This is a genomic window from Blastococcus deserti (genome assembly GCF_042682525.1).
Lineage (GTDB): Bacteria > Actinomycetota > Actinomycetes > Mycobacteriales > Geodermatophilaceae > Blastococcus_B > Blastococcus_B deserti.
In genome coordinates this window covers 112,156-155,282 of sequence record NZ_JBHUHP010000028.1, presented here as the reverse complement: position 1 = coordinate 155,282, position 43,127 = coordinate 112,156, and the positions used below count along the sequence as shown (strand labels likewise).

At 72.6% G+C, this 43,127-nt stretch carries 38 protein-coding genes (1 of these 38 running past the window's edge); 33 read left to right on the top strand and 5 right to left on the bottom strand.

Annotated features, from left to right (window positions below):
* Nucleotides 1-271: 271 nt before the first annotated feature.
* From glyA to ACFSHS_RS19725, 10 genes are all read left to right on the top strand, one after another.
* Nucleotides 272-1,612, top strand: a complete 1,341-nt coding sequence (gene glyA, locus ACFSHS_RS19770) for a serine hydroxymethyltransferase (RefSeq protein WP_376879848.1) — start codon at nucleotides 272-274, stop codon at nucleotides 1,610-1,612.
* Nucleotides 1,609-2,841, top strand: coding sequence for a sarcosine oxidase subunit beta family protein (locus tag ACFSHS_RS19765; RefSeq protein ID WP_376879846.1), 1,233 nt, complete (start codon nucleotides 1,609-1,611; stop codon nucleotides 2,839-2,841). The genes glyA and ACFSHS_RS19765 overlap by 4 nt, the downstream gene beginning before the upstream one ends.
* A gap of 38 nt (nucleotides 2,842-2,879) precedes the next feature.
* Nucleotides 2,880-3,158, top strand: coding sequence for a sarcosine oxidase subunit delta (locus ACFSHS_RS19760; protein WP_376879844.1), 279 nt, complete (start codon nucleotides 2,880-2,882; stop codon nucleotides 3,156-3,158).
* Complete coding sequence (locus ACFSHS_RS19755; RefSeq protein WP_376879842.1) at nucleotides 3,155-6,019, top strand: 2Fe-2S iron-sulfur cluster-binding protein; 2,865 nt, start codon at nucleotides 3,155-3,157, stop codon at nucleotides 6,017-6,019. The genes ACFSHS_RS19760 and ACFSHS_RS19755 overlap by 4 nt, the downstream gene beginning before the upstream one ends.
* A complete protein-coding gene (locus ACFSHS_RS19750; protein WP_376879840.1) occupies nucleotides 6,009-6,590 on the top strand; it encodes a sarcosine oxidase subunit gamma in 582 nt (193 codons plus the stop codon). The genes ACFSHS_RS19755 and ACFSHS_RS19750 overlap by 11 nt, the downstream gene beginning before the upstream one ends.
* An 11-nt stretch (nucleotides 6,591-6,601) precedes the next feature.
* Complete coding sequence (locus tag ACFSHS_RS19745; RefSeq protein WP_376879838.1) at nucleotides 6,602-9,064, top strand: GcvT family protein; 2,463 nt, start codon at nucleotides 6,602-6,604, stop codon at nucleotides 9,062-9,064.
* Between the two features lie 101 nt (nucleotides 9,065-9,165).
* Nucleotides 9,166-9,786 (top strand): cyclodeaminase/cyclohydrolase family protein, encoded by a 621-nt coding sequence (locus ACFSHS_RS19740; protein WP_376879836.1) that lies wholly within the window; start codon nucleotides 9,166-9,168, stop codon nucleotides 9,784-9,786.
* A complete protein-coding gene (locus tag ACFSHS_RS19735; protein ID WP_376879834.1) occupies nucleotides 9,783-10,637 on the top strand; it encodes a bifunctional 5,10-methylenetetrahydrofolate dehydrogenase/5,10-methenyltetrahydrofolate cyclohydrolase in 855 nt (284 codons plus the stop codon). Before ACFSHS_RS19740 ends, ACFSHS_RS19735 begins: the two co-directional genes overlap by 4 nt.
* Complete coding sequence (gene folP, locus ACFSHS_RS19730; RefSeq protein WP_376879831.1) at nucleotides 10,634-11,515, top strand: dihydropteroate synthase; 882 nt, start codon at nucleotides 10,634-10,636, stop codon at nucleotides 11,513-11,515. Before ACFSHS_RS19735 ends, folP begins: the two co-directional genes overlap by 4 nt.
* Before the next feature lie 163 nt (nucleotides 11,516-11,678).
* Nucleotides 11,679-13,541, top strand: a complete 1,863-nt coding sequence (locus tag ACFSHS_RS19725; RefSeq protein WP_376879829.1) for a BCCT family transporter — start codon at nucleotides 11,679-11,681, stop codon at nucleotides 13,539-13,541.
* Between the two features lie 75 nt (nucleotides 13,542-13,616).
* Here the strand turns inward: ACFSHS_RS19725 and ACFSHS_RS19720 are convergent, their stop codons facing one another.
* Nucleotides 13,617-14,279, bottom strand: a complete 663-nt coding sequence (locus tag ACFSHS_RS19720; protein WP_376879827.1) for a GntR family transcriptional regulator — start codon at nucleotides 14,277-14,279, stop codon at nucleotides 13,617-13,619.
* Nucleotides 14,280-14,385: 106 nt separating this feature from the next.
* Between ACFSHS_RS19720 and ACFSHS_RS19715 the strand changes: the two genes are divergently transcribed.
* From ACFSHS_RS19715 to ACFSHS_RS19700, 4 genes are read left to right on the top strand one after another with little or no spacing between them, the layout of a single operon-like run.
* Nucleotides 14,386-15,774, top strand: a complete 1,389-nt coding sequence (locus ACFSHS_RS19715; RefSeq protein ID WP_465252833.1) for an L-serine ammonia-lyase — start codon at nucleotides 14,386-14,388, stop codon at nucleotides 15,772-15,774.
* Between the two features lie 10 nt (nucleotides 15,775-15,784).
* Entirely contained in the window at nucleotides 15,785-16,633 is an 849-nt protein-coding gene (gene purU, locus ACFSHS_RS19710) for a formyltetrahydrofolate deformylase (protein WP_376879822.1), read from the top strand.
* 25 nt (nucleotides 16,634-16,658) lie between these two features.
* A complete protein-coding gene (gene pabB, locus ACFSHS_RS19705; RefSeq protein WP_376879820.1) occupies nucleotides 16,659-18,485 on the top strand; it encodes an aminodeoxychorismate synthase component I in 1,827 nt (608 codons plus the stop codon).
* A 49-nt stretch (nucleotides 18,486-18,534) separates the two neighbouring features.
* Entirely contained in the window at nucleotides 18,535-20,004 is a 1,470-nt protein-coding gene (locus ACFSHS_RS19700; protein ID WP_376879817.1) for an aldehyde dehydrogenase family protein, read from the top strand.
* 74 nt (nucleotides 20,005-20,078) lie between these two features.
* On the opposite strand, the gene betA is transcribed toward ACFSHS_RS19700, so the two are convergent.
* Nucleotides 20,079-21,788 (bottom strand): choline dehydrogenase, encoded by a 1,710-nt coding sequence (gene betA / locus ACFSHS_RS19695; protein ID WP_376879815.1) that lies wholly within the window; start codon nucleotides 21,786-21,788, stop codon nucleotides 20,079-20,081.
* A 286-nt stretch (nucleotides 21,789-22,074) separates the two neighbouring features.
* Between betA and ACFSHS_RS19690 the strand changes: the two genes are divergently transcribed.
* The 4 genes from ACFSHS_RS19690 (at nucleotide 22,075) to ACFSHS_RS19675 (ending at nucleotide 25,797) form a co-directional block, all read left to right on the top strand.
* The gene (locus ACFSHS_RS19690; RefSeq protein WP_376879812.1) at nucleotides 22,075-22,866 is read left to right on the top strand and encodes an IclR family transcriptional regulator; all 792 of its coding nucleotides are present in this window, start codon (nucleotides 22,075-22,077) and stop codon (nucleotides 22,864-22,866) included.
* Nucleotides 22,867-23,009: 143 nt separating this feature from the next.
* On the top strand, nucleotides 23,010-23,435 hold the full coding sequence (locus ACFSHS_RS19685) for a bifunctional 3-phenylpropionate/cinnamic acid dioxygenase ferredoxin subunit (protein ID WP_376879810.1): 426 nt from the start codon (nucleotides 23,010-23,012) through the stop codon (nucleotides 23,433-23,435).
* Nucleotides 23,432-24,616 carry an NAD(P)/FAD-dependent oxidoreductase gene (locus ACFSHS_RS19680; RefSeq protein WP_376879807.1) on the top strand — a complete coding sequence of 395 codons (1,185 nt, stop codon included), beginning with the start codon at nucleotides 23,432-23,434 and terminating at the stop codon, nucleotides 24,614-24,616. The genes ACFSHS_RS19685 and ACFSHS_RS19680 overlap by 4 nt, the downstream gene beginning before the upstream one ends.
* 59 nt (nucleotides 24,617-24,675) lie before the next feature.
* Nucleotides 24,676-25,797 carry an aromatic ring-hydroxylating oxygenase subunit alpha gene (locus ACFSHS_RS19675; RefSeq protein ID WP_376879804.1) on the top strand — a complete coding sequence of 374 codons (1,122 nt, stop codon included), beginning with the start codon at nucleotides 24,676-24,678 and terminating at the stop codon, nucleotides 25,795-25,797.
* Nucleotides 25,798-25,877: 80 nt separating this feature from the next.
* Here the strand turns inward: ACFSHS_RS19675 and ACFSHS_RS19670 are convergent, their stop codons facing one another.
* Nucleotides 25,878-26,087, bottom strand: coding sequence for an aldehyde dehydrogenase family protein (locus ACFSHS_RS19670; RefSeq protein ID WP_376879801.1), 210 nt, complete (start codon nucleotides 26,085-26,087; stop codon nucleotides 25,878-25,880).
* Here ACFSHS_RS19670 and ACFSHS_RS19665 point away from each other — a divergent pair.
* Together ACFSHS_RS19665 and ACFSHS_RS19660 are read left to right on the top strand one after the other, a co-directional pair.
* A complete protein-coding gene (locus tag ACFSHS_RS19665; protein ID WP_376879799.1) occupies nucleotides 26,073-26,357 on the top strand; it encodes an SDR family oxidoreductase in 285 nt (94 codons plus the stop codon). The genes ACFSHS_RS19670 and ACFSHS_RS19665 overlap by 15 nt on opposite strands.
* The gene (locus ACFSHS_RS19660) at nucleotides 26,354-27,148 is read left to right on the top strand and encodes a VOC family protein (protein WP_376879796.1); all 795 of its coding nucleotides are present in this window, start codon (nucleotides 26,354-26,356) and stop codon (nucleotides 27,146-27,148) included. Before ACFSHS_RS19665 ends, ACFSHS_RS19660 begins: the two co-directional genes overlap by 4 nt.
* 21 nt (nucleotides 27,149-27,169) lie before the next feature.
* On the opposite strand, the gene ACFSHS_RS19655 is transcribed toward ACFSHS_RS19660, so the two are convergent.
* The gene (locus tag ACFSHS_RS19655; RefSeq protein WP_376879793.1) at nucleotides 27,170-27,754 is read right to left on the bottom strand and encodes a TetR/AcrR family transcriptional regulator; all 585 of its coding nucleotides are present in this window, start codon (nucleotides 27,752-27,754) and stop codon (nucleotides 27,170-27,172) included.
* An 820-nt stretch (nucleotides 27,755-28,574) separates the two neighbouring features.
* On the opposite strand from ACFSHS_RS19655, the gene ACFSHS_RS19650 reads away from it, so the two are divergent.
* The 4 genes from ACFSHS_RS19650 (at nucleotide 28,575) to ACFSHS_RS19635 (ending at nucleotide 33,231) form a co-directional block, all read left to right on the top strand.
* Complete coding sequence (locus ACFSHS_RS19650; protein ID WP_376879791.1) at nucleotides 28,575-29,651, top strand: quaternary amine ABC transporter ATP-binding protein; 1,077 nt, start codon at nucleotides 28,575-28,577, stop codon at nucleotides 29,649-29,651.
* Between the two features lie 11 nt (nucleotides 29,652-29,662).
* Nucleotides 29,663-31,759, top strand: coding sequence for an ABC transporter permease subunit (locus tag ACFSHS_RS19645; RefSeq protein WP_376879788.1), 2,097 nt, complete (start codon nucleotides 29,663-29,665; stop codon nucleotides 31,757-31,759).
* Between the two features lie 5 nt (nucleotides 31,760-31,764).
* Nucleotides 31,765-32,754, top strand: coding sequence for an ABC transporter substrate-binding protein (locus ACFSHS_RS19640; RefSeq protein ID WP_376879786.1), 990 nt, complete (start codon nucleotides 31,765-31,767; stop codon nucleotides 32,752-32,754).
* 153 nt (nucleotides 32,755-32,907) lie between these two features.
* Nucleotides 32,908-33,231 (top strand): DMT family transporter, encoded by a 324-nt coding sequence (locus ACFSHS_RS19635; protein WP_376879784.1) that lies wholly within the window; start codon nucleotides 32,908-32,910, stop codon nucleotides 33,229-33,231.
* A gap of 33 nt (nucleotides 33,232-33,264) precedes the next feature.
* On the opposite strand, the gene ACFSHS_RS19630 is transcribed toward ACFSHS_RS19635, so the two are convergent.
* Nucleotides 33,265-34,350 (bottom strand): RecB family exonuclease, encoded by a 1,086-nt coding sequence (locus tag ACFSHS_RS19630; protein ID WP_376879781.1) that lies wholly within the window; start codon nucleotides 34,348-34,350, stop codon nucleotides 33,265-33,267.
* A 95-nt stretch (nucleotides 34,351-34,445) separates the two neighbouring features.
* Between ACFSHS_RS19630 and ACFSHS_RS19625 the strand changes: the two genes are divergently transcribed.
* From ACFSHS_RS19625 to pafA, 9 genes are all read left to right on the top strand, one after another.
* Nucleotides 34,446-35,342: a tRNA (adenine-N1)-methyltransferase gene (locus ACFSHS_RS19625; RefSeq protein WP_458199692.1), complete on the top strand. Its 897-nt coding sequence runs from the start codon at nucleotides 34,446-34,448 to the stop codon at nucleotides 35,340-35,342.
* Between the two features lie 266 nt (nucleotides 35,343-35,608).
* A complete protein-coding gene (gene arc, locus ACFSHS_RS19620; protein WP_376879779.1) occupies nucleotides 35,609-37,387 on the top strand; it encodes a proteasome ATPase in 1,779 nt (592 codons plus the stop codon).
* 137 nt (nucleotides 37,388-37,524) lie between these two features.
* Nucleotides 37,525-39,030 carry a depupylase/deamidase Dop gene (dop, locus tag ACFSHS_RS19615; RefSeq protein ID WP_376879776.1) on the top strand — a complete coding sequence of 502 codons (1,506 nt, stop codon included), beginning with the start codon at nucleotides 37,525-37,527 and terminating at the stop codon, nucleotides 39,028-39,030.
* A gap of 89 nt (nucleotides 39,031-39,119) precedes the next feature.
* Nucleotides 39,120-39,329 (top strand): ubiquitin-like protein Pup, encoded by a 210-nt coding sequence (locus ACFSHS_RS19610; protein ID WP_376879773.1) that lies wholly within the window; start codon nucleotides 39,120-39,122, stop codon nucleotides 39,327-39,329.
* Between the two features lie 18 nt (nucleotides 39,330-39,347).
* A complete protein-coding gene (locus ACFSHS_RS19605) occupies nucleotides 39,348-40,115 on the top strand; it encodes an endonuclease VII domain-containing protein (protein WP_376879771.1) in 768 nt (255 codons plus the stop codon).
* The gene (gene prcB / locus ACFSHS_RS19600; protein WP_376879769.1) at nucleotides 40,112-40,969 is read left to right on the top strand and encodes a proteasome subunit beta; all 858 of its coding nucleotides are present in this window, start codon (nucleotides 40,112-40,114) and stop codon (nucleotides 40,967-40,969) included. Before ACFSHS_RS19605 ends, prcB begins: the two co-directional genes overlap by 4 nt.
* A gap of 4 nt (nucleotides 40,970-40,973) precedes the next feature.
* Complete coding sequence (prcA, locus tag ACFSHS_RS19595) at nucleotides 40,974-41,894, top strand: proteasome subunit alpha (protein ID WP_376879766.1); 921 nt, start codon at nucleotides 40,974-40,976, stop codon at nucleotides 41,892-41,894.
* Nucleotides 41,895-41,921: 27 nt separating this feature from the next.
* A complete protein-coding gene (locus ACFSHS_RS19590) occupies nucleotides 41,922-42,275 on the top strand; it encodes a hypothetical protein (protein ID WP_376879764.1) in 354 nt (117 codons plus the stop codon).
* A 79-nt stretch (nucleotides 42,276-42,354) separates the two neighbouring features.
* A protein-coding gene (pafA, locus tag ACFSHS_RS19585; RefSeq protein WP_376879761.1) for a Pup--protein ligase crosses the window boundary here: on the top strand, nucleotides 42,355-43,127 show its 5' portion. Its footprint extends 586 nt past the window's final position; only the first 773 of its 1,359 coding nucleotides appear in the window; it begins with the start codon at nucleotides 42,355-42,357; the stop codon falls past the right edge of the window.

Genomic DNA, 43,127 nt, shown 5'->3' with positions numbered 1-43,127 from the left:
CACGTCGACCACCGCCTCACCCGGACCCGGATCGGGCACCACGACCGTCTCGACGCTGACCGGCGCACCCTTGCTGAGGGCGACGACGCCCTTGACCTCGTACGGCACTGCTTCTCCTCGATCGTCGACTGCGTTCTGACCCGGGTCCCAGTGTTCCGGTATCCCACCCGGCGCGTGGCGGGGGTGTCCCTTGACCTCCGCCATGGTGAGAACCTAGTGTGCAGATGACTGATATACCAGTCGTCGAATATGCCGCGTCGAGGGGAACCGCATGTCCGTGCTCGCCGATCGGAGCCTCACCGGGTCCGCCGAGGGTCCCGCCGTCGCCGACCCCGTGCTCACCCGCCCGCTGGGGGAGACCGACCCGGAGGTCGCCGCCGCGATCGCCGCTGAGCTGCACCGGCAGCAGTCGACGCTGGAGATGATCGCCAGCGAGAACTTCGCGCCGGTCGCGGTCATGCAGGCGCAGGGATCAGTGCTCACCAACAAGTACGCCGAGGGCTACCCCGGCCGGCGTTACTACGGCGGCTGCGAGCACGTCGACGTGGTCGAGCAACTGGCCATCGACAGGCTCAAGGCCCTGTTCGGTGCCGAGTACGCCAACGTCCAGCCGCACTCGGGCGCGCAGGCGAACGCCGCGGCGATGTCCGCGCTGCTCGAGCCGGGGGACACCATCCTCGGCCTCGACCTCGCCCACGGCGGTCACCTGACGCACGGGATGAAGCTCAACTTCTCCGGCAAGCTCTACGACGTCGCCGCCTACCACGTCGGCCGCGACGACCACCGGGTCGACATGGCCGAGGTGGAGCGGCTGGCGAAGGAGCGGCGGCCCAAGCTGATCGTCGCCGGCTGGTCGGCCTACCCGCGGCACCTGGACTTCGCCGAGTTCCGGCGGATCGCCGACGAGGTCGGCGCGTACCTCATGGTCGACATGGCCCACTTCGCCGGGCTGGTGGCCACCGGGCTGCACCCCTCGCCGGTGCCGCACGCCCACGTGGTCACCTCCACCACGCACAAGACCCTCGGCGGCCCCCGCGGTGGGGTCATCCTGGCCACCGCGGAGCTCGGCAAGAAGTTCAACTCCTCGGTCTTCCCCGGTCAGCAGGGCGGTCCGCTGGGGCACGTCATCGCGGCCAAGGCGGTCGCCTTCAAGCTGGCCGCCGAGCCCGCCTTCCGCGAGCGCCAGGAGCGCACCCTCGAGGGCGCGCGCATCCTGGCCGAGCGGCTGCTGACGGCCGACTGCCGGGAGGCCGGCGTGAGCGTGGTCAGCGGTGGCACCGACGTCCACCTGGTCCTGGTCGACCTGCGCGAGTCGCCGCTGGACGGCAAGCAGGCCGAGGACCGGCTGCACTCGATCGGGATCACGGTCAACCGCAACGCCGTCCCCTTCGACCCGCGGCCGCCCATGGTCAGCTCGGGGGTCCGGATCGGCACCCCGGCGCTGGCCGCCCGCGGCTTCGGCGCCGAGGACTTCGCCGAGGTCGCCGACATCATCGCCGGCGCGCTGCGCCCCACGGTCGGCGAGGCGCGGCTGGCCCGCCTGAGCGCGCGGGTCACCAGCCTGGCCGAGCGCCACCCGCTCTACCCCGACCTGGCGGGAGGCACCCGATGAGCCCCCGCACCCCCGGCGCGGACCTGCCCGACCACCCCGACTTCCTCTGGCGCAACCCGGAGCCGAAAAAGTCCTACGACGTCGTCATCGTCGGCGGGGGCGGGCACGGCCTGGCCACCGCGCACTACCTCGCCAAGAACCACGGCATCACGAACGTGGCGGTGCTGGAGAAGGGCTGGCTCGCGGGCGGCAACATGGCCCGCAACACCACGATCATCCGCTCGAACTACCTGTGGGACGAGAGCGCGGCGATCTACGAGCACTCGCTCAAGCTCTGGGAGGGGCTCGAGGAGGACCTCGGCTATCCCATCCTGTTCAGCCAGCGCGGCGTGCTCAACCTCGCGCACACGCTGCAGGACGTCCGCGACAGCGTGCGCCGGGTCGAGGCCAACAAGCTCAACGGCGTCGACGCGGAGTGGGTCGAGCCCGACGAGGTCAAGAAGATCTGCCCGATCGTCAACACCTCGGCCGACATCCGCTACCCGGTGCTCGGCGCCACCTACCAGCCGCGCGCGGGCATCGCGAAGCACGACTACGTGGCGTGGGGCTTCGCCCGCCGGGCCGACGAGGCCGGCATCGACCTCATCCAGGACTGCGAGGTCACGGGCTTCACCACCGACGGGAACCGGGTCACCGGCGTGCAGACCACCCGCGGCACCATCGCCGCCGGCAAGGTGGCGCTCTGCGCCGCCGGGCACACCTCGGTCCTCACCGACATGCTCGGCTTCCGCGTCCCGGTGCAGAGCCACCCGCTGCAGGCGCTGGTCTCCGAGCTGCTGGAGCCGGTGCACCCGACCGTCGTCATGTCCAACGCGGTGCACGTCTACGTCTCCCAGGCGCACAAGGGCGAGCTGGTGATGGGCGCCGGCGTCGACTCCTACAACGGCTACGGCCAGCGGGGCGCCTTCCACATCATCGAGCGGCAGATGGCCGCGGCGGTCGAGCTGTTCCCCGTCTTCGCCCGCGCGCACCTGCTGCGCACCTGGGGCGGGATCGTGGACACCAGCCCCGACGCCTCGCCCATCGTCGGGCGGACCCCGTACGACAACGTCTACCTCAACTGCGGCTGGGGCACCGGCGGTTTCAAGGCGACCCCCGGCATCGGCGACTGCATGGCGCACACCATCGCCCACGACGAGCCGCACCCCCACGTCGCGCCCTTCGCCCTCGACCGCTTCGTCAGCGGCGCGCTCGTCGACGAGCACGGCGCCGCCGCCGTGGCCCACTGACCGGCCCACTGACCGGCCCACCGACCGCAGGAGTTCCCGTGCAGCTCATCGAATGCCCGTGGTGCGGCCCCCGCGAGGAGGTCGAGTTCCACTACGGCGGCCAGGCGCACGTCGCCTATCCCGAGGACCCCGCCGCCCTCGACGACGTGGAGTGGGCCCACTACGTCTTCTTCCGCGACAACCCGAAGGGCCGCTTCGCCGAGCGGTGGAGCCACGCGGCCGGCTGCCGGCGCTGGTTCAACGCCGTGCGCGACACCGCCACCTACCGCTTCGAGCGGGTCTACCGCCTCGACGAGCCCAAGCCGGTGATCTCGTGAACGCTCCCTTCCGCACGCCCGAGGGCGGCCGCGTCGACCGCGGCGCCACGCTGGAGTTCACCTTCGGCGGGGAGTCCTTCACCGGCCACCCGGGCGACACCCTCGCCTCCGCCCTGCTCGCCGCCGGGCGGCACTCGATCGCCACCAGCGTCAAGCTGGGCCGGCCCCGCGGCGTGGCCGCGGCCTGGGCCGAGGACCCCAGCGGCCTCGTGCAGATCGAGGAGCCGTTCCCGGAGCCGATGCTGCTGGCCAGCACCGTGGAGCTGCACGACGGGCTGGTCGCCCACGGCCTGCCCGGCCAGGGCCGGCTCGCCGAGGTGGCCGACTCCGCGCGCTACGACGCGATGCACGCGCACGTCGACGTGCTCGTGGTCGGCAGCGGTCCCGCCGGCCTGGCCGCCGCGCTGACCGCCGCCCGCGGCGGTGCCCGCGTCGCGCTGGTCGACGAGCAGGCCGAGGCGGGCGGCTCGCTGCTGGGCACCGCCGACGTCCTCGACGGCGTCCCCGCCCTGGAGTGGGTCGCCGACGCCGTCGCCGAGCTGACCGCGCACCCCGACGTCCTGCACCTGCAGCGGACGACGGCCTTCGGCCTCTACGACGACGGCTTCGTCCTGGCCCTCGAGCGGCGCACCGACCACCTCGGTGCCGCGGCGCCGCGGCACGTGGCCCGGCAGCGGGTCTGGCGGATCCGCGCCGCGCGGATCGTCGTCGCCGCCGGCGCCCACGAGCGCCCGGTGGTCTTCGCCGACAACGACCGGCCCGGCATCATGCTGGCCGGCGGCGCCCGCACCTTCCTGCGCCGCTACGGCGTCCTGGCCGGCAGCCGGGCCGTCGTCTTCACGACCAACGACAGCGCCTACGCCGCGGCGGTCGACCTCGCCGACGCGGGCGTCGACATCGCCGCCGTCGTCGAGGCCCGGCCCCAGGCGCCGGCGCACTGGGCCGCCGCCTGCGCGCAGCGCGGCATCCCGGTGCGCAGCGGCAGCGTGGTCACCGGCACCGACGGAACCGAGCGGGTGACCGCCGCGCACGTGGCCCCGTTCGCCGACGGGCGGCCCGGCCCGGCCGAGCGCATGGACTGCGACCTGCTGCTGGTCAGCGGTGGCTGGAACCCGGCCGTGCACCTGTTCAGCCAGGCCCGCGGGCGGCTGCGCTTCGACGAGGGCCTCGGCGCGTTCCTGCCCGCCGAGGAGCTCGACGGGGTCACGGTGGCCGGCGCGGCCGCGGGCCGGCTCGACCTCGCCGGCTGCCTGGCGGACGGACGCCGGGCCGGGGCCGCCGCGCTGGCCGGGCTGTCCCTCGCCGTCCCCGAGGAGCCCGCGCTGCCGTCCACGGACGCCGCGCCCGCGGGGCTGGCGCCGATGACGCTGTGGCGGGTGCCCGACGGCGCCGACGGCAGCACGTCCTTCGTCGACCTCCAGCGCGACGCCACCGTGGCCGACCTCGCGCGCGCGGCCGGAGCGGGCCTGCGGTCGATGGAGCACGTGAAGCGCTTCACGACGATCGGCACCGCCCACGACCAGGGCAAGACCTCCGGCGTCCTGGCCTCCGGCATCACCGCCGAGCTGCTCGGCGTGCCGATCCAGGCCACCGGGACGACGACCTTCCGCCCGCCCTACACGCCGGTGGCCTTCGCCGCGCTGGCCGGGCGGGACCGGGGGCGGCTGTTCGACCCGGAGCGCACCACCGCCGTCCACGACTGGCACGTCGCCGAGGGCGCGGTCTTCGAGGACGTCGGCCAGTGGAAGCGGCCGCGCTACTACCCGCAGCCGGGCGAGGACATGGAGGCCGCCGTGCTGCGCGAGTGCGCCGCGACCCGCGGCGGCGTGGGCATCCTCGACGGCTCGACGCTGGGCAAGATCGACGTCCAGGGCCCGGACGCCGGTGCCTTCCTCGACCTGCTCTACACGAACCTGATGAGCAGCCTGAAGGTCGGCTCGGTCCGCTACGGCGTGATGTGCGGCGTCGACGGCATGGTCATCGACGACGGCACGGTGCTGCGCCTGGCAGACGAGCGCTTCCTGGTGCTCACCACCACCGGCGGGGCCGCGAAGATCCTCGACTGGATGGAGGAGTGGCTGCAGACCGAGTGGCCGCACCTGCGGGTCCGGCTCGCCTCGGTGACCGAGCAGTGGTCGACCTTCCCGGTCGTCGGCCCCCGGTCGCGGGACGTGATCGGCGCCGTCTTCGGGGACGTCGACGTCTCCAACGAGGCCTTCCCGTTCATGACCTGGCGGGACACCTCGCTCGGCGGCGTCCCGGTGCGGCTGGCGCGGATCAGCTTCTCCGGCGAGCTGGCCTACGAGGTCTACGTCAACAGCTGGTACGGCCGCGCGGTGTGGGAGCGGCTGGTCGAGGCCGGCCGCCCGTACGGCATCACCCCGTACGGCACCGAGACCATGCACGTCCTCCGCGCCGAGAAGGGCTACCCGATCATCGGGCAGGACACCGACGGCACGGTCACCCCGCACGACCTGGGCATGGCCTGGGCGGTGTCGAAGAAGAAGAAGGACTTCGTCGGCAAGCGTTCGTTCTCGCGGCCGGCCAACCAGGACCCGCTGCGCAAGCAGCTGGTCGGGCTGCTGCCGGTCGACCGGGAGACGGTGCTGCCGGAGGGCTCGCAGATCGTCGAGCACACCCCGGACGGGCAGCTCCCGCCGCCGCCGGTGCCGATGCTCGGCCACGTCACCTCCAGCTACCGCAGCGCCGAGCTCGGCCGGCCGTTCGCCCTCGCGCTGGTCAAGGGCGGCCGCGACCGCATCGGCCAGACCGTCTCCGTGCCCGTGGGCGGGGCGCTCGTCCCGGTCGAGATCACCGGATCCGTGCTCGTCGACCCGGAAGGAGCCCGTCGTGACGGCTGACCTGCTTCCCCGTACCTCGCCGCTGGACCCGTACACCGCGGCGTTCGAGGGCCTGCCGGACGCCGTCCGGATCACCGCGGAGCCGTTCGTCGCGATGGCCGACGTCCGCGTCGATCCGTCGTCCGGCGCGCGCGTGCGCGGTGCGGCCCTGCCCACCACCCCGAACACCTGGGTGCCGGCCGGTGACGGCCGGCTGGTCTGGCTCGGGCCCGACGAGTGGTTGCTCACCAGCCCCGGCACCGCGCCCGAGGCGCTCGAGGCCGAGCTGGCCGAGGCGCTGCGCCCGGCCGGTGGGGTGGCCGTCGACGTCTCCGCGCAGCGGACCGTCCTGCGCCTCGGCGGACCGCGCGTGCGCGAGGTGCTGGCCAAGGGCTGCTCGCTCGACCTGCACCCCCGGGTCTTCGTCCCGGGCACCAGCGCCCAGACCGCCCTCGGCCAGGCTGGGGTCGTCCTGCTGGCCCTGGGCGGGGACGAGTTCGCCATCCTGGTCCGCTCCTCCTTCGCCGGATACCTCGCCACCTGGCTGCTCGACGCGAGCCTCGAGTACGCCGACCCCGCACTGATCTCCTGAGAGGAACCGCCATGTCCAGCACCCCTCGCGTGGTGATCATCGGAGCCGGCATCGTCGGTGCCAACCTGGCCGACGAGCTCACCGCCCGCGGCTGGGACCGGGTCACCGTCGTCGACCAGGGCCCGCTGCCCCTGACCGGCGGCTCCACCTCGCACGCCCCCGGCCTGGTCTTCCAGACCAACGGGTCGAAGACCATGACGCAGTTCGCTTCCTACACGGTGGAGAAGTTCCTCGGCCTGGACGTCGACGGCGCCTGGTGCTTCAACCAGGTCGGCGGCCTGGAGGTGGCGACCACGCCGGAGCGGCTGGCCGAGCTGCACCGGCGGCAGGGCTGGGCCACCTCCTGGGGAGTGCAGAGCGAGGTGATCGGGCCCGACGAGTGCGTGCGGCTGCACCCGCTCGTCGACCCGGACCAGATCCTCGGCGGCCTGCACATCCCCAGCGACGGCCTGGCCAAGGCCTCGCGCGCCGTCGTCGCGCTCGCCCGGCGGGCCGAGGCGCGCGGCGCGGCGTTCCAGGGCGACACCCGCGTGGTCGGCATCGAGCAGGCCGGCGGCCGGGTGACCGGCGTCCGGACGCCGGACGGGGTGATCCCCGCCGACATCGTCGTCTCCTGCGCCGGCTTCTGGGGCCCGGCGATCGGCGCCATGGTCGGCATGCGGGTGCCGCTGCTGCCGCTGGCCCACCAGTTCGTCTGGACCGGGCAGGTCGCCGAGCTGGTCGGCCGCAACGACGAGCTGACCGAGGCCGGCATGCCGATCCTGCGCCACCAGGACCGCGACCTGTACTACCGCGAGCGGGGCGACCGCCTGGGCATCGGCTCCTACGCGCACCGGCCGATGCCGGTCGAGCTCACCGACCTGCCCGAGGGCGACGTCAGCGACTCCGCGATGCCCTCGATGCTCCCGTTCACCGAGGAGGACTTCGCCGAGGCCTGGGAGCACAGCCGTGAGCTGCTGCCCTCGCTGCGCTCGACCAAGGTCGACTCGGGCTTCAACGGCATCTTCTCCTTCACCCCGGACGGGGGACCGCTGATCGGCGAGTCACCGGACGTGGCCGGCTTCTGGATCGCCGAGGCGGTCTGGGTCACCCACTCCGCCGGCGTCGCCCGGTCGGTCGCCCAGCTGCTGGTGGACGGCCGCAGCGAGCTGGACCTGCACGGCTGCGACGTCGCCCGCTTCGAGGAGGTGCAGGTCACCGACGCCTACGTGCGGGAGACCTCGCAGCAGAACTTCGTCGAGGTCTACGACATCCTCCACCCGCTGCAGCCCAAGCTCTCGCCCCGCGACCTGCGGGTGAGCCCCTTCCACGCCCGCCAGCGCGAGCTGGGCGCGGTCTTCCTGGAGGCCGCCGGGTGGGAGCGCCCCCACTGGTACGAGGCCAACGCGGGGCTGCTCGACGAGCTCCCGGCCGAGTGGGTGCCGCCGGCGCGGGATGACTGGTCGGCGCAGTTCTGGTCGCCGATCGCCGCCGCCGAGGCGTGGAAGACCCGAACCGCCGTGGCGATGTACGACATGACCCCGCTCAAGCGCCTGGAGGTCAGCGGCCCCGGGGCGCTGGACCTCCTGGAGCGGCTGACCACCGGGAAGATGGACAAGTCGGTCGGCTCGGTGACCTACACCCTCGCCCTCGATGAGACCGGTGGCGTCCGCAGCGACCTCACCGTCGCCCGGCTGGGCGAGCAGCTGTTCCAGATCGGTGCCAACGGCAACCTCGACCTGGACCACCTGCGCCGCGCGGCCCCGGCCGACGGCAGCGTCCAGGTGCGGGACATCACCGGCGGCACCTGCTGCATCGGGCTCTGGGGCCCGCGCGCTCGCGACCTGGTGCAGAAGGTCACCGACGACGACTTCACCAACGAGGGGCTGAAGTACTTCCGCGCCAAGCGGGCCACCCTCGGCGGCGTCCCGGTGACCGCCATGCGGCTGTCCTACGTCGGCGAGCTGGGCTGGGAGATCTACGCCAGCGCCGAGCACGGGCAGAAGCTCTGGGACGTGCTGTGGGCGGCCGGCCAGGACCTCGGCGTGATCGCCGCCGGACGTGCGGCCTTCAACAGCCTGCGGCTGGAGAAGGGCTACCGCTCCTGGGGCTCGGACATGACCACCGAGCACGACCCGTACGAGGCGGGGCTCGGCTTCGCCGTCCGCAAGCAGAAGGGCGCGTTCGTCGGCAGCGAGGCGGTCGCCGACCGCAGCGACGAGACCGCCCGCCGGCGGCTGTCCTGCCTGACGATCGACGACGGCACCAGCGTGGTCCTCGGCCACGAGCCGGTGTTTGTCGACGGCGCGCCGGCCGGCTACGTCACCAGCGCGGCCTTCGGGCACACCGTCGGCCGGCCGATCGCCTACGCCTGGCTGCCCGCGTCGGCCGGGGTCGGCACCGCGGTGGAGATCCAGTACTTCGACCGCCGGATCGCGGCGACCGTCGCCGCCGAGCCGCTGGTCGACCCGGAGATGACGCGCATCCGCGGCTGAGAAAGGACCCCCTCCTCCCCACCCCTCGCACGCTCGGGGCGGTGCCCTGGAGGGGGCGATACCTGGCCCGCTTCTCCTCCTCGACTCCCGAAGGAGCCGTTGTGCGCACAGATGCGCTCCCCGCGTACCTGGAGCGGCTCGCCGCCCGGGTGCCCGCACCCGGCGGCGGCGCCGCCGCAGGCCTGCACGCCGCGCAGGCGGCCGCGCTGGTCGCGATGGTCGCCCGCTACAGCGACGCGCCCCGGTTCGCCGAGCACGCCGACGCCATCGCGGCCGTGACGGCGGTGGCCGACGACCTGCGCGAGCAGGCCCTCGGTCTCGCCGAGGAGGACGCTGCGGTCTTCACGGCGGTCACCGAGGCCTACGGGCTGCCCAAGGGCACCGACGCGGAGAAGGCGGCCCGCTCCGCGGCGATCGCCGACGCGCTCGTCGGCGCCGCGCGGGTGCCCGCGGCGGTGGTCCGCGTGGCCGACCGCGTCCTCGGACTGGCCGAGGAGCTCCTGCCGATCGGCAACCGCAACGTGCTCAGCGACGTCGCGGCGGCCGCCGAGGCCGCGCGTGCCGCGGCCACCACGGCACGCGTGAACGTCGAGATCAACCTGGGCGGCATCAAGGACCCCGCCGTGCGGGCCGAGCTGGCGGCCGCGGTCGACCCGGTCGACGACCTCGCCGTCCGCGCGGAGAAGGTCACCGCCGCCGTGCGCGAGGAGATCGCCCGATGACCGCCGTCCTGAGCGGCACCGAGGTCGCCGCCGGCATCCGCACGGAGGTGACCGCCGAGGCGGCACGGCTCACCGCGGCCGGCACTCCGCCGCGGCTGGCCGTGGTCGTCGCGACCGACGACGGGTCGAGCGCCTCGTACGTCCGGTCCATCGCCCGGGCGGCGCAGAGGACCGGCATCGCCTGCACGGTCGTCGACCTCGGCCCGGACGCCGCCCCGGAGGAGATCCGGGCCGCGCTGGCCGCGCTGAGCGACGACCCCGCGGTGCACGGCATCATCCTGCAGACGCCGCTGCCGCCGGACGCCGACTTCGAGGACCTCGCGGCGGCCATCGACCCCGCCAAGGACGTCGACGGTGCCAACCCGCTGAGCCTGGGGCGCCTGGCCGCCGACCTGCCGTCGTTCCCGCCGGCGACGGCGGAGGCCGTGCTGGTCCTCCTCGACGCGCACGGCGTGCCCCTGGCCGGCGCCCGGGCGGTCGTGGTCGGCCGCTCGAACGTCGTCGGCAAGCCCGTCGCCCAGCTGCTGCTGGCGCGGGACGCCACGGTGACGATCTGCCACCGGCACACCAAGGAGCTCGCCGACGTCACGCGGACCGCCGACGTGCTCGTCGCGGCCGTGGGCCGCCCGGGGCTGGTCACCGCCGAGCACGTCGCCGAGGGCGTTGTCGTCGGCGACGTCGGCACCAACCCGACCCCGGACGGCGGGCTCGTCGGCGACGTCGACGCCGCATCGGTCACCGGCCGGGCGGGCGCCCTGACACCGGTGCCGGGCGGCGTCGGCCCGGTGACCACGGCGCTGCTGCTGCGGCACACCGTCGCGGCAGCGCGGGCGTCGGCCGGCTCGGCGTGACCACGCCGGTGCCGGTCACCCCGGCGCCGGCGTCCCGCGCTCTCGCCGACCGGCTGCGGTCGCCGGCGGTCCCGCTGGTCTGCGGCATCGTCAACGTCACGCCGGACTCCTTCTCCGACGGCGGCCGGTTCCTCGCCGCCCGCGACGCCGTGGCGCACGGGCTCCGGCTGGCGGAGGAGGGGGCCGACCTGCTGGACGTCGGCGGCGAGTCCACCCGCCCCGGCGCGCGGCCGCCCTCGGTCGGGGAGGAGCTGCGCAGGGTCGTTCCCGTGGTCGAGGAGCTCGCCGCACGAACATCCGTGGCGGTGTCGGTCGACACCTCCCGGCCGGAGGTGATGCGCGCCGCGGTGGCGGCCGGCGCGGTCATGGTCAACGACGTGCGGGCACTCACGCGGCCGGGCGCGCTGCAGGCGGCCACCGACCTCGACGTGCCGGTGTGCCTGATGCACATGCGCGGCTCGCCGGGGGACATGCAGCGCGACCCGCGCTACGCCGACGTCGTGGCCGAGGTCCGGCAGTTCCTCGGGCTGCGGCTGCGGGCCTGCCTCGACGCCGGCGTCCGGCTCGAGCACCTCGTGGTCGACCCGGGATTCGGCTTCGGCAAGATCCTCGAGCACAACCTCGAGCTGCTGCGCTCCCTGCCGCTTCTCGGCGGCCTCGGCGTCCCGATACTGGTCGGGGTCTCCCGCAAGTCGATGGTGGGCGAGCTCACCGGCCGCCCGGTGGGCGACCGGCTCGCCGGGTCCCTCGCCGCCGCGCTGCTGTCCGCCCAGCGGGGGGCCGCGGTGCTCCGGGTGCACGACGTCGCCGCGACCCGCGACGCCCTCACCGTGCTGGCTGCGGTGGAGTCCGGCGGTCAGGGAGGCGTTCCATTGTGAGCAAGCTCATAACCGACCCTTGTGCCGGGAGAGCTTCTCTGGTTCGCTCTGCGCAACTCATTGCGACTTGCGCAACAGTTAGGGGAGTGCGATGAACGACGGTCCCGTGCAGCCCCCGGCCTCCGGTGCCGGAGCCCCGCCGTCCGCAGGAGGGCACGTCGCTGTGCCGTCCGGAGGAGGGCACGTCGCCGAGCCGGACCCGGACGGCGCCGCCCCCGGCGCCCACCCGGCGATCGCCGACACCCCGCCCTGCCTGGCCGACCGGCACGGCACCGTGGACCGCGTGCTGTTCGCCGTCGCCGCGGTGATGGCGCTGGGCTTCGTCGTTTGGGGCTTCTACACCCCGACGGGGCTGGGGTCGGTCAGCGGTTCCGTCCTCGGCTGGGTCACCGGCAACCTCGGCTGGCTGTTCGTGCTCCTGGCCACCGCGTTCGTCGTCTACGTCATCTGGCTGGCGGCCGGCAAGTACGGCCGGATCCCGCTGGGGCGCGACGGGGAGCGCCCGGAGTTCCGCACCATCTCGTGGATCGCGATGATGTTCAGCGCCGGCATGGGCATCGGCCTGATGTTCTTCGGGGTGGCAGAACCGCTGTCGCACTTCGTGTCCCCGCCGCCGATGACGGTCGAGGCCGAGAGCGCTGCCGCGATCGAGACGGCGATGGCCACCAGCCTGTTCCACTGGACGCTGCACCCGTGGGCCATGTATGCCGTCGTCGGCCTGGCGATCGCCTACGGCACGTTCCGGCGTGGCCGCCCGCAGCTGATCAGCTCGGCGTTCGTCCCGCTGCTGGGCGAGCGGCGCGTCGCCGGGCCGACGGGCCGGATCATCGACGTGCTGGCGATCTTCGCGACCCTCTTCGGGTCGGCGGCGTCGCTGGGGCTGGGGGCCCTCCAGATCGGCAGCGGCGCGCAGATCCTCGGCTGGGCCGGGGACGTGGGCAACGGGCTGCTCGTCGGCATCATCGCCGTGCTGACCGCAGCCTTCGTGGCCTCGGCGGTCTCCGGCATCGCCAGGGGCATCCAGTGGCTCGCCAACACCAACATGGTGCTCGCCCTGCTGCTGGCCCTGTTCGTGTTCGTGGCCGGTCCGACGGTGTTCATCCTCAACCTCATCCCCGACGCGGTGGGCAGCTACTTCTCCGACCTGGGCGAGATGGCCGCCCGGACCGAGGCCACCGGCGGCGACCCGATGGCGACCTGGCTGCGTGGCTGGACGGTCTTCTACTGGGCGTGGTGGGTCAGCTGGACCCCCTTCGTCGGCCTGTTCATCGCGCGGATCAGCCGTGGCCGGACCATCCGCCAGTTCGTCACCGGGGTCCTGCTCGTGCCCAGCCTGGTGAGCCTGCTGTGGTTCGCCGTCTTCGGGGGCGCGGGCATCGCCGCGCAGCGGGGCGGTGTGGACGTCGCCGGTGCGGGGAGCGCACAGGGTCAGCTGTTCGGCGTCCTCGAGCAGTACCCCCTGGCCACGGCCACGACCGTGCTCGTGATGATCCTGGTCGGGATCTTCTTCGTCTCCGGCGCCGACGCGGCCTCGATCGTCATGGGCTCGCTGTCCCAGCGCGGCACCCTGGAGCCCGGCCGCGGGATCGTCGTCTTCTGGGGCGTGGTGATGGGCGCGGTCGCGGCCATCATGCTGCTGCTCGGGGACGAGGGCGAGGCCCTGACCGGGCTGCAGAACCTGACGATCATCGCGGCCCTGCCCTTCATCCTGGTCATGGTGGGCATGGCGGTCGGCCTGGTGAAGGACCTGCGCCGCGACCCGGTGGTCCTGCGCGGGAACTACGCCAGCGTGGCCATCGAGCAGGCGGTGGTGGACGGCATCAGCCGGCACGGCGACGACTTCGTCATCGCCGTGGAGCGGGCGCACGGGGCCGACGGCCTCCGGCACGCGGCCGAGCCGGCGCAGGCTCCGCTGATCAGCCCGCGACCGGATGCCGACTCCGCGCTCCTGGCGGACGACGGCGGGCCCGGGCGCCAGGAGCCGAGCGTGCAAACCACCGGCCGGCCGCGGGACCCCCGCGACTGAACCAGGCGCGGACTCCCCGGCCCCCGCGGGGGCCCGCCGCGGGCGTGCGAGCGGTGGGGGGCGGGGGGTCCTTCGTCAGATGACCGCGCGGATGGCCTTCTCGAAGCCGATCACGTGCTCCCGTGCGAGCTCCTCGGCGCGGTCGGCCTCGCCCGCGGCGATGGCGCGGAGCAGGCCGACGTGCTCTCCGACGTGCTCGTCGACCGTGGGCAGCCGGTCGAGGAACAGGCAGAAGATCCGGGTCGCCAGGTTGTCGTAGCGCACCAGCACGTCCTCGAGGTGCGGGTTGTCCGCGGCCCGGTAGATGGCCCGGTGCACCGTGAGGTCCCACCGCATCAGCTCGTTGCGGTCGACGGCCGCGACCTCGAGTTGCTCGAGCCGGCCGGCCAGCTTGCTCAGCTCGGCGCGCACCTCGCGAGGGGCGCGCTCCGCGGCGCGGCGGGCGGACAGGGGCTCGAGCTGGACGCGGATCTCGGAGATGTGCGCCAGGTCGGTGATGTCCATGCCGGTGGCGAACGTGCCGCGGCGCGGATAACTGATCACGAGGCGGTCGACCTCGAGCCGCTTGAGCGCCTCGCGCACAGGGGTACGGCCCACGCCGAGGGAGCGGGCCAGCGCGTCGTCGTCGATCGGCTCGTTCGGCCGGATCTCGAGCATGATCAGCTGGTCACGGATGGCGACGTAGGCGCGCTCGGCCAGGGAGGCGGAGGCGCCCTCGACGTCAGGGGCGGCGGTCATCACGGAGGAATCGTAAGCCCTGTTGGGCCAGAATCCTTGCCTCGCACGGGGGAACGACATATCGTCGCAGCACTAGCTGATATACCAGTTGTCGTGCAGACTGCGGATGGGGGGTCCACCGTTGACGATCAGCGTGTTCGATCTGTTCAAGGTCGGGATCGGCCCGTCCAGCTCGCACACCGTGGGCCCCATGCGAGCCGCAGCCACGTTCGCCTCGCGGCTCCGGAGCGAGAACCTGCTGACCCGCACGGCCCGGGTCCGCTGCGAGCTCTTCGGCTCCCTGGGCGCGACCGGCCACGGCCACGGCAGCGTCAAGGCCGTCGTCCTCGGCCTGGAGGGCGAGCAGCCCGACCTGGTGGACCCCGTCGCGGCCGACCCCCGGGTGGCGGCGGTCCGGGCGGAGGGCAAGCTCCGGCTCGCCGGCGAGCAGCCCGTCGCCTTCGCCGTCGACGACGACGTGGTCCTGCACCGCAACCGGCGGCTGCCCTTCCACAGCAACGGCATGGTCTTCACCGCCTTCGACGGCGACGGGACCGAGCTCACCCGGCGCGAGTACTACTCGGTCGGGGGCGGCTTCGTCCTCGACGAGGACGACACCGGCGCGCCGGTGCTGGTCGAGGACCCGACGCCGGTCGCCTTCCCGTTCCGCACGGCCGAGGAACTGCTGGAGCACACCCGGCGAACGGGTCTGCGGATCAGCGACGTGATGCTGGCGAACGAGTTGTCCTGGCGCAGCGAGGCCGAGGTGCGCGCCGGTCTGCTGCACATCTGGTCGGTCATGCAGGAGTGCGTCGAGCGCGGCACCCGCACCCCCGGGGTGCTCCCCGGCGGGCTCAAGGTGCGTCGTCGCGCGGCGGCGCTGCGCGAGCAGCTCGAGAGCGCGCGCGACGACGCCGACCCGCTGCGGGCCATGGAGTGGGTGACGCTGTACGCGCTGGCGGTCAACGAGGAGAACGCCGCCGGCGGTCGGGTGGTCACCGCCCCGACCAACGGGGCCGCCGGCATCGTCCCCGCCGTCCTGCACTACCACCGGGACTTCGTGCCCGGCCACGACGACGACGCCGTCGTCCGGTTCCTCCTGACCGCGGCCGCGATCGGCCTGCTGTTCAAGGAGAACGCCTCGATCTCCGGCGCCGAGGTCGGCTGCCAGGGCGAGGTCGGCTCGGCCTGCTCCATGGCCGCCGCCGGGCTGGCCGAGGTGCTCGGCGGCACGCCCGAGCAGGTCGAGAACGCCGCCGAGATCGGCATCGAGCACAACCTCGGCCTGACCTGCGACCCGGTCGGCGGCCTGGTGCAGATCCCGTGCATCGAGCGCAACGCCGTCGGATCGGTCAAGGCCATCACCGCCGCGCGCATGGCCGTGCGCGGCGACGGCAGCCACTACGTCTCGCTCGACAAGGCGATCAAGACCATGCGGGAGACCGGCGCCGACATGTCGGTCAAGTACAAGGAGACCGCCCGCGGCGGGCTGGCGCTCAACATCGTCGAGTGCTGAGGAGGCACCCGTGTCCCACACCTACACGCTCACCTTGAGCTGCCCCGAGCGACCGGGCATCGTGCGGGCGGTGAGCAGCTTCCTGTTCGAGCACGGCTGCGACATCGTCGAGCACCAGCAGTTCGACGACGCGGTGCGCGGTCAGCTGTTCCTGCGCACGGCCTTCGCCTGCGCGGAGGAGACCGACCCGGAGCAGCTGCACGCGGAGTTCGCCGCCGTGGCCGAGCAGTTCGGCATGACCTACTCGCTCACCGGCGCGCACCCCCAGCGGATCCTGGTGATGGTGTCCAAGCTCGGGCACTGCCTCAACGATCTGATCTTCCGCTGGCGCGCCGGCAGCCTCGGCGGCGAGCTGGTCGCCGTCGTCTCCAACCACGAGGACCTGCGTCCCATGGCGGAGGCCGCCGGCCTGCCCTTCTTCCACGTCCCGGTCACCCCGGCCACGAAGGCCGCAGCCGAGGCGCGGTTGCTGGAGCTGGTGGACGAGTTCGACGCCGACCTGGTCGTGCTCGCCCGCTACATGCAGGTGCTGTCCGACGAGGCCTGCCGCGCCCTCCACGGCCGGGCCATCAACATCCACCACTCGTTCCTCCCCGGCTTCAAGGGCGCCAAGCCCTACCACCAGGCCTTCGACCGAGGGGTCAAACTGGTGGGCGCGACGGCGCACTACGTCACCCCCGACCTCGACGAGGGCCCGATCATCGAGCAGGAGGTGATCCGCATCGACCACGCCCACGACCCTCGGGCGCTGGCCACCGTGGGACGGGACGCGGAGGCGCTCGCTCTGTCCCGGGCGGTGCGCTGGCACTGCGAGCGGCGGGTCCTCCTCAACGGTTCCAGTACCGTCATCTTCCGATGAGCACCGGCGTCCCCCCGACCCTGCGGTGACCCCGGCCCACGTCCCGTGGGGCCGCTTCGACGACCTGCGCGCCGACACCGCGGTGCTCTGCCCGCCTCCGCACCGGGTCCTGGTCGCCGACCGGCCCGCGGAGGTCGTCGAGGTGCTCGCCGAGGTGCAGCGCGCCACCGACGCGGGGAGCTGGGCCTTCGGGTACGTGGCGTACGAGGCGGCGGCGGGCCTGGACCCGGGGGTCGCCGTGCACCCGCCCGACCCGGACGGACCACCCCTGGCCTGGTTCGGCCTGTGCGACGAGCCCACGACCGTCCCCACCCTGGACGCGGCCGATCCGGCGGCGGTCCCGGACGCGTACGAGGCGGACTGGGCGGCGGCCTGGGTGGCGGAGGAGCACGCGGCCGACGTGGCCCGCATCCGCGACCGGATCGCGGCCGGTGACACCTACCAGTGCAACCTCACCGTCCGGATGCGCGGCCGGTTCGAGGGGGATGCGGTCGCCCTCTACCGCGACCTCGCCCTCGGGCAGGGCGGCGCCTGCAACGCCTATCTCGACCTCGGCCGGTTCGTCGTCGCCAGCGCCAGCCCCGAGCTGTTCTTCGAGCGCAGGGGGGACGACGTCCTGCTGCGGCCGATGAAGGGCACGTCGCGGCGCGGGCGGTTCCCGGCGGAGGACCGCGAGCTCGCCCGGCGGTTGCGTGCCAGCGCCAAGGAGCGCGCCGAGAACGTGATGATCGTCGACCTGATGCGCAACGACGTCGCCCGCGTCGCCGAGGTCGGCAGCGTCGCCGTGCCGGCGCTGTTCTCGGTCGAGCGGTACGGCACCGTGCTGCAGCTGACCTCGGACGTCACCGCCCGGCTGCGGCCCGGCACCGGCCTGGTCGAGCTGTTCCGGGCGTTGTTCCCGTGCGGGTCGGTCACCGGCGCGCCCAAACCGAGCTCCATGGGGATCATCCGGGACCTGGAGCCCACACCTCGCGGCGTGTACTGCGGGGCCGTCGGTCTGGTGGGGCCGCCCGGCGCCCCGGTGCGCGCGCGCTTCAACGTCGCTATCCGCACCGTCGTCCTCGACCGGGCGACGGGCACCGCCGTCTACGGCACCGGGGGAGGGATCACCTGGGGCTCGGACGCGGCCGCCGAGCACGCCGAGGTCCTCGTGAAGGCCGCCGTCCTGCAGCGGCGCCCGACCGACTTCGAGCTCCTCGAGACCATGCGATTCGACCCGCGCACCGGGCTCCGCAACCGCCTGCGCCACCTGCGGCGGCTGGCCGGCTCGGCCGCCCACCTCGGCTTCCGCCTGGACCCGGGCGCCGCCGAGGCGGCGCTGGACGCGCGGCTGGCATCGGCCGGCCCCGCCCGGGTGCGGTTGCGGCTGCGGCGCGACGGTCGGCTGTCCGTCGACGTCGAGCCCCCGCCCCCGCCGGCCGTTCCGCCGGTGACGCTCGTGGTCGATCCCGAACCGGTCGACTCGCGGAACACCGCGCTGTTCCACAAGACCACGCTCCGGGAGCCCTACGAGCGGCGCTTCGCCCGCCGGGGTGCCGCCGACGACGCGATCCTGGTCAACGAGCGCGGCGAGCTCACCGAGACCACCCGGGCCACCCTCGCCGTGCGGCTCGACGGGCAGTGGTGGACGCCTCCGGTCGAGTCCGGCTGCCTGCCCGGCGTCGAGCGGGCCCGGCTGCTGGACCTCGGGCGGCTGCGCGAGCGGGTGCTGGTGCTCGACGACCTGGAGCGCGCCGAGGCCCTGGCGGTGGTCAGCTCGCTGCGTGGCTGGCGCCCGGCCCGCCTCGTCGACCTCAGCCCTGGACAGGTGCTCGCCGGAGCCTCCGAGGGTTCCGGCGTCCCGCCCCGCTGAGCGGCGTCGCACCGCGCACGCACGCTGTTCCCACGACACGAGGAGTGACATGGCCAACCTGTTCATCGGCGGCGCCTGGCGCGCGGCGTCCTCCGGCGCCCAGCGCGAGGTCGTCAACCCCTTCGACCAGAGCGTCGTGGCCAAGGTCGACGAGGCCACGGCCGACGACGTCGCGGCCGCCGTCGCCGCCGCGCGCGACGCGTTCGACGCGGGGGAGTGGGCGCGGACGCCGGCGCGGGAACGGGGCGACCTGCTCGACCGCGTGGCCGACCTGCTCCTGCGCGACAAGGAGGAGATCGCCCAGCTGGAGACGCGGGACACCGGCAAGACGCTGGGGGAGAGCCGGCAGGACGTCGACGACGTGGCCGCGGTCTTCCGCTACTACGCCGACCTGGCTGACAAGGACCCCGGGCGGCTCGTGGACGCCGGCCGCACCGACGTCGTCAGCCGGGTCGTCTACGAGCCGGTCGGCGTCTGCGCGCTGATCGCCCCCTGGAACTACCCCCTGCTCCAGATCTCCTGGAAGGTCGCCCCGGCCCTCGCCGCCGGCAACACGGTCGTCGTCAAGCCCAGCGAGGTCACGCCGCTGACGACCATCCACCTCGTGAAGCTGCTCGCGGAGGCCGGCGCCCCGGCGGGCGTGGTCAACCTGGTGCTGGGCGACGGCAAGGTGGTCGGCGCGGCCATGGTCGAGGACCCGGCGGTCGACATGGTGTCCTTCACCGGGGGCGTGGCCACCGGCCAGTGGATCCTGCGGGCCGCGGCGGAGACGGTGAAGAAGGTGACCGTCGAGCTGGGCGGCAAGAACCCCAACATCGTCTTCGCCGACGTCGACTTCGACACCGCCGTCGACCACGCGCTGACCGCCGTCTTCCTGCACTCGGGCCAGGTGTGCTCCGCCGGGGCGCGGCTGATCGTGCAGGACGAGATCCACGACGCCTTCGTCGCCGCCGTGGCCGAGCGGGCCGAGCGCATCCGGCTGGGCAGCGGCTTCGACGACGCGACCGAGAGCGGACCGCTCGTGTCCGCCCAGCACCGGGAGACCATCGAGCGGTACGTCGCGACGGGGATCGAGGAGGGCGCGCGGCTGGTCGCGGGCGGTCGCCGTCCCGAGGACCCGGAGCTCGCCGGGGGCTTCTTCTACCGGCCGACGGTGTTCGCCGACTGCCGGGGCGACATGCGGATCGTGCAGGAGGAGTCGTTCGGCCCGGTGATGACCGTGGAACGGTTCAGCACCGAGGCCGATGCGATCCGGCTCGGCAACGACACGCACTACGGCCTCGCGGGCGCCGTCTGGACGGCGGACGCCGGGCGGGCGGAGCGGGTCGCGCGGGCACTGCGCCACGGCACGGTGTGGATCAACGACTACCACCCGTACCTGCCGCAGGCGGAGTGGGGCGGCTTCGGCCGCTCCGGCAACGGCCGCGAGCTGGGCCCCTCGGGCCTCAACGAGTACCGCGAGGCCAAGCACATCTGGCACAACACCGCACCGCAGCCGTCGGGCTGGTTCACCGCCTGACCGCCGCCGGCCCGGGCATACGCAAGAGGCCCGCCACCCCGAGGGGTGGCGGGCCTCTTCCGTCCGTGCGGGGATCAGCCCAGGTTCGCGGTCTCCGGGCGGTTCTCCGGGCTGACCTCCTGCGCGGCGGCCCGGCGGTGCCGGTAGAACTCGACGTGCTCGGCCGGCAGGGGCTCGTTGCCCAGGATCAGGTCGGCGGCCTTCTCGGCGAGCATCATGACCGGGGCGTAGATGTTGCCGTTGGTCACGTAGGGCATGGCCGAGGCGTCGGCGACGCGCAACCCCTTCAGCCCGTGCACCCCCATGGTCGTGGGGTCGACCACCGACAGCGGATCGGTGCCCATCTTCGCGGTGCACGAGGGGTGCAATGCCGTCTCGGCGTCCTTGGCCACCCAGGCGAGGATCTGCTCCGGGGTCTCGATCTCCGGCCCGGGCGAGATCTCGCCGCTGCTGAACTCCGAGAACGCGGGCTGGGCGAAGATCTCGCGCGCCACCTGGACCGCCTCCACCCACTCGCGGCGGTCCTGCTCGGTCGACAGGTAGTTGAACCGCATCGCCGGGTGCACCCGGGGGTCGGTCGACGTGATCTTCAGCGTGCCGCGGGCGTCGGAGTACATGGGGCCGATGTGCACCTGGTAGCCGTGGTCACCGGCCGGCATCGACCCGTCGTACCGGACGGCGATGGGCAGGAAGTGGAACATCAGGTTCGGGTAGTCGACGTCCTCGTTGCTCCGCACGAACCCGCCGGCCTCGAAGTGGTTGGTCGCGCCCAGGCCCTTGCGCAGGAACAGCCACTCGGCGCCGATCCCCGGCTTGCGCCACCACTTCATGCCCGGCGCGATCGACACCGGCTTCTTGCAGCCGTGCTGGATGTAGACCTCGAGGTGGTCCTGCAGGTTCTCGCCCACACCCGGCAGGTCGGCCACGACGTCGATGCCCAGCGCGCGGAGCTCCGAGCCGTTGCCCACGCCAGAGAGCTGCAGGAGCTGCGGGGTGTTGATGGCACCGCCGGCCAGCACCACCTCGCCGGCGCGGACGGTCCGCAGCGGCCCGCGCCCGTGCCGGTACTGCACGCCGACGGCCCGGTCGCCCTCGAACAGGATCTTCGTGACGAAGGCGCGGGTCTCCACGGTGAGGTTCTTGCGGGAGAGGACCGGGTGCAGGTAGGCCCGGGCGGCGCTGAGCCGACGGCCCCGGTGGAGGTTGCGGTCGAACCGCCCGAAGCCCTCCTGCCGGTAGCCGTTGACGTCGTCGGTCAGGGGATAGCCGGCCTGCTGCGCGGCGGACAGGAAGGCCTGGAACAGCGGGTTGGTGGCGGGGCCCCGCTCGAGGACGAGCGGGCCGTCGTGGCCGCGGAACGGGTCGTCCGGCTCGGCCGCGAGACAGTTCTCCATCCGCTTGAAGTACGGCAGGCAGTGGGCGAAGTCCCAGGTGTGCATGCCGTCGTCGGCGCCCCAGCGCTCGTAGTCCATCGGGTTGCCCCGCTGGAAGATCATCCCGTTGATGCTGCTGGAGCCGCCGAGCAGCTTGCCGCGGGCGTGGTAGACCTTCCGGCCGCCCATCCACGGCTCCGGCTCCGTCTCGTACTTCCAGTCGTAGAAGCGGTTGCCGATCGGGATGGTCAGGGCCGCGGGCATGTGGACGAAGACGTCCCACAGGGAGTCCTTGCGGCCGGCCTCGAGGACCAGGACGGAGCGCCCGGGATCGGCACTGAGCCGGTTCGCCAGGGCGCTGCCGGCCGATCCACCCCCGACGACGACGAAGTCGTACCGCTGCTCGCCCATGTGTCGCTCCTCCGTGCACGAGGCCGTCGGCTGCCGGTGGATCCGGTCAGCGTGATTCGTTGCACATTAAGGGCGGTGTTCTTCATGGGGCAACACTCTCCGGCGGGGTTTTTGAACGAATGTCCGAGGCGGTCGCGCACAGAGCCTGGCGATCGGCCGCGTCCCACGGCGCGGTGCAGGCCCTGGGTCCGGCCCCTCGCAGCGGACTCCCTCGACAGGGCGACGTGGAGATCCGGATGGCGCTCCGCCGGGCGGTGATCCGACGGCTGGTCCCTACGCTGGGTGGATGGACTTCGAGGAGAACCACGTCGCCGAGCGCGCTCCTGCGGCACTGGTGCAGTCGGTGGACCGCGCGCTGATGATCCTCGAGATCCTCGGCTCCCGTGGCGAGGCGGGGGTCACCGAGATCGCGGCCGAGCTCGGCGTGCACAAGTCCACGGCGTTCCGGCTCGTCGCCGTCCTCGAGAGCCACGACTTCGTGGAGCAGCTGGTCGACCGCGGCAAGTACCGCCTGGGTTTCGGCATCGTCCGGCTCGCCGGTGCCACCGCCGCGCAGATGGATCTGACCCGGGAGGGCCGCCGTACCTGCGAGGAGCTGGCCGTCGACCTGAGGGAGACGGTCAACATCGCGATCCTCGACGGCGACCGGGTGGTCAACATCAGTCAGGTGCGGGGGGCGGGATCGATCACGTCGTACAACTGGGTCGGCCAGGCGACGCCGCTGCACGCGACCTCCAGCGGCAAGGTCCTGTTGGCGTTCGCCCCCGAGCCGGTGCGGAAGGAGTTGCTCAGCGGGGAGCTGCAGCGCTTCACGGACTCGACGATCACCGATCTCGAGGCGCTCCACCGGGAGCTCGCCGAGATCGAGGCCCGCGGTTGGGCAGCCACCGCGGAGGAGTACGAGGTCGGCCTCAACGCCGTGGCTGCTCCGGTACGCGACGCCGAGGGGCGCGTGGTCGCGGCGGTCAGCGTGTCAGGACCGTCGTTCCGCCTGGCCCCGGAGACGTTCGGCGACGTGGCGCCCCGCGTGGTGGCGGCGGCCGACGGGCTCAGCCGGAGGCTGGGCTTCTTCCGCTAGACACCACCTCGGACTCCGGAGGCGGTCCGGTCGCTCCGCGCCCGGCCGTCAGCGGGAGTGGACGGACGTGCTTGCGGGGTGTGATGTCCGGAGCCGGCGAGCAGCGCACGTGATGCTTGACACAGGAATGCCGCACCGCGACGATGTTGCGCATGACGGTGAATGTTTCGCATGACGCACCGAATGGGCGGCGTATGCGGGTCTGTGCCTTGAGCGAGCTGGCCCCGGGGGAGGCTCGTCGCCTCGAGCTCGACCCCCCGGTCGCCGTCTTCCACACCGACGACGGCGACGTCTACGCCATCGACGACACGTGCACCCACCAGGACGCATCCCTGGCCGATGGCTGGCTGGAGGGCTGCGAGGTGGAGTGTCCGCTGCACGCGTCACGGTTCGACCTCCGCACCGGCCGCGTCGATGCTCCTCCGGCCAAGAAGCCGGTGCGCACCCACGAGGTCACGATCGACGGGGGAGAGGTCTACATCACCCTGTCCGACGCGGTACCGAACCTGCCGCCGGGCGTCGGGGCGCCGACGGGCGGGTCGGCCCCGTCGACCGCGGGCCTGGCATGAGGAGCGTGGCCGTCGTCGGCGCCTCCCTGGCGGGCCTGAGCGCCGTCCGTGCGCTCCGCCGCCAGGGCTTCGAGGGCCGCCTCGTCCTGGTCGGCGGCGAGCCGCACCGGCCCTACGACCGCCCGCCGCTGTCCAAGGACTTCCTCGCCGGCACCCTGGGGGAGCCGGACCTCGCGCTGGAGGCGGAGGACGAGGACCTGGACGTGGAGTGGCGGCTGGGCAGCCCCGCCGCGGGCCTGGAGCCCTCGGCCCGCACCGTCCGGCTCCGCGACGGGAGCGCGGTCGAGGCGGACGGCGTCGTCCTGGCCACCGGGGCGGTGCCGTGCCGGCTGCCCGGTTCCGACGGGTACGACAACGTCCACGTCCTCCGGACGCTGGAGGACGCCGTGGCGCTGCGCGAGCAGCTGCTCCCCGGTCGGCGGTTGGTCGTCGTGGGCGCCGGGCTCATCGGGCTCGAGGTCGCCTCGACGGCGCGGGCGCTGGGCGTGGACGTCACCGTGGTGGACCCGCACGCCGCACCGCTGTGGGCCGCCCTGGGGCCGGAGGTGGCCGGAGTCGTCACAGCCCTGCACGAGGGCAACGGGGTGCGTCTGCTGAGCGGTGCGCGGGTCGAGTCCCTCGTCGGGTCCGGGGCGGGGGGCGTGGAGGGTGTCCAGCTCCAGGACGGGCGCCGGATCCCGGCCGATCTCGTCCTGCTCGCCATCGGCGTACGACCGGCGGTCGACTGGCTGCACGGGTCGGGCGTGCAGGTGGACCGGCGCGGCGTGCTCTGCGACGGCACCGGGGTCAGCAGCATCCCGGACGTCGTGGCGGTGGGCGACTGCTCCGCCTGGTACGACGCGGAGGGCGCCGACTTCCGCCGCGAGGAGCACTGGACCGCCGCCCGCGAGCGCGCGGCCGTCGCGGTCGGCTCGCTGCTGGGTGGCTCCGCTCCGGCGTCCGGGCGGCCGCCCTACTTCTGGTCCGACCAGTTCGGGCTGCGCCTGCAGTTCGCCGGTCGTCGCCGCCCCGGTGACGATCTCGTCGTCGAGGAAGGGGATCCCCTCGACCTCGACTTCCTCGCCTCCTACCGCCGGGAGGGGCAAACCGTCGGCGTCGTCGCCTTCGACCGGGCGCGGTCGTTCACCAAGTGGCGCCGCGGCCTGGCCTCGCCGACCGCCCAGCAGGTCCTTCCCGTCTAGCTCTCGTCTTCTCGTCCAGCCCGTCCACCCTTGTCTCCGACGCAAACCCGAGGTGTCGCATGACCGCAACCGACCTGCCCGCCAGCCTGATCCCGACGCTGCCCGGGCAGCACTACACCGACCCGGCCGTCTTCGGGCTGGAGCAGTCGAAGATCTTCGAGCAGATGTGGTTCTGCGCCGTCCGGTCCGCCGACCTCCCGACGCCCGGCAAGTTCGAGAAGGTCCAGGTCGGTCGGGAGAGCGTGCTCGTCGTCCGCGGCCGTGACGGCCAGCTGCGCGCCTTCCTCAACATCTGCCGGCACCGCGGTGCCCAGATCTGCACGGAGGACTCCGGCGAGGTCAAGCGGGCCTTCCAGTGCCCGTACCACGCCTGGACCTACGACCTGTCGGGCAAGCTGATCGCCGCCCCGAACCTGACGAGCATGCCCGACGTCGACCGCGTCCAGTACGGCCTGGTGCCGGTGCACCTGCGGGAGTGGCTGGGCTACGCCTGGGTCTGCCTGGCCGACGAGCCCCCCTCCTTCGAGGAGGACGTGATGGGCGCCGTCGTCGAGCGCCTGGGCGACCTGGAGTCGATCGACCGCTACGACCTCGACACGCTCGAGGTCGGCCGGCGGATCACCTACGACGTGAAGGCCAACTGGAAGCTCATCGTCGAGAACTTCATGGAGTGCTACCACTGCGCGACGATCCACCCGGAGCTCACCGAGGTCCTCCCGGAGTTCGCCGACGGGTACGCCGCGCAGTACTACGTCGGCCACGGCGCCGAGTTCGGCGGCGACGTCAAGGGCTTCACCGTCGACGGCAGCGAGGGCTTCGAGAAGCTCCCGGGTGTGGCCGACGACCAGGACCGGCGCTACTACGCGATCACGATCAAGCCGAGCGTGTTCGTCAACCTCGTGCCCGACCACGCGATCTTCCACCGCATGTTCCCGATCGCCGAGGACCGCACCATCGTCGTCTGCGACTGGCTGTACTCCAAGGAGGTCGTGGCGTCCGGCAAGGACGTCTCGCGGTCCGTGGAGCTGTTCCACCGGGTCAACGAGCAGGACTTCGAAGCCTGTGAGCGCACCCAGCCCGCGATGTCGTCGCGCGCGTACGCCCGTGGCGGCGTCCTGGTGCCCTCCGAGCACCACATCGGGGCCTTCCACGAGTGGGTCACCGGGCGCATCGCCGACTGACCCCGCCCGAGTGCGCGGAGGCCCCGTTCCCACGGCGGGAACGGGGCCTCGGCGCACTCCCTCCGGGCGGGATCCCCGGCTCACCTGACGTAGAGCAGCCGCTTGCTGGCGAACTCATCGATGCGGAGCGGGCCCAGCTCCCGGCCGCAGCCGCTGCGCTTGACGCCGCCGAAGGGCAGCTCCGGTCCTTCCCAGGCCCAGGTGTTGACGTTCGCGATGCCGCACTCGAGCTCCGTCGCCACCCCCATGCCCCGGTCCTCGTCGGTGCCCGGTCGGTGGCGGTGGACCACGGGCCGGAGGTCCGGTGCAACGCGGTGCGGCCCGGGTGGATCACCACCGGGATGGCCGACGAGGCCTTCGCGCTGGCGCGGAACCCCGAGGCGGCCCGCCGCGACGCCCTGGCCCGGCACCCGGCCGGCCGCCTCGGCGAGCCGGCGGACGTGGCCGGCCTGGTCGCGTGGCTCGTCTCCGACGACGCCCGCCACGTCACCGGGCAGTGCTTCACGGTCGACGGTGGTCTCACCGCGGCCTCACCCCTCGACCCCGGGATGTTCCGATGACCGGCCTCGAGCGCACGGGGCGGTCCGACGGCGGCGTGGCTCTGGACCACACCTCCTTCGCCGTCCACGACGCCATGGACTGGGCGCGCCTCCTGCGCCGGCTACTGGGCGCGACGCCGATCGCCGGCGAGACGCTGCCGGAGTTCCGCTATCTCCTGCTCCACGTCGGGACGGCAGAGGCGGGGGGTCGGCTGGAGCTGCTGGAGCCGGTCGGGCCGGGCTTCCTCACGCGGCACCTGGACAAGCGTGGTGAGGGGCCGCACCACGTGACGTTCACGGTGCCCGACCTCGAGGCCATGGTGGACCGCGTCCGGGCTCTGGGGGCGACGGTGGTGGGGGAGACCTACGACCACCCGCCCTGGCGGGAGGCCTTTCTCGCGCCGGACCACCGGCACGGCGTCGTCGTCCAGCTCGCCCAGTCCGACCTCGCCTACCCGTCCGCGCAGGAGCTGCTGAGCACCCGCGACCGGGACACGGCGCGCTTCCCCAGCACGCGCGGTGCGACGGACCCGCTGTGGTGGACACCGCTGTGGGACGAGGCTCCGCAGCTGACGGCCAGGCTGGGCGCTACCCACCTCGGGTCCACGGACCTGCAGTTCTCCCGGCGCCTGTTCGGAGACGTCCTCGGGGGACGGGTGGTGGAGGGGCGAGGGTTCCTCGACATCTCCTGGCCCGGTGGCAGCCTCCGGGTGCACGCGTCCGACCGCCCAGGGGTCATGGGCGCGAGCCTGCGGGGCGGCGGTGCCGACGAGCTGAGGATCGGAGCGGCGTGGCTCGGGGCGCGCACCTGACACGTGTCCGGCGCGCGGTCCTCAGTCGGCCAGTGCGATCTCCTCGCACCGCGCGACACTCCTGCGGATGGACGCACGGTCCAGCCCGAGCAGCGCGGTCAGCCACATGCCGTTCTGCAGGACGACGATGTCGAGGGCGCGCCTCTTGCACTCGGCGGCCGAGAGCTCGGGTCTCGCGGCCCTGATCAGCGCGGCGAGCCCCGCGCGGTACCGGTTCTGCGCTTCGGTGTTGATCGCGGCGAAGTCCTCGTGGGCGTGCGCGAGCGCCCAGAGCTGGAGCCGTCGGGACAGGTACTCGGTCGTGAGGTACTCCGGGCCCGCGACGCGGCGCAGTGCCGTGCGGAGCCGCTCGTCCGGGGACTTGGCCGGATCCGGCTCCACCATCGCCACGTCCTCCTCCTCGATCCGGCGGAGGGCCGCGCGGATGAGGCTGATCTTGTCCGCGTAGTAGTAGTTCACCAGGCCCAAGGCGACGCCCGCCTCGCGCGCGACCGCCCGCATGCTGAGGCCGGAGATGCCGTGGCGCGACAGCAGGCTCACCACGGCTTCGAGGATCAGCGCCTGCCGGTCCACCTTCTCGTCAGCGTTCGCAGTCCGCTGGCTCACCCGGCCAGCCTAGTGTCGCCGACCTCGGGGCTCCTTCCGCCACGGGGGCGGCTCTCCCGCCAGGGACGCGGCCCTCCCGCCAGCGACGCGGCCCTCCCGCCAGGGACGCGGCCCTCCCGCCCCCGGCCCGCCCCGGCCCGCCCCGGCCCGCCCCGGCTCGCCCGGGGGTCGTGGGTCGGGGGCGGCCCCGGCGCGGGCCGCTCGACAGGTGGCGTGGTGGGCGGGCGCTGTCCGGCTCGGCGCCGCTGTGCAGGTGCACGACGAGAAGATCCTTGCCCAGCAGGCGACGAAGACATATCGTGCAGCTCCAGTTGATATACCAGGTGGCTGGCAGAGCGGGAGGGTTTGCGCGAGTGATGCTGGACACGGCTCCGGTCCCTCCGCGCGTTCGGCGCCGTCCAGCTGCCGGCGCACAGGTGATCGCCCGCCCCCGGCCGGCTCGGTCGTCCCGGGTTTCGTCCCGCGCCGTCGTCCCCTCTCGCCCGGGACGGTGTCCCGGGGCCGCCGCTCGCCGCCCTTCCGGGTTGCGACAGCAGGGCGCGTGCGCCGGACGGTTACGGTCACATCTTCTTCCCGCGCAGGTCTTCCGCGCGGCGCGCGCCCGCCCGTATCTTTCCGCGCAACGTTTGCGCATAGCGCAACAGCTCGGCAGTACCCATCCGACGGAGACGGGCCGCAGCACGAGGCCCGCCGCGAGGCAAGGAGAGGCCATGGCCTGCCATCACGCTCGCCACCCCCGACCGGCGGCCGGAGGCGGCCGGTCGGTCCAGTCTGCCTCGCCGGGTCGCGTCGCCGGGGCCCGGGCGTGAGCGCGGGTGTGGTGACCGCTCCCGAGGCCGTGCCGTCGACCACGGCCGGTGCTCCGGACTCGCCGGTGATCTCCGTCCGGAACCTGTGGAAGGTCTTCGGGCCGAAGGCCGCGTCCATCCCTGCATCGCCGGAGCTGTGCGAGCTCTCCCGCCGCGAGCTGGTGGAGCGGACCGGCTGCACCGCCGCCGTCCGGGAGGTCGACTTCGACGTCGCGCCCGGTGAGGTCTTCGTCGTCATGGGCCTGTCCGGATCGGGCAAGTCGACCCTCGTCCGCTGCCTGACCCGGCTCGTCGAACCGACCGCGGGGCAGGTGCTGTTCGAGGGGGAGGACATCCTCGCGTGCGACGAGAAGCGGCTGCGCGAGCTGCGCCGCCGCAAGTTCTCCATGGTCTTCCAGCACTTCGGCCTCCTGCCGCACCGCAGCGTGCTGGACAACGTGGCGTACGGCCTGGAGATCGGCGGCATGTCCCGGGCGGAGCGGCGACGTCGGGCCGGTGAGGTCACCGAGCTCGTCGGGCTCTCCGGGTACGAGAACCACCACCCCGACCAGCTCTCCGGGGGCATGCAGCAGCGCGTCGGCCTGGCACGGGCGCTCGCGGGCGACCCCGACGTGCTCTTCTTCGACGAGCCCTTCTCGGCGCTCGACCCGCTGATCCGCCGGGACATGCAGGAGGAGGTCATCCGCCTGCACCACGAGGTCGGCAAGACGATGGTCTTCATCACCCACGATCTCTCCGAGGCCCTCAAGCTCGGCGACCGCATCCTCATCATGCGCGACGGTCGCCCGGTCCAGTGCGGCACGGGCGACGAGCTGGTGGGCGCCCCGGTCGACGACTACGTGCGCGACTTCGTCCGCGAGGTCCCGCGCTCGCACGTGCTGACCCTCCGCTGGATCATGCGCGAGGTGCGCCCGGACGACGCGCTCGACGGCCCGGAGCTCGGCCCCGACGTCGTCGTCCGGGAGGCCATCCGCGCCGTCCTGTCCTCCGACCGGCCGGTCAAGGTGGTCCGCGACGGCCAGCTGCTCGGCATCGTCGACGACGCGGAGATCCTGGCCGTCGTCGCCGGCCCCGACGAGGGGCACTGAGCATGGCCGCCGTGGCGCAGACACCGGCGCGACCGGTCGTCCGGCGGCCCGGGCGGGGCTGGGTGACCGCCGGGATCCTGCTGGCCTGGGTGGGCCTCTACTTCCTGTTCCGGGGCCAGGGGACGCTCGCGCTGGCGCCCGCGGATCTCACGCCGCTGCACCGGGACATCACCGCGTTCTCCGACTCCATCAGCGCCGGCCGCAACACCAACCCGCTGTTCCTGTACGGGTTCAACGAGATCCGCCTGGTGATCGACCTGTTCGTCACCTTCATCCGGGACCTCATCGTGCAGCCGTCGTTCGGGCGCCCGGTCCCGGTGATCGGCTGGCTGGGCGTCGTCGCCCTGTTCACGCTGGTGGCCGCCGTCGCCGGGTCGCTGCGAGTGGCCGCCCTGACCGCCGCCGGACTGGTCTTCATCGCCCTGCAGGGGCTGTGGACCGAGGCCATGGACACCCTGGCGCTCACCATCGCCGCGGTGATCATCTCCCTGTTGTTCGGCATCCCCCTGGGCGTCTGGGCCGGGATGTCGAAGCGGGTCAACCGCGTGGTCACGCCGGTGCTGGACTTCATGCAGACGATGCCGTCGTTCGTCTACCTGGTCCCGCTCACCCTCTTCTTCCTCATCGGCCCGGCCTCGGCGACCATCGCCACGATCATCTACGCCGCGCCGCCGGTCATCCGGCTCACCGCGCACGCGATCCGGCACGCCCCCGACGGCGTCGTCGAGGCCGCCGTCTCCCTGGGTGCCGACCGCCGGCAGACCCTCCGCACCGTCCGGCTCCCGCTCGCCCGGCGGATGATCGTGACCGGCATCAACCAGACCATGATGGCCGCGCTGGCCATGGCCACCGTGGCCGCGCTGATCAACGCGCCCGGCCTGGGGCAGACGGTGCTGCAGGCGCTGGAGACGCTCAACGTCGGCGTGGCGTTCAACGCCGGCCTGGCGATCGTGGTCCTGGCCATCGTGCTGGACCGGACGACGACGGCCATCAGCGTCCGCACCGACGCCGCGGCCCAGGGCGGGCGCTCCCCGGCCTCCCGGACCGTCCGCCGCGCCGCCGTCGCGGTGGGTGTCGTCCTCACGGCGGTGGCCGTCTGGCTGTCGCGGACGTACGTGTGGGCGGCGGAGTTCCCGCCCGGCTCGCCGGTCGGGCCCTGGATCACCCGCACCGCGACCGACGTGAGCGACTGGGTGCAGACGAACCTCTCGGTGCTCACGCTCGGCCTGAAGGACGGCGTCACCACCGGGGTGATCAACCCGCTGCAGTCGCTGCTCACCGACAGCCCGTGGTGGGTCGTCCTGGCCGCGCTCGCCGCCCTGGCCGGGGTCCTCGGGGGGCTGCGGGCGGTCGTCCCGGTGGTCGTCTGCCTGGGTCTGGTGATCGGCCTCGGGCTGTGGAGCGACGCCATGACCACGCTCGCGGCCACCCTCCTGGCGACCGCGCTGACCATGGCCGTCGCCGTGGTCCTCGGCGTGGCGATGGGCCGCAGCTACCGCATGGACACCGCCCTCCGGCCGGTCCTGGACGCCGCGCAGACGATGCCGTCGTTCGTCTACCTCGTGCCGTTCCTCGCCCTCTTCGCCGCGAGCCGCTTCACCGCGATCGTCGCCGCGGTCGTCTACGCCGTGCCGGTCGCCACGAAGATCATCGCCGACGGCGTCCGCGCCGTGCCGGGCGCCACGGTGGAGGCCGCGACGGCGGCGGGGTCGACCCCCTGGCAGCTGATCCGCAAGGTCCAGCTGCCGATGAGCCGGCACGCCATCGCGCTGGCCACCAACCAGGGGCTGATCTACGTCCTGGCCATGGTGGTCGTCGGCGGTCTCGTCGGGGCCGGTGCGCTGGGCTACGACGTCGTCGCCGGCTTCAGCCAGGCGCAGCTCTACGGCAAGGGACTGGCTGCCGGCATGGCGATCGTGCTGCTCGGCATCATGCTCGACCGGGTCGCGCAGGCCGCCGCCGCGCGCACCGGCACCGCGGCGCCCTCGCGCCGCCGGGTGGACGCGCGCCGCTCCGCCGGCCCGGCCGCCCCCGCCCCCAGGAACCCGTCCTCGGCCGACGAGGACGCCTCAGACCGCCCGCTGGTGGCGGTCGCGACCGAAAGGTGAGCCGCGTGCTCCTGTCTGCTCGTTCCCGTCGCGGTGGTGCCGCGCGTGCCGCGGCGGTCACTGCCGTGTTGTCCCTGGGGCTCGCCGGGTGCGGCGGCGCCACCATCGAGGAGTCCAGCAGCTCCGGCTCCGGCTCCGGGGGCTCCGGCGAGTGCGGCACGGTGGACATCGCCGTGAACCCCTGGGTCGGCTACGAGGCCAACGCCGCCGTGATCGCCGAGGTCGCCGAGTCCGAGCTCGGGTGCACCGTCGAGCTGAAGAACCTCAAGGAGGAGGTCGCCTGGCAGGGCTTCGCCACCGGTGAGGTCGACGCCATCGTGGAGAACTGGGGTCACGAGGACCTCAAGCAGAAGTACATCACCGACCAGCAGGTCGCCGTCGAGGCCGGGCCCACCGGCAACATCGGCGTCATCGGCTGGTGGGTGCCGCCGTGGATGGTCGAGGAGTACCCGGACATCACCGACTGGGAGAACCTGAACAAGTACGCCGACCTGTTCAAGACCTCCGAGTCGGGCGGCAAGGGACAGCTACTGGACGGCGACCCGTCCTTCGTGACCAACGACGCCGCCCTGGTGAAGAACCTGAACCTCAACTTCGAGGTCGTGTACGCCGGATCCGAGGCCGCCCTCATCACGGCCTTCCGGCAGGCGGAGCAGAACCGGACGCCGCTGATCGGCTACTTCTACGCGCCGCAGTGGTTCCTCTCAGAGGTCGATCTCCAGAAGGTGAACCTGCCCGAGTACACCGAGGGCTGTGACGCCGACCCGGAGAAGGTCGCCTGCGACTACCCCGAGTACGAGCTGGACAAGATCGTGAGCAAGGAGTTCGCGGAGGAGAACGGCCCGGCCTTCCAGCTGATCGAGAACTTCACCTGGACCAACGACGACCAGAACATCGTGGCCAAGTACATCGCCGAGGACGGGATGAGCTCGGCGGACGCCGCGAAGAAGTGGATCTCGGAGAACGAGGACAAGGTCCAGGCCTGGCTGCCGTGATCTGACCAGCGGTACCGCCCGACGCGGTCCGCATCTCCCGGGGCCGCTCCTGCGCCCGGAGATGCGGGCCGCGTCGCCGTCCCGGCGCCGACGGTGCTCCGGGACGCCGGGCCGGCCGGGCCGGTCCGGGCCCATGTCGAGGAAGGGACGTCCTTGGTCTACTTGCTGCTGACCGTCGCGATCGCCGCGGAGGTGCTGGCCACCTCGGCCCTGCCGCGCACCGCCGGCTTCACCCTCGTGGTGCCCAGCGTCGTCGTGGTGGGCGGCTACGGGTTCGCCGCCTTCCTCCTGGCGCACGTCGTCAAGTCCATGCCCGTCGGCATCGCGTACGCGATCTGGGCCGGCGTGGGGACGCTGACCGTGGTCGCCGTGGGGGCCACGTTCCTGGGCCAGCCCATCTCCACCTGGCAGGTCGCGGGCATCCTGCTGATCGTCGCCGGCGTCGTCCTGGTCAACCTCGGCGGTCAGGCGCACTGAGCTCCGTGCCCGCGTGATCGGGGAGCGGCTGCCTCAGTCCCGCTCGACGACCGGCAGCAGGGTCTGCCATCCGGCCGCGGCGGCGGCCTCGGCGGGGAAGGGCGGGGGAGTGCCGCCGAACGCCGGGCAGACGGCCTGGTGGTCGCACCAGCCGCACAGCCGGGTCTTGTTGGGGCGGAAGTCACCCGTGGCCACCGCCCGCTCGATCGCGGCCCAGATGGCCTGCAGGGTTCGCTCGAACCGCAGCAGCTCGGCCTCGTCCGGTGCGTAGGTGAGCGTGTCGCCGTCTCCGAGGTAGATCAACTTGAGCTGGGCGGCGACCACCCCGCGGGTGCGCCAGAGCACCAGCGCGTAGAACTTCATCTGGAACAGCGCCTTGGCCTCGAACGCCTCCCGCGGCATCGAGCCGGTCTTGTAGTCGACCACGCGCAGGGCGCCGTTGGGTGCCACGTCGAGCCGGTCGACGAACCCGCGCAGCAGGAGCCCGTCGGGCAGCGTGACCTCCACCAGCTGCTCGCGCCCGGCCGGCTGGATGCGCGTCGGGTCCTCGAGCGTGAAGTACTTCCCGACCAGCTCGGCCGCCGAGGCCAGCCACGCCTGGACCGACTCCGGGGCGTTGGCATCGGTCTCCGCGCCGTCGTCCTGAGCCGTCTCGAACAGCTCGGCGATGCCCGGATCGTCGCGCAGCTCGGCCCAGGCCGGCTCCAGCAGCTCCTGCGCCGCCTCCACCGTGCGTCCCGCCGGCGGCAGGTCGTACAGCCGCTCCAGGACCGCGTGCACCAGCGTGCCGCGGACGGCCGCCAGGCTCTTGCGCTCGGGCAGCCGGTCGATCGTCCGGAAGCGGTAGAGCAGCGGGCAGGTCTTGAAGTCGGCCGCGCGGCTGGGGGAGAGCGAGGGACGACGCGGGGCCGCGGCGACCGCCGCGTCGATGGCTCCCACGTCCGAGGCCGGGACCCCGCCGCCCACCCCGGCCGAGTCCTGCGCCGTGCTGGCCCCGGCCGTGCCACCCCGCGCCGGGTCCTGCGCCGTGCTGCCCCGCGCCGGGTCCTGCGCCGTGCTGCCCCGCGCCGGGTCCTGCGCCGTGCTGCCCCGCGCCGAGTCCTGCGCCACCGCCGTCATGCATCCGAGGCTAGGTCGGACCCCCGACAGTTCGGGGTGCCGCGCCGCGTACGTACCGGGGGTCACATCCGCCCCCGTCCGTACGCTGGCCGCCTGTGAACACGGAGCAGGAGCAGGTCGACGCCGTCCCCGAGCCGGGGGGGATCCCGCCGTTCTCGCGGGAACCGGTCCCCGGATCGTTCGCCCCGGGGGACCGGGTGCAGCTCACCGATCCCAAGGGCCGGCTGCACACCGTCGTCCTGGAGCCGGGCAAGCAGTTCCACACCCACCGCGGGGCCATCGCCCACGACGACCTCATCGGCGCGCCGGAGGGCTCCGTCGTGCACTCCACCGCCAACACCGGGTATCTGGCCTTCCGGCCGCTGCTGGCCGACTTCGTGCTGTCCATGCCTCGTGGAGCCCAGGTCATCTATCCCAAGGACGCCGCGCAGATCGTCGGCTTCGGTGACGTCGGCCCCGGCATGCGGGTCCTGGAGGCCGGGGCCGGGTCGGGGGCGCTCACCTGCTCGCTCCTGCGGGCGGTCGGCTCGGCCGGGACCGTGACCAGCTACGAGCGCCGCGAGGACTTCGCCGACGTGGCCCGTGCCAACGTCGGGGCGTTCTTCGGCGAGGTGCCGGGCAACTGGTCGCTGCGGCTGGGCGATCTCGCCGAGCACCCGGCCGCGGAGGTTGTCGACCGGGTCGTCCTCGACATGCTGGAGCCCTGGGCGGTCCTGCCCACGGTGGCCGCCGCGCTGCGCCCCGGCGGAGTGCTGATCGGTTACGTGGCGACGACGACGCAGCTGTCGACCTACGTCGAGGCGCTGCGCGCGCAGGGGGTGTGGACCGAACCGCACGCGTGGGAGTCGCTGCTGCGGCCCTGGCACGCCGTGGGGCTGGCGGTGCGCCCCGAGCACCGGATGGTGGCCCACACCGCCTTCCTGGTCACCGCGCGGCGGCTGGCCGAGGGCACCGTCGCACCGATGCGGCAGCGGCGCCCGCAGAAGACGTGAGCCGGCCCCGTGCGGAGGCCCGCGCCGAGCCCCCGAGGCCGGCGGAGGAGGGCGGGGTGGTCCCGCCACGGTGCGGGAGTCCGCCATCGCCGGACGTGGCAGGTCCACGGCGGGACCCCGTACGGGGCCGCGGCGGGCCTGGGCGGGAGCCGTCGTGGGGGCTCAGGTGACAGGCCGGTCACAGCTCCGCGCGAGCCCACGGCGAACTGTCGTGGCGCGTGTATAGATTTGCGTCTTGACTCCCTCGATGTGTGTGGAGGTGCGCGATGGGTCTGAACCCCGACGAGACTCGAGCGCGGCGTGAACGTGACGTCGCGGCACTGCTGAGCCAGATCTCCTACCTCGAGGAAGAGATCGGTCTCCTCCGGCGGAAGGTGGCCGACAGCCCCCGGCAGGTGCGGCTCCTGGAGGAGCGCATCGCCGAGGCGGAGGGCCGCGCGGCCTTCCTGTCCGAGCGCAACGACAAGCTGGCAGGCACGCTGCGCGACGCCCGGGAGCAGCTGGTCACGCTCAAGGAGGAGGTCGACCGGCTCGGGCAGCCGCCGTCCGGCTACGGCGTCTTCCTCACCCGGCACGACGACGGCACGGTGGACGTCTTCACCGGCGGCCGCAAGCTGCGGGTGTCGGTCTCGCCGAACGTCGAGGTGAACGACCTGCGCACCGGCCAGGAGGTCATGCTCAACGAGGCGATGAACGTGGTCGAGGCACGAGGCTTCGAGCGCGCCGGCGACATCGTCATGCTCAAGGAGCTCCTCGAGCCCATCGACGGCGTGACCCCGCGAGCCCTGGTCATCGGGCACACCGACGAGGAGCGGGTGGTCTACCTCGCCGACTCGCTGACCGATCAGCCGCTGCGGGTCGGCGACTCGCTGCTGCTGGAGTCGCGGTCGGGCTACGTCTACGAGCGCATCCCGAAGAGCGAGGTCGAGGAGCTCGTCCTCGAAGAGGTCCCCGACATCGACTACAGCGACATCGGGGGGCTGGCGCGGCAGATCGAGCAGATCCGGGACGCCGTCGAGCTGCCGTTCCTGCACGCGAACCTGTTTCGCGAGTACGAGTTGCGCCCGCCCAAGGGGATCCTCCTGTACGGCCCGCCCGGCTGCGGCAAGACGCTGATCGCCAAGGCCGTGGCCAACTCGCTGGCCAAGAAGGTGGCCGCCGTCCGTGGCGACGACGACACCAGCCAGGGAAAGTCCTACTTCCTCAACATCAAGGGCCCCGAGCTGCTGAACAAGTACGTCGGCGAGACCGAGCGGCACATCCGCCTGGTGTTCCAGCGGGCGCGAGAGAAGGCCAGCGAGGGCACGCCGGTCATCGTGTTCTTCGACGAGATGGACTCGATCTTCCGCACCCGCGGGTCCGGGGTCTCCTCCGACGTCGAGTCGACGATCGTGCCGCAGCTGCTCAGCGAGATCGACGGCGTGGAGGGCCTGGAGAACGTCATCGTCATCGGCGCCTCCAACCGGGAGGACATGATCGACCCGGCGATCCTCCGCCCGGGCCGGCTCGACGTGAAGATCAAGATCGAGCGGCCGGACGCCGAGGCGGCGCGCGACATCTTCAGCAAGTACCTGACGACGTCGCTGCCGATCCACCCCGACGACCTGGCCGAGCACGGCGGCAGCCGCGAGGCCACCATCGCCGGGATGATCCAGCGCACCGTCGAGCGCATGTACACCGAGAGCGAGGAGAACCGCTTCCTCGAGGTCACCTACGCCAACGGTGACAAGGAGGTCCTGTACTTCAAGGACTTCAACTCCGGCGCCATGCTGCAGAACATCGTCGACCGGGCCAAGAAGATGGCGATCAAGGAGCAGCTGGAGACCGGCAACGGTGGGCTCCGGGTCAGCCATCTGATGGCGGCCTGCCTCGACGAGTTCAAGGAGAACGAGGACCTGCCCAACACCACCAACCCCGACGACTGGGCGCGGATCTCGGGCAAGAAGGGCGAGCGGATCGTCTACATCCGCACGCTCATCAGCGGCAAGGGCAACGAGTCGGGTCGGGCCATCGACACGGCCACGAACACCGGCCAGTACCTGTAGCAGGAGGCCTCGTCCCCCGACCCTCGGCAAGCTCGGGGCGGGCTCCTGGACGAGGCCACGACGGCCCGGTCCCGGCACGGGGCCGGGCCGTCGGCGTGCGTGCGGCCGGTCCCGAACCCGACGCCTAGGGTTGGTCCATGAGCGTGCGGCGGGTCATGGGTACCGAGGTCGAGTACGGCATCTCGGTGCCCGGGCAGCCGACCGCCAACCCGACGACGCTGTCGAGCCAGGTGGTGAACGCCTGGGCGGTCGCCGAGGCCCCCACACCCCGCCGTCCCCGCTGGGACTTCGAGGAGGAGTCGCCGCTGCGGGACGCCCGCGGGTTCGACCTCTCGCCGGCGCAGGCGCTCGACCACAACGACCTCGACGAGGACACCGGGATGGCCAACGTCATCCTGACCAACGGCGCCCGCCTCTACGTGGACCACGCGCACCCGGAGTACTCGACGCCGGAGGTGACCAACCCGCGCGACGTCGTCCTCTGGGACAAGGCGGGGGAGCAGGTGATGGCCGAGGCGGCCCGGCGGGCGGCCCGCATCCCCGGACAGCCGGCGATCCAGCTCTACAAGAACAACACCGATGGCAAGGGCGCGTCCTACGGGGCGCACGAGAACTACCTGATGGACCGCAGGACGCCGTTCATCGAGATCATCCGCGGGCTGGTGCCGTTCTTCGTCACCCGGCAGGTGTTCGCCGGCGCGGGCCGGGTGGGCATCGGCACGGAGGGCCGCACCCAGGGCTTCCAGCTGTCGCAGCGAGCCGACTTCTTCGAGGTCGAGGTGGGCCTGGAGACGACGCTGAAGCGGCCGATCATCAACACCCGCGACGAGCCGCACGCGGACGCGGACAAATACAGGCGGCTGCACGTGATCATCGGCGACGCCAACCTCTCCGAGCTGTCGACCTATCTCAAGGTGGGGACGACGGCCCTGGTGCTGGCGATGATCGAGGCGCGCGCGCTGCCCCGTGACCTCGCCATCGAGGAGCCGGTGGAGGCGCTGCAGGCGATCAGCCACGACCCGTCCCTGACCCACCTGATCCGGCTGCGGGACGGGCGCCAGATGACGGCGCTGGACGTGCAGCGGTTGTACCTCGAGCAGGCGGAGAAGTTCGTCGAGCACCGGGGTGAGGGCGACGAGCAGACCGCCGACGTGCTGCGCCGGTGGGCCGAGGTGCTGGAGGACCTCTCCATCGACCCGCTGCGCTGTGCCGACCGGCTGGACTGGCCGGCCAAGTTGCGGCTGCTGGAGGGCTACCGCGCTCGCGACGGGCTGTCGTGGGGCGACTCGCGGCTGCACCTGGTCGACCTGCAGTACTCCGACGTCCGGCCGGAGAAGGGGCTGTACCACCGGCTGGTGGCCCGCGGCTCCATGCAGCGCCTGCTCACCGACGACGAGGTGACCCGCGCCATGGTCACCCCGCCGGCGGACACCCGGGCCTTCTTCCGCGGGGAGTGCCTGCGGCGCTATCCGGCCCAGGTGGCGGCGGCCTCGTGGGACTCGGTCGTGTTCGACCTCGGCCGGGAAAACCTCGTCCGCATCCCGACCATGGAGCCGCTGCGTGGCACGCGGGAGCACGTGGGTGCGCTGTTCGAGTCCACCTCGACAGCGCAGGAGCTGGTGGACACCATCACGGGTGGCTGATCGGTCGCACCCGTCCGGCGGACGCGGGATGTCACATCCGGCGGGTAACTTCAGCCCAGCAGCAGTCACGTGAAGGACCGGAGGGCAGCATGGCCACCAGGGACACCGGCGGACAGCAGAAGGCGACGCGCACGCGCGAGGACGCCGACGAGGTCGAGGCCTCGGTCGACACCGAGGTCGCCGAACGCCACAAGGAAATGACGGAAGACGTCGATTCCTTGTTGGACGAGATCGACGAGGTGCTCGAGGAGAATAGCGAGGAATTCGTTAGGCAATACGTACAAAAAGGGGGCCAGTGAGTAACTTCGTGCTAAACGATGGTGAGTACGAAGTTCTGTGGAGATTGCGGCGACTACCGTCCTGTCTCTGAGTTCAGCAAGAACGCCCGATCGCGAGATGGCCTGGCCTTCTACTGCCGCATGCATCTCGCCGAGCGCTCATTGCGCAGTCGGGAATCGCGGCGCACGAAACCACGCGTCTACCGGCAACCGGCGAAAGACCTGGTGGTTCCCGAGGGATCGAAGTGGTGCGCCGACTGCGACCGCGTCCTTCCGTTGGAGGACTTCGTTCGCACAGTCCGTACACGCTCCGGATACCACGCCTACTGCAAGCCATGCCATAGCAAACGCGGCAAAGTTTCGCGGGAAGAAGTGGGCGGGTCACGCACTTATCACTTGAGTCGGCGGTACGGAATCACAGCCGCTGAGGCGGACTACCTCTTGTCGCAGCAAGGTGGTCTGTGCGCGATCTGCAAGAAGTCAGCCGCGGTGCACGTCGATCACGACCACGCCACCGGCGCCGTCCGCGCGCTCCTCTGCTTCAACTGCAACGGAGGCCTGGGCCAGTTCAGGGACGATCCGGACGTGTTGCGCGCCGCGGCCGATTACGTCCGTTTCCACACACTGCGCCAGCACGTGCTCGCTGCCTGCGCGGCTGCTGGCATAGGTCCGGTCCGGGCCATCCGACCAGGGGAGCCGCCGGTAGGGTCGCAGCGACGCCCGAGCGCCCGCGGAACCAGCACGCGGAGCACCGGGCGGAGCAGCGGTGCACGCCGGCGGACGCAGGCGGGAGAGGCGGATGAGTGAGCGAGCAGTCGATCGGCCGGAGCGGGTTCCCGCCCGCCTATCTGGACCGGGTGGGCTCCTCGTTCACCGACTTCCTCGCCACCACCGCGCCTGAGCTCCTGCCCGGCCGCCGTCCCGTGCCGACGCTGCCCGTGGGCGACATCGCGCCGCACGGCACGACGATCGTCGCCGTCACCTACGAGGACGGCGTCCTCATGGGCGGCGACCGGCGCGCCACCATGGGCAACCTGATCTCGTCCCGTGACATCGAGAAGGTCTACCCGGCCGACTCCTACAGCGTCATCGGCATCGCCGGCGCCGCGGGCATCGCCATCGAGATGGTGAAGCTCTACCAGGTCGAGCTCGAGCACTACGAGAAGATCGAGGGCCTCACGATGTCCCTCGACGGCAAGGCCAACCGGCTCGCCCAGATGATCCGCGGCAACCTCGGCGCCGCGATGCAGGGTCTGGCCGTCGTCCCGCTGTTCGCCGGCTACGACCTCGACGCCGCCCCGGGCGTCACCCCCGGACGGATCTTCAGCTACGACGTCACCGGCGGGAACTACGAGGAGCGCGGCTACGCCGCCGTCGGCTCCGGCTCGCTGTTCGCCAAGAACTCCCTCAAGAAGACGTGGCGCAGCGGTCTGGGGGCCGACGACGCCACCCGCACCCTCGTCGAGGCCCTCTACGACGCCGCCGACGACGACTCGGCCACCGGCGGACCCGACCCCGTCCGCCGGCTGTACCCGATCGTCTACCGCGTCGACGCGGAGGGCGCCGTCCGGCTCACCGACGCCGAGGTCGCCGCGATCGCCGACACGATCGTCACCGAGCGGGCCGAGGCGGACCGCCAGAACATGCCGCGGGAGGCGTGAGCCCATGACCATGCCCTACTACGCCTCGCCCGAGCAGCTCATGCGTGACCGCTCGGAGTACGCCCGCAAGGGCATTTCCCGCGGCCGCAGCGTCGCCGTCCTGACCTACGCCGACGGCGTGCTGTTCATCGCGGAGAACCCCAGCTCCACCCTGCACAAGGTCGGCGAGCTCTACGACCGCATCGCCTTCGCCGCCGTGGGGCGGTACAGCGAGTTCGAGAGCCTCCGCGTCGCCGGCGTCCGCCTCGCCGACGTCCGCGGCTACTCCTACAACCGCCGCGACGTCACCGGGCGGATCATCGCCAACGCCTACGCCCAGACCCTGGGCGAGATCTTCACGCAGCAGACCAAGCCCTTCGAAGTCGAGCTCTGCGTCGCCGAGGTCGGCGACCGCCCGGACGACGACCAGCTGTACCGGCTCACCTTCGACGGCTCGATCGTCGACGAGCCCGACTTCGTCGTCATGGGCGGCCAGGCCGACGCGGTCACCGGCAATCTCCGCGAGCACTTCCACTCGGGCATGGGCCTGTCCGACGCACTGGAGGTCGGCGTCCGGGCGCTGTCGGCCGTCAGCCCGGTCACGGCCGGCGCCGCCAACGGCGGCCCCACCCGGCTCACCGCCGCACAGCTGGAGGTCGCCGTCCTCGACCGCCGCCGCCCCAAGCGGGCGTTCCGCCGCATCACCGGCGCGGCCCTGCGGCGGCTCCTCGGCGACGAGCCGGCGGCGCCGGAGGCCCCCGAGGCCACCACGCACGCGCACGTGCCGAGCGCCCCGGCTCCGGGCACGCCGGCGGGCCTGGGCGAGCCGGCCGCGCCAGACACCGCGGGCGGCACCGAGGGCGGCGGCGAGGGCGCCGGCCCGCAGCCGACCTCCGAGGACGGCGTGGGCGGCGGCACCGACGGCGGCAGCGACACGCGCGACTGAACCCCGCGGACCGGGTAGGGGACGTCCATGACCACCTACCGGGTGAACGAGGACGCCGTCAGGCAGGCACGGAAGCTCATCGACGCGGGGAAGGTCGACGTCGACACGGAGTGGTCCGACGCCGCGCCGTCCGCCGACGACGGGAACGCCGAGATCGACGAGCACGGCTACGAGGGCTACGGCGCGTGGCACCTGGCCATCGACCCGGAGGCGAACGAGGAGACCAAGGGCCGGTACAAGTTCCCGTACGGGGACTTCGCACGGGTCAACCGGGCGGCCCTCATCCACGCCAAGCAGCGGGCCGCCCAGAACGACCACGCCGAGATCGAGCGGGCCGCCGACGATCTCCTCCAGCATCTCGACCGGAACCATGGCGGCTGACCTGCGGCGTCACCGGATCGGTACCCGCCGGAGGCGCGAGGACAGCGCCTCCGTCGCTCCCGGCGCCTAGGCTCGGATCGTGGACCGACGGATCTTCGGCATCGAGACCGAGTACGGCGTCACGTGCACCTTCAAGGGCCAGCGCCGGCTGTCCCCGGACGAGGTCGCCCGCTACCTGTTCCGCCGGGTGGTGTCGTGGGGGCGCAGCTCGAACGTGTTCCTGCGCAACGGCTCCCGCCTGTACCTCGACGTGGGCAGCCACCCCGAGTACGCCACCGCCGAGTGCGACGACCTCACCGAGCTCGTCGTCCACGACAAGGCGGGGGAGCGGATCCTGGAGGGCCTGCTGGTCGACGCCGAGCAGCGCCTGGCCGAGGAGGGCGTCACCGGCGACATCTACCTGTTCAAGAACAACACCGACTCGGCCGGCAACAGCTACGGCTGCCACGAGAACTACCTCGTCGGGCGGCACGGGGAGTTCAGCCGGCTCGCCGACGTCCTCATCCCCTTCCTGGTCAGCCGCCAGATCGTGGTCGGCGCCGGCAAGGTGCTGCAGACCCCGCGCGGCGCCATCTACTGCGTCAGCCAGCGCGCCGAGCACATCTGGGAGGGCGTCTCCAGCGCCACCACGCGCTCCCGGCCGATCATCAACACCCGCGACGAGCCGCACGCCGACGCCGAGCGCTACCGGCGGCTGCACGTCATCGTCGGCGACTCGAACATGAACGAGACCACGACGCTGCTCAAGGTCACCATGACCGACCTCGTGCTGCGCATGATCGAGGCCGGCACCCCGATCAAGGACATGACGCTGGAGAACCCGATCCGGGCCATCCGAGAGATCAGCCACGA

Excerpts from the sequence above, each read along its gene's own strand:
- glyA (WP_376879848.1), top strand. The coding sequence starts at position 272 with ATGTCCGTGCTCGCCGATCGGAGCCTCACCGGGTCCGCCGAGGGTCCC.
- ACFSHS_RS19765 (WP_376879846.1), top strand. The coding sequence starts at position 1,609 with ATGAGCCCCCGCACCCCCGGCGCGGACCTGCCCGACCACCCCGACTTC.
- ACFSHS_RS19745 (WP_376879838.1), top strand. The coding sequence starts at position 6,602 with ATGTCCAGCACCCCTCGCGTGGTGATCATCGGAGCCGGCATCGTCGGT.
- ACFSHS_RS19735 (WP_376879834.1), top strand. The coding sequence starts at position 9,783 with ATGACCGCCGTCCTGAGCGGCACCGAGGTCGCCGCCGGCATCCGCACG.
- ACFSHS_RS19720 (WP_376879827.1), bottom strand. The coding sequence starts at position 14,279 with ATGACCGCCGCCCCTGACGTCGAGGGCGCCTCCGCCTCCCTGGCCGAG.
- ACFSHS_RS19715 (WP_465252833.1), top strand. The coding sequence starts at position 14,386 with ATGGGGGGTCCACCGTTGACGATCAGCGTGTTCGATCTGTTCAAGGTC.
- ACFSHS_RS19700 (WP_376879817.1), top strand. The coding sequence starts at position 18,535 with ATGGCCAACCTGTTCATCGGCGGCGCCTGGCGCGCGGCGTCCTCCGGC.
- betA (WP_376879815.1), bottom strand. The coding sequence starts at position 21,788 with ATGGGCGAGCAGCGGTACGACTTCGTCGTCGTCGGGGGTGGATCGGCC.
- ACFSHS_RS19690 (WP_376879812.1), top strand. The coding sequence starts at position 22,075 with ATGGACTTCGAGGAGAACCACGTCGCCGAGCGCGCTCCTGCGGCACTG.
- ACFSHS_RS19685 (WP_376879810.1), top strand. The coding sequence starts at position 23,010 with ATGTTGCGCATGACGGTGAATGTTTCGCATGACGCACCGAATGGGCGG.
- ACFSHS_RS19680 (WP_376879807.1), top strand. The coding sequence starts at position 23,432 with ATGAGGAGCGTGGCCGTCGTCGGCGCCTCCCTGGCGGGCCTGAGCGCC.
- ACFSHS_RS19675 (WP_376879804.1), top strand. The coding sequence starts at position 24,676 with ATGACCGCAACCGACCTGCCCGCCAGCCTGATCCCGACGCTGCCCGGG.
- ACFSHS_RS19660 (WP_376879796.1), top strand. The coding sequence starts at position 26,354 with ATGACCGGCCTCGAGCGCACGGGGCGGTCCGACGGCGGCGTGGCTCTG.
- ACFSHS_RS19630 (WP_376879781.1), bottom strand. The coding sequence starts at position 34,350 with ATGACGGCGGTGGCGCAGGACTCGGCGCGGGGCAGCACGGCGCAGGAC.
- arc (WP_376879779.1), top strand. The coding sequence starts at position 35,609 with ATGGGTCTGAACCCCGACGAGACTCGAGCGCGGCGTGAACGTGACGTC.
- dop (WP_376879776.1), top strand. The coding sequence starts at position 37,525 with ATGAGCGTGCGGCGGGTCATGGGTACCGAGGTCGAGTACGGCATCTCG.
- ACFSHS_RS19610 (WP_376879773.1), top strand. The coding sequence starts at position 39,120 with ATGGCCACCAGGGACACCGGCGGACAGCAGAAGGCGACGCGCACGCGC.
- ACFSHS_RS19605 (WP_376879771.1), top strand. The coding sequence starts at position 39,348 with ATGGTGAGTACGAAGTTCTGTGGAGATTGCGGCGACTACCGTCCTGTC.
- prcA (WP_376879766.1), top strand. The coding sequence starts at position 40,974 with ATGACCATGCCCTACTACGCCTCGCCCGAGCAGCTCATGCGTGACCGC.
- ACFSHS_RS19590 (WP_376879764.1), top strand. The coding sequence starts at position 41,922 with ATGACCACCTACCGGGTGAACGAGGACGCCGTCAGGCAGGCACGGAAG.